At 72.7% G+C, this 57,671-nt stretch carries 37 protein-coding genes (1 of these 37 only partly in view); 9 read left to right on the forward strand and 28 right to left on the reverse strand.

The window, feature by feature from the left end:
* On the reverse strand, positions 1-806 hold the 5' portion of the coding sequence (locus tag POF43_RS11110) for an ATP-grasp domain-containing protein (protein ID WP_271324075.1). It extends 103 nt beyond the left edge of the window; 806 of the gene's 909 nt are visible here — the first part of the coding sequence; its start codon is at positions 804-806; its stop codon lies beyond the left edge, outside the window.
* 31 nt (positions 807-837) lie between these two features.
* Positions 838-1,296, reverse strand: coding sequence for a hypothetical protein (locus tag POF43_RS11115; RefSeq protein ID WP_271324074.1), 459 nt, complete (start codon positions 1,294-1,296; stop codon positions 838-840).
* 199 nt (positions 1,297-1,495) lie between these two features.
* On the opposite strand from POF43_RS11115, the gene POF43_RS11120 reads away from it, so the two are divergent.
* Positions 1,496-2,608, forward strand: coding sequence for a Rossmann-fold NAD(P)-binding domain-containing protein (locus POF43_RS11120; RefSeq protein WP_271324073.1), 1,113 nt, complete (start codon positions 1,496-1,498; stop codon positions 2,606-2,608).
* A gap of 45 nt (positions 2,609-2,653) precedes the next feature.
* On the opposite strand, the gene POF43_RS11125 is transcribed toward POF43_RS11120, so the two are convergent.
* The gene (locus POF43_RS11125; protein ID WP_271324072.1) at positions 2,654-4,168 is read right to left on the reverse strand and encodes a glutamine synthetase family protein; all 1,515 of its coding nucleotides are present in this window, start codon (positions 4,166-4,168) and stop codon (positions 2,654-2,656) included.
* Positions 4,169-4,907: 739 nt separating this feature from the next.
* On the opposite strand from POF43_RS11125, the gene POF43_RS11130 reads away from it, so the two are divergent.
* Positions 4,908-5,375 (forward strand): DUF6907 domain-containing protein, encoded by a 468-nt coding sequence (locus POF43_RS11130; RefSeq protein WP_271325235.1) that lies wholly within the window; start codon positions 4,908-4,910, stop codon positions 5,373-5,375.
* 687 nt (positions 5,376-6,062) lie between these two features.
* Here the strand turns inward: POF43_RS11130 and POF43_RS11135 are convergent.
* The 6 genes from POF43_RS11135 to hemC form a co-directional block, all read right to left on the reverse strand.
* Positions 6,063-6,542: a hypothetical protein gene (locus tag POF43_RS11135; protein WP_271325234.1), complete on the reverse strand. Its 480-nt coding sequence runs from the start codon at positions 6,540-6,542 to the stop codon at positions 6,063-6,065.
* A gap of 268 nt (positions 6,543-6,810) precedes the next feature.
* The gene (locus tag POF43_RS11140; protein WP_271325233.1) at positions 6,811-7,980 is read right to left on the reverse strand and encodes a permease; all 1,170 of its coding nucleotides are present in this window, start codon (positions 7,978-7,980) and stop codon (positions 6,811-6,813) included.
* Positions 7,981-8,416: 436 nt separating this feature from the next.
* Complete coding sequence (locus tag POF43_RS11145) at positions 8,417-10,435, reverse strand: serine/threonine-protein kinase (protein ID WP_282704531.1); 2,019 nt, start codon at positions 10,433-10,435, stop codon at positions 8,417-8,419.
* Between the two features lie 169 nt (positions 10,436-10,604).
* Positions 10,605-14,840, reverse strand: a complete 4,236-nt coding sequence (locus POF43_RS11150) for a WD40 repeat domain-containing protein (RefSeq protein WP_271322539.1) — start codon at positions 14,838-14,840, stop codon at positions 10,605-10,607.
* Positions 14,827-15,666, reverse strand: coding sequence for a lipase family protein (locus POF43_RS11155; RefSeq protein ID WP_308217733.1), 840 nt, complete (start codon positions 15,664-15,666; stop codon positions 14,827-14,829). Before POF43_RS11155 ends, POF43_RS11150 begins: the two co-directional genes overlap by 14 nt.
* 994 nt (positions 15,667-16,660) lie before the next feature.
* On the reverse strand, positions 16,661-17,629 hold the full coding sequence (gene hemC / locus POF43_RS11160; RefSeq protein ID WP_271312344.1) for a hydroxymethylbilane synthase: 969 nt from the start codon (positions 17,627-17,629) through the stop codon (positions 16,661-16,663).
* A 264-nt stretch (positions 17,630-17,893) separates the two neighbouring features.
* Between hemC and POF43_RS34855 the strand changes: the two genes are divergently transcribed.
* The 3 genes from POF43_RS34855 to POF43_RS11175 all read left to right on the forward strand — a co-directional run bounded on the left by POF43_RS34855 (position 17,894) and on the right by POF43_RS11175 (position 23,091).
* Positions 17,894-21,571 (forward strand): CHAT domain-containing protein, encoded by a 3,678-nt coding sequence (locus POF43_RS34855; RefSeq protein WP_271322537.1) that lies wholly within the window; start codon positions 17,894-17,896, stop codon positions 21,569-21,571.
* Between the two features lie 91 nt (positions 21,572-21,662).
* Entirely contained in the window at positions 21,663-22,094 is a 432-nt protein-coding gene (locus POF43_RS11170; protein WP_271322536.1) for a hypothetical protein, read from the forward strand.
* Positions 22,095-22,155: 61 nt separating this feature from the next.
* Positions 22,156-23,091, forward strand: a complete 936-nt coding sequence (locus POF43_RS11175; RefSeq protein ID WP_271322535.1) for a hypothetical protein — start codon at positions 22,156-22,158, stop codon at positions 23,089-23,091.
* Positions 23,092-23,221: 130 nt separating this feature from the next.
* Here the strand turns inward: POF43_RS11175 and POF43_RS11180 are convergent, their stop codons facing one another.
* The 3 genes from POF43_RS11180 to POF43_RS11190 form a co-directional block, all read right to left on the reverse strand.
* Entirely contained in the window at positions 23,222-24,337 is a 1,116-nt protein-coding gene (locus POF43_RS11180) for an epoxide hydrolase family protein (protein ID WP_271322534.1), read from the reverse strand.
* Between the two features lie 139 nt (positions 24,338-24,476).
* Entirely contained in the window at positions 24,477-25,694 is a 1,218-nt protein-coding gene (locus POF43_RS11185) for a cytochrome P450 (protein WP_271312339.1), read from the reverse strand.
* A gap of 347 nt (positions 25,695-26,041) precedes the next feature.
* The gene (locus POF43_RS11190; RefSeq protein WP_271322533.1) at positions 26,042-26,668 is read right to left on the reverse strand and encodes a TetR/AcrR family transcriptional regulator; all 627 of its coding nucleotides are present in this window, start codon (positions 26,666-26,668) and stop codon (positions 26,042-26,044) included.
* A 446-nt stretch (positions 26,669-27,114) separates the two neighbouring features.
* On the opposite strand from POF43_RS11190, the gene POF43_RS11195 reads away from it, so the two are divergent.
* Positions 27,115-28,680: a hypothetical protein gene (locus POF43_RS11195; RefSeq protein WP_271322532.1), complete on the forward strand. Its 1,566-nt coding sequence runs from the start codon at positions 27,115-27,117 to the stop codon at positions 28,678-28,680.
* Positions 28,681-28,744: 64 nt separating this feature from the next.
* Here the strand turns inward: POF43_RS11195 and POF43_RS11200 are convergent, their stop codons facing one another.
* Positions 28,745-28,912, reverse strand: coding sequence for a hypothetical protein (locus POF43_RS11200; RefSeq protein ID WP_271322531.1), 168 nt, complete (start codon positions 28,910-28,912; stop codon positions 28,745-28,747).
* Between the two features lie 389 nt (positions 28,913-29,301).
* On the opposite strand from POF43_RS11200, the gene POF43_RS11205 reads away from it, so the two are divergent.
* Positions 29,302-32,682, forward strand: coding sequence for an alpha/beta hydrolase (locus tag POF43_RS11205; protein ID WP_282704532.1), 3,381 nt, complete (start codon positions 29,302-29,304; stop codon positions 32,680-32,682).
* Positions 32,666-32,917: a hypothetical protein gene (locus POF43_RS11210; protein WP_282704533.1), complete on the forward strand. Its 252-nt coding sequence runs from the start codon at positions 32,666-32,668 to the stop codon at positions 32,915-32,917. The genes POF43_RS11205 and POF43_RS11210 overlap by 17 nt, the downstream gene beginning before the upstream one ends.
* A 330-nt stretch (positions 32,918-33,247) precedes the next feature.
* Here POF43_RS11210 and POF43_RS11215 read toward each other — a convergent pair whose 3' ends face one another.
* The 13 genes from POF43_RS11215 to POF43_RS11275 form a co-directional block, all read right to left on the reverse strand.
* Positions 33,248-34,081, reverse strand: coding sequence for an energy-coupling factor ABC transporter ATP-binding protein (locus tag POF43_RS11215; protein WP_271322951.1), 834 nt, complete (start codon positions 34,079-34,081; stop codon positions 33,248-33,250).
* Positions 34,078-34,947 (reverse strand): energy-coupling factor ABC transporter ATP-binding protein, encoded by an 870-nt coding sequence (locus tag POF43_RS11220; protein ID WP_271322950.1) that lies wholly within the window; start codon positions 34,945-34,947, stop codon positions 34,078-34,080. The genes POF43_RS11215 and POF43_RS11220 overlap by 4 nt, the downstream gene beginning before the upstream one ends.
* Positions 34,944-35,720 (reverse strand): energy-coupling factor transporter transmembrane component T family protein, encoded by a 777-nt coding sequence (locus tag POF43_RS11225; RefSeq protein WP_271317115.1) that lies wholly within the window; start codon positions 35,718-35,720, stop codon positions 34,944-34,946. The genes POF43_RS11220 and POF43_RS11225 overlap by 4 nt, the downstream gene beginning before the upstream one ends.
* Positions 35,721-35,725: 5 nt before the next feature.
* Entirely contained in the window at positions 35,726-36,532 is an 807-nt protein-coding gene (locus tag POF43_RS11230; protein ID WP_271317114.1) for a hypothetical protein, read from the reverse strand.
* Between the two features lie 495 nt (positions 36,533-37,027).
* On the reverse strand, positions 37,028-38,257 hold the full coding sequence (locus tag POF43_RS11235; RefSeq protein ID WP_271322949.1) for an ATP-grasp domain-containing protein: 1,230 nt from the start codon (positions 38,255-38,257) through the stop codon (positions 37,028-37,030).
* Between the two features lie 92 nt (positions 38,258-38,349).
* Positions 38,350-39,663 carry an MFS transporter gene (locus POF43_RS11240; RefSeq protein ID WP_271322947.1) on the reverse strand — a complete coding sequence of 438 codons (1,314 nt, stop codon included), beginning with the start codon at positions 39,661-39,663 and terminating at the stop codon, positions 38,350-38,352.
* A 523-nt stretch (positions 39,664-40,186) separates the two neighbouring features.
* Complete coding sequence (locus POF43_RS11245) at positions 40,187-41,347, reverse strand: GNAT family N-acetyltransferase (protein WP_271322946.1); 1,161 nt, start codon at positions 41,345-41,347, stop codon at positions 40,187-40,189.
* 766 nt (positions 41,348-42,113) lie between these two features.
* Positions 42,114-43,139: a serine hydrolase domain-containing protein gene (locus POF43_RS11250; RefSeq protein ID WP_271322945.1), complete on the reverse strand. Its 1,026-nt coding sequence runs from the start codon at positions 43,137-43,139 to the stop codon at positions 42,114-42,116.
* A complete protein-coding gene (locus tag POF43_RS11255; protein WP_271322944.1) occupies positions 43,136-44,071 on the reverse strand; it encodes a DUF6895 family protein in 936 nt (311 codons plus the stop codon). Before POF43_RS11255 ends, POF43_RS11250 begins: the two co-directional genes overlap by 4 nt.
* Positions 44,068-45,048: a DUF6895 family protein gene (locus POF43_RS11260; RefSeq protein WP_271322943.1), complete on the reverse strand. Its 981-nt coding sequence runs from the start codon at positions 45,046-45,048 to the stop codon at positions 44,068-44,070. The genes POF43_RS11255 and POF43_RS11260 overlap by 4 nt, the downstream gene beginning before the upstream one ends.
* The gene (locus POF43_RS11265; RefSeq protein WP_271322942.1) at positions 45,045-45,740 is read right to left on the reverse strand and encodes a hypothetical protein; all 696 of its coding nucleotides are present in this window, start codon (positions 45,738-45,740) and stop codon (positions 45,045-45,047) included. The genes POF43_RS11260 and POF43_RS11265 overlap by 4 nt, the downstream gene beginning before the upstream one ends.
* An 11-nt stretch (positions 45,741-45,751) precedes the next feature.
* Positions 45,752-45,937, reverse strand: coding sequence for a hypothetical protein (locus tag POF43_RS11270; protein ID WP_271315697.1), 186 nt, complete (start codon positions 45,935-45,937; stop codon positions 45,752-45,754).
* Between the two features lie 1,897 nt (positions 45,938-47,834).
* Positions 47,835-48,452 (reverse strand): hypothetical protein, encoded by a 618-nt coding sequence (locus POF43_RS11275; protein ID WP_271322941.1) that lies wholly within the window; start codon positions 48,450-48,452, stop codon positions 47,835-47,837.
* A gap of 373 nt (positions 48,453-48,825) precedes the next feature.
* On the opposite strand from POF43_RS11275, the gene POF43_RS11280 reads away from it, so the two are divergent.
* The gene (locus tag POF43_RS11280) at positions 48,826-49,155 is read left to right on the forward strand and encodes an antibiotic biosynthesis monooxygenase family protein (RefSeq protein WP_271318086.1); all 330 of its coding nucleotides are present in this window, start codon (positions 48,826-48,828) and stop codon (positions 49,153-49,155) included.
* A gap of 345 nt (positions 49,156-49,500) precedes the next feature.
* On the opposite strand, the gene POF43_RS11285 is transcribed toward POF43_RS11280, so the two are convergent.
* Entirely contained in the window at positions 49,501-56,205 is a 6,705-nt protein-coding gene (locus POF43_RS11285; protein ID WP_282704534.1) for a type I polyketide synthase, read from the reverse strand.
* A gap of 249 nt (positions 56,206-56,454) precedes the next feature.
* Complete coding sequence (locus POF43_RS11290) at positions 56,455-57,498, reverse strand: ketoacyl-ACP synthase III family protein (RefSeq protein WP_271312355.1); 1,044 nt, start codon at positions 57,496-57,498, stop codon at positions 56,455-56,457.
* Between the last annotated feature and the right edge of the window lie 173 nt (positions 57,499-57,671).

The following is a 57,671-nucleotide window of genomic DNA, read 5'->3' on the forward strand; positions in this document are numbered from 1 at the left end:
GCCAGCAGCGGTCTTCCAGCGGCGTCGGGTATCAGGTCGATCCGTGCATAGGTGAGGTCGGCGGCACCCCGGATCGCGGCCAGTGCGGCTTCGGCCACTTCGCGCTGGCCCTCCGACGGTTCGTGGGTGTCGACCCGCCCGGCCTCAGCCTCACCGGGGACGAGCAGGCCAGGCACCGGGACACCGGGAGCGAGGTAGGAATGGCTGCGCCGCACGGCATGGCTGTAGGCACCGCCGATGTAGACGAGGGAGGTCTCCCCCTCGCCGTCCACGGCCGCCAGGTACGGCTGGATGAGGACGTGAGCCCCCCGGCGTGCCAGCTGGGCCGCGTACGTCCAGGCGCGCTCGCGGTCGCCGGTGAGCAGACAGTGCCTGCCGCCCGCGCCGACCGACGGCTTCACCACGAGGTCCTGCCAGCCGTGCGGGACGGCGGCGGCGGCATCGGCGGCGGTCACGTCCGGACCGGCGGCCAGCCATCCGGTCGGCACCACGGGCACCCCCCGGCTCCCGAGGACGCGCAGATAACGTTTGTCGGTATTCCATTCCAGAACGGAAAGCGGATTAAGAAGGAGTGACTGCTGGTCGGCCTTGCGCATACGCTCCAGGAAATCCTCCCGGAAAGCCGGATAGTCCCACGCGCTGCGCACGAGTACGACGCGGAAACCCGCCCAGTCCGTTCCGTCGTCCGACCAGCGAACAGTACTCGCCGTCAGACCCTGACGGCCGAGGGCCGCCATGACGGCCGGCCGGTCGCCGTCCTTCCCCTCGTAGGTCACGTACGCGACGTCGTAGGTACGGGTATCCATGCGCTTCCCTGCCTTCCGCGACGGCTGGGCGCTAGACGAAGTCCACCGGAATCGATTCGAGTCCGGGAATAGGGACGTAGCAGTATCGCGCATCCTCGACGGAGACGAGAGGAAGGTTCTCACGTTTGGCCAGCAGCGCAGCGTGACAGGAACTCAGCACCTCGGAACCCACGACATGCTGCTCCGCGCACCGTCCGTACAGCGTGCCCGCCTGGAGCGCGAACCCGATCGACGGCTGCACTATCTCGAACCCGTGGCGGTCGTGGAAGGCGTGCAGGCCCAGTTGCGGGTCCGCGACGTGCTCCCTCGAGCAATCGGCTTCCCAGCACATCCGCATGCCGCAGCAGTTCGAGAACGCCACCATGGGCGTGATGAGCCGGAGTGCTCCGGAAAGCGACGTGTCATTCAGTCGCGCACCCTCAGGCGTATGGGAATTGGCGACACTGTAAAGGGCGCCGGAGTCCAGTACTGCCGCGCCCTCGAAGCACATGGCTCTATTCATCATCCTTCTGCTCCAGTCGGCGTGGGGCATAGACCGCATCACGCCTTCCCCGCAAGCATCACCCTGTTCGGCCTCTCCGGCAACTCGTACGGCCTGGATCGTAGAATTGGATGTTTGCGCATTCCTGGCGGTCGTGTTCCACTCGAAGCCGCAGGTTGATAAGGCAAATCCAATCTGGAGTCCTGGCATGCCTGTGCCGATACCTCCACACACCCCTCTCCCCACCACCGACGTCGGCGACGTACGTGTGCAGACCTACGAGACCACGGGCGGGGCCTTCGTCCTGGCGGTCGACAATTCCCACGGTTGGGCCGGCCCCGCCCACGGCGGGGTACGGGTGGAGCCGGCGCTCGACGTCGTCAGGGCGCGGGAAACCTCCCTGCGGCTGGCCATGCAGGCTGCCGCCAAACACGCAGTCCACCGCACCGGCTTCCGGGGAGCAGCACTCGTCGTGCTCGGCGACCCGCCCCGCGAGCCTCTGTGGACAGCGGTGGCCGCCGAACTCAACCGGCAGACCGGTGATCTTCTCGTCGCGGCGGACCTGCGCGTCGGTGAGCGCGACATGCAGTACCTGCACGGGCTCACTCCGTACCTGCTCAGCGCCCTGTCCCACTCGGGCGTCAACGCGTCGGCTGCGACTGCGGCGGGCGTGCTGGGCGCGGTGGACAGCGTCGCACGGCGGCTCGGCAGGACCACGAGCAGTCTGAGGGTCCTGGTGCACGGGGTCGGCAAGGTGGGCCGGCCGGTCGCGCGGGCCCTGTCCGCGGCCGGCGCGACGGTGTTCACGCATGATCTGCGCCCGCACGCCGCCGAACTGCCAGGATGTGTCGCGGTCACCATGTGGATGCGTGAGGAGGTGGATGTCCTCATCCCCTGCTCCGTCGGCGACGTCATCGAACTGGGGGACGTGAGTCAGCTGCGCTGCCGTGCCATCGTGGGCTCCGCGGCCAGCCTGTTCGCCGAGGACCAGCGGGGCACCCTCGCCGCACTGCACGACCACGGCATCGTGTACGTCCCCGCCGCGGTCAGTGCCGGCGGGGCGGTGATCTGCAGCTCCGTCGAGCACTACGCTCCGAAGGTCTTCGACGCAGCCGCGCCCGACCAGCTGTACACCTTCGTCGGGGGCGAGATCCGCGATCACACCGACTCCTTGCTGGACGACGCCGTCTCACACGGGCTCACACCCGGCGGGATGGTCGCAGCCACGCGCCCCGGCGCAGTCGGGGCCGAAGGAGGGGACTGCGGTCGTCGTTTCCGCACGTTCCTCGACCGCGGGCAGACAGGGACCTCCAGAAGGTAGGCCGGGGCATCCGGGCGCAGGAGCGCAGGACAGCGGCTCGCGTCCTCAGAAGAACTCGAAGTACTCGCGCATCTCCCAGTCCGCCGTCGCCTTCTCCACGTCTCCCGGGGACTCCTGCACGGCTTCCGCCCGGCGGGTGATCTCCGCGCGCTTCAACTTGACGAAGTAGTCGGTGAAGACGTCCCCGAACTCGGCCCTGTACAGGGCGGACCGCTCCAACCGCGCCACGGCCTCGGACAGATCGGCAGGCAGCGGGAGTCCGTCGGCCCCGTACGGGTCCGTGACCGCCGGCGGTGGCGGCCGCAGCTGCCTGGTCATGCCGTCCCGGCCCGCCGCGATGTCGGCCGCCATGTAGAGGTAGGGGTTCGCGCAGGGCTCGCCCAGACGGTTCTCCAGGTGGGATCCCGGATCACCGGCCCCGCCCACCACCCGGATCAGGGCCCCGCGGTTGTCCACGGACCAGCCGGTTCGCGCCGGCGCGAACGAGTAGGGGCGGTAGCGGCGGTAACCGTTCAGTGTCGGCGTGGCGAAGGCCGCCATGGCCCCGGCGTGTTCCAGTTGCCCGGCCAGGTAGTGCAGCGCGGTCCCGGACGGAATGCGGGTCTCGTCCGCGAACAGGTTGCGTCCTCGGCCGTCGACGAGTGAGGAGTGCAGGTGCCAGCCGGAGGGGAAAGCGTGCGGCAGGGTCGGCACACTCATGAACGAGGCGATCATTCCCCTGCGCGCACACACCTGCTTGACGGTCGAACGGAACAGGATCATGGCGTCGGCCGCGTCGAGACCTTCCATGGGGGCGAAGGTGAACTCGAACTGGCCAGGTCCCCACTCGTTCTCCATCGTGCGGGGACGGAGCCCCACCTCCCACAGCGCGTCCCGCAACGGCTCCACCACCTCATGAGCGCCGTCGAGACGGTTCTCGGAGAGGAACTGGTAACCGCACTCCACCGCCGACGCCCCGGGCACGGGGGGCGGATGCCCGAGCTCTGCGAAGGCGAGCTGCGAAGAGGCACGGCGGACGACCAGGAACTCCACCTCCAGCCCGGCGACATAGCGCATGCCGTCCTGGGCGAGCTGCGCCAACTGCTGGCGGAGCAGACCGCGCCCGCACAGGGGGTTCCGCCGGCCGGACCCGAGATAGGTGTCGCACAGCATCCACCCGGATCGATCCGTCCAGGGGAGGACCCGGAACGTCTCCGGATCGGGGACAGCCATCACGTCGGGGAACCCGGTCAGTTCCGGCAGATCGATCCCGCTGTCCTCCTCGAAACCGGCGGTGAACACGTTGTTCCCGGTATCCATCTGGTATATGGCGCTGGAGAAGTTCACGCCGTGGGAGAACGCGCTGATCGCTGCTTCGGCGGACAGGAACTTGGTGCGGGAGACCCCGTGCTGGTCGACCACGACGGCGCGGACAGTGCGCAGCCCGAGCTCTGTGATCTGCGCCGACACCTGCTGGACAGCCTCCTGGCGTTCCGCGCTGTCGAGGTCATGCCGACACACGAAGCCGCGCCGCCCCACCGCGGGCTCGCCGGGTTTCGATCCGGGAAGGCCGATCTCCATGCGGGCTCCTGACGTGGGGCGTCTTCACCGAAAGTCTCTCCCGGAAAGGCCCGGCCCGCACGCGCGCATCCTGCGAGAAGTGCGCACCGACCCCATTGAGACCGTGGCCGTTGCCACTCGCTCACGGGCAGGTGATAGGGGGCCTTCGACGTAGGCGGTCCCAGCGGCGCCCAGCAAAACCGCACCGACCGGAATGCCAGCCCCGATCGGTACAGCAGCCCGCCGCGCCGGCGCAGTATCCGTTTCAGGTCGGCCGTTCGAGTGGCTCGTCGGACAGGGTGTGAATGGCGCAAGGCAGGGATGGTCCGGGCGTTTGTATGGCATGAGCATACGGCCGGTGGGGGCCACCCCTGCGGGTGCGGGGACCACCAACCGGGGCGGGGGCCTGCCGGGTGGGCATGGGGCTACCCCCGCGCGCGCAGGGGCCACGTGAGGACAGCGCGGTCCCCGTCCAGTTGCACGCTCTGCTCATGGTGCTGACATCGCCGCTCAGGGGCGTTGTCCGTCGTGCCCGGGTCTGCGAAGTCCGCGTGCAGTTGGTTCTGCTCGGCAGCCTTGCTTGAACCGGCGCCACCCCTTCCTGGCTCGTGCGTGCGCTGGCGAGGCGTGCCGCGTCGCCGCCGACCCCCCTTCGGTCGCTCAAGTTGGTTTCCGAAGCGGCAGAGAGAGCCGAGGCGTGACCTTCACTCCGTCTGCCGAGTTGATTCAGAAGTCCACGTAGCAGCAGATCGGAGCGCTCATGACCATCAGCCCACTACTGGTGCCCCCGGCGAACCCGTCGCCCGAAGTCTCCCGTACCTGGGTGCGGCGCATTCTCAAGGGTGGCCAGATCACGGAGACCTGCCCCGACTGGTGCACTGCAAAGCACTTGAACGACGACAACAGTGTCGGGCTCGACGATTTGAGTCACTGCGCAGATGGGCCCCGCATTGAGCTGCCGTGCTTCGACCGCTACGAAGACGGCCGGCCGGTCCACGTCTCGACCTACGTGCTCAGGGCCGACATCTTCGTCAGCCCGTATAGCGAGGACTCGGCCCAGCGGGTGCCGCACATCCAGTTCGAGCCGTTCCAGGACGAGTTTCTGCCACCGCTCAACCCCAACGAGTTCGAGGACGTCATCCGGCAGATCGAGGCCCACACCATCCGTCTGCGCGAAGTACATCAACAGCTTGTCTCTCTCCGCACCGAGGGGCAGGAGGGAGGCTAAGTGACCGATGCTACGAAAGCCCTGTCGTAACGCCTTCCCTTTCGGGTAGCCGTACGTCGCCTGTCACGCCAGCGGCTATCAGGCACCAGGTGGTGTGCTGTTCCTCGCCGACGGGTCGCCCATCAAATGGCGAGCTTGCCCGATCGACCTGGTTGCCCAGCTCGTCTATCTATTCAGGCCCCGTTTCCATGGTGTCAGCGGCCACGGCCAACGCACTCACTACCTGTGTCGCCGCCTCGCACACGCCTCTCACGGACTACGAGTCGCAAGACCACATGCGGCAGCACAACGCTCGGATGAACCAGGCCCTGACCTGGTAACTCTGGACCGAACAGCGCCGCCAGTAACCTCTCCCCGAACGCTGGGGGTTAAGGGGTCGCAGGTTCAAATCCTGTCGTCCCGACGGTGTTTTCGCGGGTCAGGCCCGTCTCCATCTCGTGGGGGCGGGCTTTCGGCATGCGTATTGTCCGTTTCCAACGTGAGAGCCTGTGAGAGGCATCCGCAGGCGTCGGTATTTCCGCAGGTCAGCGGATTGGATCGGCGTGAATCGTGTGAACACGCGTCATTGAGCGATGACCGTTCTCGACCTACGGTCGGCGTCTGCTCACTGCTGGCCGGTGCCGAGCTCGTGGACGGAATCGCCTTCAAGCTGATCCCGCATCACACGATCGGCTTTGAAGAGGATCTCTAGGACTGTCGTCCGTTTCCCGTGGTGGTGGAGACGAGTTGTCCTGTCGCGGTCAGGGCGAGGCGCGAGAAGAGCGTGCCGGAGAATCCGAAGAGCAGGGCGATGGCGAGAGCGATGGGCTGGGCGGGGGCGTTCCAGGAGTTGTCGAGGAAGACGTGCCCGAGGAGGTTGAGCTCGGGGTCGGCGAGCATGCGGACCAGGAGCAGGCCGCCGACGGCGGCGAGTGCTCCGCCGACCGGGGCGAGGACCAGAACGCCCCAGGAGGTGGGGCGCTGGGAGCGCAGCACTCCGATCACCGGTGACAGGAATCCCCCCAGAGCGCCGAGCATCATCGTCAGCCGGTGGTCGAGCACGATGCCGGTCAGCAGGATGGCGCCGAGGCCGGTCGTCGCCAGCCACAGAGCTGTGCGCTGCTGCTCGTATTCACGTTCGGCCTCGGTGTCCTCCCGGTCGTGCAGGTACTCGGTGGCGGCCGCCACGAGCGTGGCTGTCTCGGGCCCGGTGCCGGGATGTGCGGCCAGTTCGGCGGCGAGTTCCGCGTCGCCGGGCAGCCCGGAGGTGGTGAGCCGTATCCGCAGCGACCGCAGTTGTGCGGCGTTCTCGGCAGGTGGCTGGAGATGAATGAGTTGTCGCTCGGCGGTGTGCAGGATGCGCCAGGCGGCGGCCAGTTTGGACAGCGGGATGGCTATGACCCATAAGGACGCTGTCCGGTGTTCGTCACGTTGACCGGACGCCGTCGCGGGATGCTCAGCTGTGGTGCTGTCGGGGGTGGTCTTCGCTGTTCGGGGGCGGGCCGCCCATCATGCGGAGCATGGCGGCTCCGCCGGTGCGCCGGAAGCGGGCGGTGAGGGCGACGGCCAGCAGGAGGAAGGCGATGTTGAGCCAGGTGGTGTAGTTCCAGGTCACGCCTTCTTGCGGCAGGCGGGCGGTGGCCTTGTCGGGGACGAGTCCGGCCGCGCCGAAGGAGAACTCCACCGCGTACCCGGCGGCGACCGCGGCCAGGTAGAACGTGCCCAGCAGGAAGAAGGCCATCCTGGCGCCGTAGTACTTCCGGTAGATGTTCAGGATGGGCAGGATCAGCAGGTCGGCGAAGATGAAGGCCACTACTCCGCCGAAACTGATGCCGCCCTTCCACAGCACCACGGCGAGCGGGACGTTGCCGATGGAACAGACGAACGAGACGATCGCCACGAAGGGGCCGATGACGGGGCCCCACAGTTCGGCCGCCAGCGGGTGGCCGGTGAAGAAGAAGGCCTGCCAGAAGGAATCCGGCACCCAGGCCGCGACCGCACCCGCGATCAGCAGGCCGATCACCAGATCGCGCAGGATCGCGGCCCATTCCATGACGAACACGTGCGCGGTGGAGGTGTAGCCCTCCGGCGACAGCAGTCTGCGGGCGAAGGTGCCCGCACGCCGGACGGACATGTCCATCGCGGCGTGGCCCTCCATCGCCCCGGCCAGTCCCCGTTCGGCCTGGGCGTGCGCCCGACGCCGTAGCGGTTCGCGGAGCAGAAGCCGGAAGAGGAACGCCAGGACCAGGATCATCAGCGGTCCGCCGACGAACTCCGCTGCGGTGAACTGCCAGCCCATCAGCAACGCCATGATGACGCCGAGTTCGACCACCAGGTTGGTCGAGGCGATCTCGAAGGCCATCGCGGCGGTGAAGTCCGCGCCCTTGACGAACAGGGAGCGCGCCAGGGCCACCGCGGCGTAGGAGCACGACGACGAGGCCGCACCGAGGCCGGCGGCCAGAGCGAGGGTGCGGGGACGGTCGTCCCCGAGCAGTGAAACCACCGTGGACCTGCGCACCACGGCTTGGATCACGGCGGACAGGGCGAAGCCGAGGATCAGGGCCCAGGTGATCTCCCAGGCCATGGAACCGGCGATGGTCAGTGCGTGTACGACGGCGTGGAGCATTCCGGAAGCCTTCCCCCGCGGCGGGGTGACGCACCGAGTTCACCCGGGCCGCAGACCGCACTGCCCTCCTGGGCGCCCCGCGGCGCAGGATCAGGAAACGTGCGGGGTCACCGCGGCGGTGTACGGTTTCCGGCGGTCCGGAAACGGGAGGAACGGCCGTCGGCCGTGGGCAGGCCCGCGCTGAAGGACGGCGTCGGCCCTCGGTACCCACGACATCGCCCCGATCGTGAGCCGCTCCACGCCTGGGTTCAGACAAGGGAAAAAAAGTGGGCGCCGCACGGGGAGGTCCGCAGCCCGCCACACCTGGGCGGAAGCGGTGCGCATGCGACGGGAGACGCCGCGCGGTGCGATCGCGCAAGCAGTAATCCTGCCGCCCCACTGCCCGGGACCACGTGGCTCGGGCGGCCCCGCGGTGGCCTGCTGCGGCTGGAGGTGGTCACTGGCTCGACGGGTTCCACGAGCTGCACTTGTGTTGCGTCGTGGAGCACATGAACGAATGCCCGGTCCCGTGCACGGTGGGCGAGTTGTCGATGGGTGTGCCCCACGTGTCGACATTTCCGCCACAGCCGACGTGCACGGTGTAGTTCTCGTCCGAGGGGAGAGTGTAGGAGTAGGACGAGGATCCGGCGGCGTCGCCGGTCGGGCGGATGTAGGCGAAGTCGCTGTCCGGACTGCTGCCGTCCCCGACGAACACGTACACACCCGTCACCGGCTCCTTCGGTCGACAGGCGACCTCGCCGGCGATGTCCACGGCGCCGGTGGGCCGGGTGGGCGCGGGCGTGGCGCCCACCCACGGTGTGCAGGAGCCGTACCCCGGCGTGTCCGGCACGTCGTCGCACCGGAGGGAGTTGTCGGTGCCGGACATCAAGCGGGTATCGGCGATGCTGGCCCCCCATCCCCATCCCCCGCCCGCGCTGATGCCGCAGCCGACCTTGACCCGGTACTTGTCCGCCGTCGGCAGGACGAGGCGGTAGGACGACGAACCCGACCCGCGCTGCTTGTCCAGGCGGACGGAGGCGAAGGAGGTCCACTTGGACTCGGTGGCCACCCACGCGCCCGACACCCCCTGCCCCGACTGGCAGACCAGGTGGCCCGTGACCGTCACCGGGCCGCTCGCCCGCACGGGCGGCGCGCCGCCACCGGGCCGGGTGAACGCGTACACCAGCCCGCCCGCCACCAGGAGCAGCGCCGTCGCGGCGGAGAGCAGCACCGGCCGCCGGCCGGGCCGCCGCCGTGGTGCCCGGGCTCCGAAGCTCCCGCCGCCGGAGGAGCCGTAGCCGCCGGACGGCGGGGGCGTGGCGTACCCGCCGTGCGGGAACGGCGAGTACCCGCCCTGCGGTGAGGGGGCCGGGTTCCCGCCCTGCGGCGACGCCGCCGCGTACCCGCCCGATGGGGGCGGGGTCGCGTAGCCGCCGGCCGGGGCCGGGACCGCGTAGCCGCCGGGTGGGGACGGGGCCGCGTAGCCGCCGGGTGGGGACGGGGCCGCGTACCCGTCCGACGGGACGCGGGGTGCGGCCGGCCAGGACGGGTGCTGCTGGAGGCCGGGGACACTGTGGCCGCTCCAGGGGGCGGGCGGGTCGGACCGCTGCGGCGGGGGCTGGAGCCGTTCGCCGATCATGTCGGCGATGTTGGGTGGCAGCCACCCGTCGTGCCCGCCGGTGGCGGGGACGGCGAGTTGGTGCAGCACCGAATTCAGGCTGGGCCGGTAGGACGGGTCCTTGGTCAGGCAGGCCGCGACCAGCGGGACGAGTGCCGGCGGCAGATGGCCGAGGTCGGGTTCCCGGGACATGATCCGGTAGGTGATGCCCTGGTGCGGTCCGGAGCCGAACGGTCCGGTGCCCGTGGCGGCGTAGGCCAGCACCGTGCCCAGGGAGAAGATGTCGCTGGCGGGGCTGATCGTGCGGCCCTCGATCTGCTCCGGCGACATGAAGGCGGGGGTGCCGATTCCCCGGGTGACCGGCGTGCTGGTCTCCAGCGCGTAGGCGATGCCGAAGTCGATGACGCGGGGACCGTCGGTGGCGAGCAGCACGTTGCTCGGCTTGAGGTCGCGGTGGACGATGCCGCACCGGTGGATCGCGGCGAGTCCCTCCGCGAGGCCGGCGCCCAGCACTCTGACGGTCTGCTCGGGGAGGTACCCGCACCGCTGGACCGCCTGTTCGAGCGAGGGCCCCGGGACGTAGGCGGTGACCAGCCACGGCTGGGCCGCGTCCGGGTCGGCGTCGACGACCTGCGCGGTGTAGAAGCCGCCGACCTTGCGCGCGGTGACCACCTCGCGGGCGAAGCGGCGGCGGAAGTCGGCGTCGTCGGCCAGCTCCGGGCGCACCAGTTTCACCGCGACGGGTCGGCCGCCCGGGGAGTGGCCCAGGAACACCTGGCCCATCCCTCCGCTGCCGAGCCGGCTGTGCAGGCGGTAGGGACCCACCTGCCGGGGATCGCCCTCAACGAGCGGCAGCATCAGGGCCTCGCTTCCCTCCACGGAGATTCGTCCGCACCCGAAATCCCATCGTGTCAGATATCTGAGGCGTCATCAGATATTTTCGGACAGTCGTCCACGCCCGTTCCCGGCTCGTACTGTCCCGCTCGCCGGGCTCTCCGGTGAGCGCGGGGGGCGCGGTCGGGCCGTCTCAAGATCCGGTTCGCTGGCCAAAAAGGGCGATATCGTCGCTGAATGAACAGATGATCCGATCGGGTCCGGGAACCGCCACCGCTCCGCACGGTGCGGGCAGTCGCACCACGGCCGCGTCTGCCGGCGCCGCGGGGTCCCACACGCGCACGGTGTGGTCGGCGGACCCGGTGACGACGAGGGGCCGGGTGCCCGCGGTCGCGCAGGCCACCGCGGACACGGTGTCGGTGTGGCCGGTCAGCGGCCGACCGTGCGGCTGGCCGGTGGTGAGGTCCCACAGCCGGACGGTGCGGTCGGCGGAGCCGGTGACGGCGACGGGGCGTCCGTTCAGCACGGTGCAGGCGACGGCGTCTACGGCGCGGGTGTGGCCGGTCAGCGGCTGACCGTGCGGCTGGCCGGTGGTGAGGTCCCACAGCCGGACGGTGCGGTCGGCGGAGCCGGTGACGGCGACGGGGCGTCCGTCGAGCGTGGTGCAGGCCACGGCCCGGACCCACTGGGTATGGCCGGTCAGCGGCCGGCCGTGCGGCTGCCCGGTGGCCAAGTCCCACATACGGACGGTGTGGTCCGCCGAACCCGTGACCGCCACGGGGCGCCCGTACAGCACGGTGCACGCCACCGCCCACACCGGACCGCGGTGGCCGGTCATGGGCCGGCCCAGGGCCAGTCCACCGGCCAGGTCCCACAGGCGCACGGTGTGGTCGGCGGAACCGGTGACGGCCACCGGGCGCCCGTCCAGCAGCCCGCAGGCCACCGCGTGCACCGGCTCCTCGTGTCCGGTCAGCGGGCGGTCGTGGGGCCGCCCCCTGTCCAGGTCCCACACCCGGACGCTGCGGTCGGCGGACGCGGTGACGGCGACCGGCCGCCCGTGCACGGTGGTGCAGGCCACCGCGCACACGGTGTCCGTGTGGCCGGTCAGGGGGTGGCCCGGCGGCTGGGCGGCCGCGAGGTCCCAGGTCCGGAGGGTGCGGTCCGCGGAGCCGGTGACGGCGACCGGCCGGCCGCGCACCGTGGTGCAGGCCACCGCCCGAACCGTGGCGGTATGACCGGCCAGCGGGCGGCCGTGCGGTCGGCCGGTCGCCAGGTCCCACACCCGCGCGGTCCCGTCCTCCGGGCCGGTGACGGCCACGGGGCGCCCCTCCAGCACCGTGCAGGCGACGGCGTGGACCGCGTGGGTGTGGCCGGTGAGGGGCTGCCCGTACGGCTGGCCGGTGGTGAGGTCCCACAGCCGGACGGTGTGGTCGGCGGAGCCGGAGACCGCCACGGGGCGTCCGTTCAGCACGGTGCAGGCGACGGCGTAGACGGCGCGGGTGTGGCCGGTGAGGGGCCGTCCGCAGAGTTGACCGGTGGTGAGGTCCCACAGCCTGACGGTGCCGTCGGCGGAGCCGGTGACGGCCATCTGCCGTCCGTCCAGCTCGGTGCACGCCACCGCCCACACCGGGCCGTCGTGACCGGTGAACGGCTGCCCGTGGGGCCGCCCGCCGGTCAGGTCCCACATCCGCACGGTGTGATCGGCGGAGCCGGTGACGGCGACCGGCCGGTCGCGCACGGTGGTGCAGGCTGCCGCGCACACGGTGTCGGTGTGGCCGGTGAGGGGCTGCCCGTACGGCTGGCCGGTGGTGAGGTCCCACAGCCGGACGGTGCCGTCGGCGGAGCCGGTGACGGCCACCGGGCGCCCGTCCAGCTCGGTGCACGCCACCGCCCGCACCGCGCCGTCGTGACCGGCGAGCGGCCGGCCGCGGGGCCGCCCGCTCCTGAGGTCCCACACCCGTGCCGTGCGGTCGGGGGAGGCCGTGACCGCCACCGTGCATCCCTCGACGGTGGAACAGGCCACCGCCGTGATCGCGTCGGCGTGCCCTGCGAGGGTGTCGAGTGCGGCGGGGGAGACGGTCGAACCCGTGGCGCGCAGCGGGATCCAACACCCCGCGGGGGAACGGCCGGTGAGCGCGTCCCGCAGGGCATCGCCGTTGTAACGGGCCGCGTCCAGGGCGAGGATGCCCCGCCGGTCCGCCGCGGTCGCCGTGCGGTGCGTGCCGATGGAGCAGCGGTAGACCGCGGTGCACAGCCGCGAGGTCTGCACGCGTGCGGTGTGCAGGTGCGGTGTGAGGCTGTCGGGGTCGGCGTGCACCAGGTACTCGGGGTCGGCCAGGACGTCGTCGAGGACCCCGCCCGCGGCGGCGTGCGCCGCCAGATGGCGCAGCGTGTAGGGGTGGGCACGCAGCCAGTCCCGCCCACCGCCGGCCGCGGCCGGCACCCGGCCGGCCAGGGCCCGCGCGAACGCGGCGTGCGCGGCGGTGTCGTCGCAGTCCCGGGTCAGGAGTTCGGCCAGCGCCCGGTGGAAGAGGCGGTACGTCGAGCGGTCGTCCTCGACCGACTCCACGACGTACGAACCGGCCCGCTCCCGCAGCCGGGCGATGTCGGCGTCCGTGTACTGCTGGCCGCTGATCCCGCTCGCCACCGCCGTCCACAGGTCCTCCCAGGGCAGGCCCTGTCCCTGCGCGTAGGCCAGCGGGCGCAGCAGGTCCGTCGCACGACCGACCTCGGCGCCCAGCCGCAGCGCCAGGTCGTCGGCCATGGCGTGCTCGGCGTGCCGGGGCAAGCCCGCGCGCCAGGCGGGGTCCGCCGGGTCCGGGACGCTGGGACGGGCGGCGAGGGTGCCGGCCACGAGGCGGGCGATCAGGAAGGACCGCCCGGCCGCGTCGGCGACCGCCCCGGCCACCGCCTGCACGACGTGCTCGGGGCAGGAGCGGTAGGGCGAACCGGGGTGGGCGGACAGTAGGTTGTGCAGGGTGTAGGCCAGGACCGCCGCGGGGTCCGTGTAGCGGTCGGCGTCGAGGTCCACCTGTCGCTCGCGTGCGAGGCCGAGGCGCCGTAGGAGGTGCGGGCGGGTGCCCAGCAGCAGCCTGATGCGCCCCTCGCCGTGCTCGGCGACCGGTCGCAGGACGTCGTCGCACAGGGTCTCGGGGGTGGCGGCCTCGTCGACGCCGTCGACCAGGACCGTGACCGGATGAGGGCGGGACCGGACCGCCGCCAGCAGGTCGGCGGTGGTGGCGGCCTCCACCCGGGCGGCGGCCGCCAGCGCCTCCAACACCTGGTGGTCGGTCAGGTTCTGTGCGTGGACTGCGACGTCCACCCGCCGCGCCGCCTCGCGCAGCCCGTCCGGCAGATGGAGAGAGGGCCCGGGCACGGAGCTGCCGAGCTGTGGGTGGGCGAGGGCGGCGACGATGCCCAGGACCGCGGTCTTGCCCGAGCCGGGACCGGCGGTGACTGCCAGCACGGGTATCGACGGCGGGCCACCGTCCTCCGCGAGCCAGCGGGTGACGTCGGTCAGCGCGGTGCGGCGGCCCGCGAACCACCAGCCCGACTCCTCGGCTGTACCGTGCGAGCCCTGCGCGCCGACCAGCAGACGGGTGCCGAACTCGACGGCGCGCCGGTCGGCCTGAGCCTGCCGGGCCCGGTCCTGCGGCAGGCCCAGGCGGACGCCGGTCGCCCGCGGGTCGTGGCGCGGATTGGGCAGGAAGGCCGGCACCTCACCGGTGAGCCCTGCCTGGGTCAGGCCGACGCGCTGCGGTCCGGCGGTCTCGTTCATCCGCCGGACCACGGAGTCGAGGGCGAGGGCGACCGGGTGCCGGCCGGCGAGCGCCTCGTCGTCGACCGCGCGGCGCAACAGCGCGGGGAAGGCGCCGGTCACGGCCTGTTCGAGGGCCTGGGCGGAGGACAGGACGACCAGCCCGGCACCGGGGGCCGCCCCCCAGCGGCGGCTCATGCGCTCCAACGCGGCCGCGGTCAGCTCGTTGCCGCCCTGGCCCGAGTAGCAGGTGTCGAGCATCAGCAGCAGGCGGCGCACCCGCGTGCCCGAGAGGATCTTGCGGGCCAGCGTCTCGGTGGGCAGGGCGTCGGCGAGGTCCCCGGGGTCGGTGTCGTGCGTCAGCAGCACGTGGCCGCCCCCCTGGTCCTCGTCCAGGACCTCGCCGTGCCCGGCGACGTACACGGCGACCAGGTCGTCGTCCCGGCGTTCCGGAGAGGTGCAGAACGCTCGCAACCGCCCGGTGAGATGGTGCTGCGTCGGGTCCAGCCCGGGGTCGTCGACGTGCCGGTAGCCGAAGACCCCGGTGAACAGATCGATGATCTCCCGGCGAGCCTCGATCAGGCCGGGGCGGTCCCAGGCCGGTGCGCTGCGGTAGTGGGCGACGGCGGTGGCGATGAGGAACCGCCGCGGCGCCCGCTCAACCCCCGGCATCCAGACCTTCCGCGACAGCCGCCCCGGTCGGCTCGGCGGTCAGGTACGGGCAGGCGTCGTGCGCGTGGGAGCCGTTGGCCACCACCACGGGGCGCACCCGCGGCCCGTACCGGGGGCGCAGGTCCTTCTCCAGCGCCACCACGTCCCCGTGGTCCACCACGTTCGTCCACACCAGCGCCCCGCCCCCGGGCCAGTCGCCGGGCTCGGGGCGCATGCGCCGGCAGACCATCGACACGCCCAGCGGCGACCCGAGGGTCACCAGGGCGCGCACCCGGTGGCCCGGCAGCGCGCACAGGGCCTGGTAGGCGACGACGGAACCCAGCGAATGACCGACCACGACCCGGGTGTCCGGTCCGATCCGTGCCGTGACCCGGTCGATCGCCGCCTGCCGCAGCGCGTCGTCCGTCAGGTAACGGCTGACCTGCTTGAGGTCGAACACCAGCGCGCGCAGGGCGAGGTCGGCGAAGAAGCCGCAGTTCCCCAGGGCGCGCAGCGCGGCCTGCACGGACCGGGGCGTTCGCGCGAGGGTGTCCGCCCCGGGCGCCACAACGCGCTCGTCCACCGCGGCGGCCGCCCGCCACCACGCCAGCAGGAGGTCTTTCTCGAAGCCCTCCTCCACGTCCTCGGCCGTGTACCGCGGATCGCCGACGGCGAGCGTGCTCCCCGGGGGCCGGAACAGGTCCCCGTAGAAGCCCATCGCCACGGCTTGCCGGGCCGGCGGCGCTCCACCCGCGCGGCGTATCCCGTCACACAGTGCCGGGTACCAGTCCTTCAGCAGGCTGTCCTCGCCCAGGGTCTGCTTGCCGACGCCGTGAACCGCCACCACTGCCGCCACAGTCGACCACCCCCTGCCGCGAGTGTACGGCGGGCACCACCCGATCCCGGCTGATTCCGGACATCTCGGGGATGAGCCGGATGACCCCGGTCCGGCGTCGAGGCGGTCGCGGACGAGGCCGGCGCAGTCAGCTGTGTGCTTCCCTCCGCGATCCGAACACGGCGGCCACGCCCGTTCGGCGTGGTCCGGCCCGTACCGCGGTGGTGTGCGGCCCGTCTCAGCCCTCGTGCGGCGTCTTCCTGAGCGCGGCGACGGCGTACGTCGACCTCGGCGACATGGACCGCGAGCGGTGTCCGACGCGCGCCGTCGGCCGCAGCCCGGAGGAGAACGCTCGCCGACTCCTGAAGATGCCCAACGACGCGGTGGAGATCCCCCGGGCCGGCCTGACGCCGGAGGGGACGAGGGAGGCTCGAAGGGGAGTAAGCGCCGTGCCCCCACGAGGTGAACCCCCGCCCCGAACGCCCGCGGCCCGGCGTCCGGGGCCGCTTCGCCGCTCGAACCCGCCGACATCCCGGCCGCCCTGGAGCTGCTCCGCCTCCCCGCCGTCCGCCTCGTCCGGGCCGCGCTGCCGCGCCTTCGTGCCAGCTCGGCGGGACGGATACCGGCGGTCACCGCGAGCGGGGTGAAGGAGCCGGTACCGGGGATCGCGGCACCCAACGCGATCCGGCCGGCATCACCATCACGGTGAACTGCATCGCTCCCGGCCGCATACCGACCGACCGGACGCGCCAGATGTACCCCGAGGGACCGCCGCCCGGCCGACTCGACGAGATCCCGCCGCACCGCTACCGGGAGCCCCGACGACGTCGGCGCGACGGCGGCGTTCCGCGCTTCCGAACGCGCCGCCCACCTCACCGGGGTGACGGTCGACGTCGACGGCGGCCTGGCCGGAACGTTCTTCTGACCCCGATACCGACCTGACCACCCGCCACCGCGTCCGGCCCGGCAGCAGCCCCGCTCCCGCCCCGGACGCCTTACCGTCCGATCAGTGCGGGATGCCCTCGATGATGTCGCGGGCTCCCTGGCGCAGCAGGTCGGCCGCGGCGCGGGCGCCCATGGCCGCCGGGTCGTTGTCGCGCCCGCCGCGGACGTGGGCGTGCACGAGCCGGGAGCCGTCGGGTGAGAAGACCATCCCCCGCAGGCTGAGCTGCCCGTCAGGGTCGGTGACGCAGTGGCCCGCGATCGGGCTGTTGCAGTGTCCCCGCAGGTCGTGGAGCATGACCCGCTCGGCGGTGGCCTCGGTCATGGTCCTGTCGTGGTTGAGCCGACCCACCAGGCGGGCGACCGGTTCGTCGTCCTGCCGGCACTCCAGCCCGAGGACGCCGGCCCCGACGGCGGGCAGCATGGCGTCCGCCTCGAAGACCTGGCGACCCCGGTGGCTCAGGCCGATGCGCCGCAGGCCGGCCACGGCGACGACCATCGCGTCGAGCGGGGTGTCGGTCTTCCGCCTGCCGTCCAGCTTCTCCAGCCGGGTACCGACCGTGCCCCGCAGGTGTACGACGTTCAGGTCCGGCCGGACCCGGTTGATCTGCGCCTTCCGGCGGACCGCCGAGCTGCCCACCTGGGCGCCGGGCGGGAGGTCGTCGAGCGTCCGGTGGTCGCTGCCCTCGGGGAACACCAGTACGTCGCGTGCGTCGTCGCGCTCCAGGTGGGCCGCGAAGACCAGGCCCTGCGGCATCGGCACGTCGCCCGGCACGTCCTTGAGGCAGTGGACGGCCATGTCCACTTCGCCGTGCCGCACCATCTGGTCGATCTGCTTGACGAACGAGCCCTTGCCGCCCAACTCGGCGAGACTTCCGTGCCACTTGTCGGCCTCGGTGGTGACCGGCACCACCTCGATGCCGAGTTCGGGTTCGTGCTTGCGCAGCAGGGCCGAAACCTGGTCCACCTGGGCGAGCGCCATGGGTGAGGAACGGGTGCCGATGCGCAACGTCCGGACCGGGAAGTCGTTCATGTTGTCCTCTCCGCGTTACGGGTCACAAGATACCGGGCGGCGTTGGTGAGCTGGAACGGAATCGCGATGCGCCGGCTGACCGCGCGGTGAGGCATCCACCCGCACGTTGCTACGGGCTCGCCCACGTGTGGGTCGGCTGCGGGGAGAAGGCAGCCGCCCCGGGCCAACCGCCTCCGCCAAGACAGGAGACCCGCACCCCACCTGCGGCAACCCGATGCCCACGATCGCACCGCTCCGGTGACGCGGATGTCGCATGATGGATTCGTGACGAGACCCTTCTTACCGCAGGGCCGGCCCGATCCGTCGCACGGCGGGCCTGTCTGGCCCCAACTCCCGCCGCCCGAGCGGGATCTGCTCGACCGGCTGCTGCTGTTCGCCGGGCCGACGGGCGCGGCGCCGCGTGCGGAGGTGCTCCGGGAGACCCGCACCGCGGCCGCGCGGACGGCGTTGGCCGCGGAGTGCGGCAACGGGCGCTGGAGCGACATCGTCAGCGTGCATCTGCTCGGCCTGCTCGCCTGGACGCTCTGGCTGGTCACCGGCGACGAACGGGAACTCGCGGTCGCGGCGGACTGGTTGGTCATCGTCCGCCGGGCCGACCCGGTCCTGCTGCCGGAGCCGCTGCGCTCCGCCGGCCGGGAGCGGTTCACCGCGGCCGGACTGTCCGGCCTGGTCGACGCCGCCGGCGGCAGGGAGTACGCGCTGACCCTCGCGGCGCGGTTCATCGGCAGCGGGTTGGGCTGGGCGGCGACCCCCGGGGAGACCGAGGCCGTCGCGACCTACGTTCGCGCCCGCAACCTCCTGCGCGACGACGCTCCGGCGGCGGACGAGGAGGTGCGGCAGGCGCTGTCGCTGCTCCCGGCCGGGCGGCACTGGCTCACGCCGTTCGCCCTCGACCTGGCGGCCTGCGCCTGCGGCCTGCGCACCATGGCGGAGGGGGGACTGGCCTCCGAGGACGCGGTACGCCTCGCGCAGCGGGCGGTCGACATCGTCCCCGCCGACCATCCCCTGCTGCCAAAAACCCTCACCTATCTCCATACCCTTCGCGTGGGTCTCCTCGCGCGTCAACTGCGGCCCACCACGCCGGCCCTCGAACCGTCGGCGGCCGCCCGCTGCCGGGAAGTGGTGGAACTGGGCCGCCGGGCGCTGGCGGTGAGGGAGGAGGACGACGAGAAGATCGCTGTCACCCTCAGGACGCAGACCGCTGCACTCTTCCTGCTGCTCAGCTGTGATCCCCGCGATCCGGTGCTGCGGGCGGAGATGACGCGGCACGGCCGGCTCGCCGCCGGGCGGTTGAGCGGCTCGCCGGCCGACGAGGCGGCCGTGTGGCTGGACATGGGCGACCGCCTCAAGCTGCTCTTCCTCTGGACGACCGAACCGGAGCGGCTGGCGGAGATGACCGAAGTGCTCGAAACCGCCTGCCGGGTCGCGCCGGCCGGGTCGGTCCTCGAAGCGAGGGCCGTCTGCGCACTCGGCTGGGCCGAGTTCATCCGGGCGGGGGCGCGCGGCGACCTGACCGGCCTGAACGCGGCGGCGGAGCACCACCTCCGCGTCATCGACCTGCTCGGCCTGCCGGTGCCCGAGGACTCCCCGGACGAGGCGGCGCAACGCGCCCTGGAGCGTACTCGCGCGCTCGCCCAGTTCCAGCAGCTGCTGACGACGCGCGCCGAGCTCATCGGCGACCGCGACTCCCGGATGGAGGTGTTGGCGCCGCAGACCGGTCCGCTGCCCGAGGTGGTCACCGGCACCGGAGACTTCTTCGACCTGCAGATCAGGCGGCAGTTGGCGCAGCAGCGCTTCGCCCAGGCCCAGCAGCTGTTCGTCGCGACCTGTGCCCAGGCCTTCGAGGACCTCAGACCACAGGCCCTCCGCAGGGCGTGCGAGACGCTGCGCGGGGCGGCGGACGAGTACGCCGCAGCCGTACCGGACCAGCGCCACCTGGCCGACGGCGCCCACACGTGGACCGGACACGTCGCCCGTCAGGCGGATGCCATGGAGGCCGAGGCGATCGAGCCGCCCGAGGCGATCGACGAACTGGTGGCCACGTTGGTGGGGGAGGGCGCCCCGGAACTGCTGTTGGACGACGCCCTGTTCGGCCGGGTGAGCGGCGGGCAGCCGGGAAGGGGCGCGCCGGCGGAGGCGGCGGCGGGGCCGGCTGCGGGCGGGACTGCGGACGCCACCCGAGCGCTGCCGTTCCTCAAGGGGCACGAGGTCGCCCGCCTCCGCCTGTCGGTGGCCCTGGGGCAGGCCCGGCAGGCGCTCGGCGCGCGCCGGCGGGGGGAGCCGCACACCGCGGCGTGGTCCCGGGCTCTGGTGTTCAGCGAGCGGGGCTACGCCGATCCGGCCGTTTCACCCCTCAACCTCGTACCGCACGCATGGTTCATGGCCAGGATCGCCGCCCGGCTGGACGACCTGCCGGCGGTGGCGCCGCTGCTGGCCACCGCCGTCCGCGCGACCGCGTCGCTGGCCTCGCCCCGGTTCCGCCGCGCCGACCAGGAGGCGATGCTCACGCTGTACGCCAACGGACTCGGTGACCAGGCGTGCGCCGCCGCGCTCCTGGCCGGCGAACCCGCCGAACGGGCGCTGGCCGTCCTGGAGACGGCCCGCGGCCTGCTGGCCGCCGCCCGGCTGAACTCCATGTCCGACCTCGGCACCCTGCGCCGCGCCTGCCCGGAGGCCGCGTCCCGCTTCGAGGCGGCCACGGCCGAACTCACGGCGGCCCAGGAGGAGACCCCCGCGCCGCGTCTGGCGGCGATGACCCGCCGGCACCGGGCGGCGGACCGGTGGGAGGGCGAACTCGACCGGATCAGGGGTCTGCCCGGCTTCGGGGACTTCCTCCGGCCGCTCGACGCGGCGACGGTACGTTCCCTCGCCGACCACGGACCCGTGGTCCACCTGACGCTGCATTCCGTCCGCTCCCACGCCCTTTTGCTCACCGCCGACGGGGTGGAGGCACTGCCGCTGCCCGGTGCCTCCCCGAGCCGGGCGCAGGAGTGGACGGGCCGCTTGGAGCAGGCGCGAGGGGAGCCGGGCACGACCGGCGCGCAGCAGGTCCGGGCCGTTCTGGGCGAACTGTGGGACGCGGTGGCGAAGCCGGTGCTCGACGCGCTCGGTCTGCGTACCCCGCCCGGAGGACCGGCGGATCGGCCGCGCCTGTGGTGGATACCGTCCGGACAGGCGGTCCTCCTGCCCCTGCACGCGGCGGGCCGCTTCATCCCGCAAGCGGCCTCCCCGGGAACCGTGCCGTGCCAAGCCCCCGGCGACAACGTGCTCGACCGGGTGATCTCCTCGTACGCGCCGACGCTGCGCGCATTGCGCCACGCCCGGCTGCGGGTCGCCCCCGCCGGCCGGCCGGGAGTGCTGGCGATCGCCGTCCCGGGCGGCACTCACGAGCCCGGTTCGCTGCGCTGGGCCGGCCTCGAAGCCCAGGACGTGCTGGCCGAGGTCGGCGCCGGCCGGTACCTGGAACAGGGGGAGGCGACCCTGGCGGCCGTCGGGCGAGCCCTGCGTGAACACCCCTGGCTGCACTTCGCCGGTCACGCCGCGAGCCCGCAGGACGGTCCCCGCGCCGGAACGTCCGGCGGCCTGCTGCTCGGCGACACACTGCTGACGCCGCAGATCGTCGACCGCCTGGCGCTGCCCTCGGCGGAACTGGCCTTCCTGTCCGGCTGCGGCACCGCCAGGGGCACCTCGGCCCTGGCCGACGAATCCCTCCACGTCGCGTCCGCGCTGCACCTGGCGGGCTACCGCGACGTGGTCGGCACGCTGTGGCCGGTCCGGGACCGGGCGGCGGCACTGATCGCCGAGCGGTTCTACGGCGGACTGCGCGCGGGAGCGGTCCGCGGCGGCGCGGCCCCGGCACTCGACGCCGCGGTCCGCGCGACCCGGCAGGAGCAGCCCGCACGGCCCGACCTGTGGGCCGCTCACCTGCACATCGGCCCTTGACCGCCCATGGCCGAACCCCGGCCCCGGACCCCGGTTCCCGGACCAGCGCGCGCCGCGCGGACACGTGCCCCGACGAGACGAGCCCACCGAGATGACCACGCACACGGACGAGTTGCGCCGGCGCTACCGCGCCTTCTTGGCCCCTCAGGACGAACCCGACCAGGTGCCGGCGGGCGCGGAGGCCGCCACGCTCGCCGTTCCCGCGGAGTCCCCGCCCTCGCGCACGGGCCTGCTGGCCGAACTCATCGACCTCTTCAGGCAACGACCCGGCCTCCGCTCCGTCGTCCTGACGGTGGGTGGCGACACGATCGGCGTCGCCCACCGGAGCACGCTGGAACTGTTCGACCCGGACGCGCTCCGCGGGGACTGCCTGTCCGGCCCGATGCCGGGCCCGCCCGTGCGATTCACCGCGCTGTACTTCCGCTGCCCGCACCCGCCGTGCCCGAACCAGAAGATCCTGCTGTTCGTCGACGGAGCGCCGCCGGAATGCGACCGGCACGGCCCGATGATCCAGGAGGCGTGATGGGACCGCGCACCGGCCGGTCTCCGGCTCGCGACCGGACAACGGGGAAGGCGGTTTCGCGGTGAACCTGTCGGCCCTCGCCCAACCCGCCGGATCGGCCGTCTCCGGCAGGTTCTTCCTGGTCTCGACCCTGCCCACCACCCTCGCGGTGACGTACCTGCTCGTCCTGGTGTGGGCGGGCGCGCCCGGCCCGGTGCGGTTCGCGCACGCCTGGCGGACCGCCGCCGGCCTGGGCACCGGGCAGATCCTGCTGCTGCTCCTGGTGATCACCTCGGTCGGCGTGGTCACCATGCCCCTGCAACTGCCGCTGGTCCGCTGGCTCGAAGGCTACTGGCCGGACCGCCTGGAGCCGCTCGCCGGCTTCTGCCGAACACGCCAGGGGAAGCGGCGCGACACCTTGGTCACGGAACTGGTGCCCGGAGCGGACCTCCAGCGTGCGGGCGAAACGGGCCACCGGCAGCGGACCCGCTACCCGGTCGAGCCGCACCGCCTCCGCCCCACCGCCCTCGGCAACGCGCTCACCGCCGCGGAGACACGGGCGGGGCGGGCGTACGGCCTCGACGCCCCGGTCGTCTGGCTCCGCCTGGAGCCGCTGCTGGGCGACCGCATCCGCACCGCGGTGGCCGACCGGCGCGACGCGATGGACGCCGCGACCCGGATGAGCGTCACCGTCGGGCTCTGCGTCCCGCCGACCGTCTGGCTGTTGTGGCGATCGGGCTGGTGGCTGGCGCTGGCCGCGCTGCTCGCCGCGGTCTCCCGACTCGGCTACGTCGCCGCCGTGCACGCCGCCGTCGCCTACGGGCAGTACGTCGAAGCAGCCTTCGACCTGCACCGCTTCGACCTCCTCACCGCCCTCCACCTGCCCCTTCCCGAGGACCGGACGCAGGAACTGGCGACCGGCGCGGCACTCAGCACCCTGTGGCGGCAGGGACACGCCGGACCCCCGCTGTTCCGCTACGACCACGGACCCGGCGACCGGCCGCCCCCGCAGGCATGACCGAAGCGCCGGGACCACGTCGCCGCGTGGATCCACCGCCGGTGCGCGCCGAGGACCCGGCGCCGCGTACCGCGAAAAGGTACGCGGCGTCGGCGCCGGCTCCGTCGGCGACTGGTGCGTGGGCAGGCCGTCAGCGCACGAGTCGGAAGAAGCCGCGGATCTGCTCGACCAGCGAATCCGGCTGTTCCAGTGCGGCGAAGTGGCCCCCGTGCGGCAGTTCCTCGAACCAGCGCAGGTCGGTGAAGCGCAGTTCGGCCTCGCGCCGGGACGGGCGGGTGATCTCGCGCGGGTACACCGAGATTCCCGACGGCGCGGTGACCTTCTCGCCGAAGCGGCCCTCCCAGTACAGCCGTGCCGACGACGTGGCCGACGCGGTGAACCAGTAGACCGAGACGGCGTCGAGGATCTGCTGCCGTGACAGCGCGTCCTCGGGGTGGCCGTCGTTGTCGGTCCAGGCCCAGAACTTCTCGGCGATCCACGCGGCCTGGCCGGCCGGTGAGTCGGTGAGGCCGTAGCCCAGCGTCTGCGGCCGGGTGGACTGCTGGCCGGAGTAGCCGCGGCCGGTGCGCCGGAACTCCTCGGTGGCCTCGCGCGCGGCCCGTTCCTGCGGCGTCGGGTCGTCGAAGGCGCCCAGCGGCGCACTCGCCAGGTTCACGTGCAGACCGGCGACCCGTTCCGGGGCCACCTCACCGAGCGCGCCGGACACCGCCGAACCCCAGTCGCCGCCCTGCGCGCCGTAGCGCCCGTAGCCCAACGAGACCATGAGCCGGTCCCACGCCCGCGCCGTGCGCTCGATGCCCCAGCCGGTGGCCGACGGCTTGTCGCTCCACCCGTACCCCGGCAGCGACGGGGCCACGACGTGGAACGCGTCGGCCGGGTCACCGCCGTGGGCGCGCGGGTCGGTCAACGGCCCCAGGACGTCCAGGAATTCGAGCACCGACCCCGGCCACCCGTGCGTGACCACCAGCGGAAACGCGTCGGGCTCCGGTGAACGGACGTGCAGGAAGTGGATCCCCAGCCCGTCAACGGTGTCGCGGTACTGCGGGAACGCGTTGAGCCGGTCCGCGAACCCGAAGTCGTACTCCTCGGCCCAACTGCGGCACAGCTCCCGCGCGTAGGCCAGCGGCACCCCCTGCGACCAGTCCGCCACCGTCTCCGCCTCCGGCCACCGGGTGCGGCGCAGGCGTTCCCGCAGGTCCGCGATGTCGGCTTCGGTGACGCTGACTTCGAACGGCTCGGCTGTCATGCCGGCTCCTTTCGTCGGTGTGGACGACGTCCCGGTGCGGACGACACCGCGGTACGGACGACGTCCCGGTGCGGACGGCATCCCGGTACGGACGCATCCGCGACGCCTGCCCGGGCGATCCCGTACCCGCGCCCCGCGCTCACCAGGTGACGGGGAGTTCGTGCACCCCGTACACGAGCATGTCGTGCTTGAACCTGACGTCGGACAGCGGTTCCGCCAGCGCGAGCGTGGGGATGCGGCGGTACAAGGTGCTGTAGACCACCTGGAGTTCGACCCGGGCGAGCGGCTGGCCGAGGCACTGGTGGATGCCGAAGCCGAAGGCGACGTGGTGGCGTGCCTTGCGGCGGACGTCGAGGTCGTCGGCGTCGGGGAAGTGGGCCTCGTCGCGGTTGGCGACGGACAGGGCGGCGACGATGCCCTCGCCCTCGCGTATCGTCCGCCCGCCGATCTCGATGTCCGCCAGCGCGACCCGGCGCAGACCGGCATGCACGATGTTGAGGTAACGCAGCAGTTCCTCGACGGCGTTGGCGACCAGGGCGGGGTCGTCGCCGTCGCGGATCTGCGCCAGCTGGTCCGGGCGCTCCAGCAGCGCGACCGTGCCCAGGGCGATCATGTTGGCGGTCGTCTCGTGGCCGGCGATGAGCAGCAACTGCCCCATGCCGGCGATCTGCCGGGCGGTCATCGCACCGGTACGCATCTGCTCGACGACGAGTTGGCTGAGCAGGTCGTCGCCGGGGTCGCTGTTCTTCTGCTCGGCGAGGTCGCCCAGGTAGCCGAGCATCTCCTCGGTGGCCGACACCGCTTCGGCCGGAGTGGAGTCGCGCGCGATGATCGTCCTGCTGATGCGGTGGAAGAGGTCACGGTCGGCGTAGGGCACGCCCAGCAGTTCGCAGATGACCAGCGACGGCACCGGCAGCGCGAACGCCGCGACGAGGTCCGCGGGCTTCGGCCCGGCGAGCAGGTCGTCGATCAGCTCGTCCACGATCCGCTGGACGCGCGGCCGCAGTGCCTCCATCTTCTTGATCATGAAGTTCGAGGTCAGCAGGCGGCGCTGGGCGGAGTGCTCCGGGTCGTCCATGTTGATGAACGCTCTGGAGACCTTGCTCCGGGCGGCCGTCGCCGCCGTGGCGTGCGGGTACCCCGGCAGGCTGTTGTCGACGCTCACCCGCGGGTCGCCGAGTGCGGCCCGGATGTCCTCGTAGCGGGTGAGCAGCCACGGGGTGCTGCCGTCCCACAGCTCCACGCGCGAGATCGGCTCGTTCTGCTGGAGGCCGCCCAGCGCGGGCGGCGGGTCGAACGGGCAGCGGTCGGCACGGGGCATGGGGAAGGCGGGTGCACCGGACAGGGTCTCCGTCATGACATCTCCAAACGTCACTGTCAGCTACCAAACGATTGTTCACACACTTGGCGAACAAATGTTAGGTCGTTCGATGACCAGGTGTCAGGAGGGCGTGGCCGGATCGAGCCACGACAGGTCCTGAGAACGGCGGCCGCAACGTGCCCTCGCCACACGGGAGTTCACCGGAGCGACGGTGCGGGCCCGCCGGCTGCTCCAGGCCCCGGGGGCCAGCGTCCCGGGCCCGCGAGTCCCCGCCGCGTGCCGATCCGGCGGGCCGGTGCGTTGCGGGCCGCGTCGCGGGCGTGGTTGGGGGCGGCCCGGGCTTTCGCCGCCGGGCCGGGAGGACATCACTCAGGTGGTGGGGCTCAGACGAAGACCAGTGCGATGAGGTCGTCGACGAACGCCTTGATGTTCTGGGCGCCGGTCCTGCTCGGCAGGCTGTGCACCAGCGCGACGTGCCCGTGCGCGCCGACGAAGACGATCTCCGCGGCCCGCCGGCCGGGCACGCGCAGCTCGTGGCCGGCTTCGGCGCAGCGCGTGAAGGCGGCGACGAGGGTCTCGACCACCTCCATCAGCGGACCCTCGGGGCGCTCCTCGGGCCCGGGGCGGCTGGCGCCGTTGCTGAGCATCAGCCGGTAGTGGCCGGGGTGGGCGACGGCGAACGCGCAGTAGGCGTGCATCTGCGCGCGCACCCGCCCGACGACGTCCTCGGGGTCGCAGTGCTCGTCGGCGGTCAGCATCAGCGACCGCAGGCGGGCGAACTCGTGCTCCAGGAGCCCGCGCACCAGCGCGGCGCGGTCGGTGAAGTGCCGGTAGATGCTGGCCGGTGCGATGCCCACGCCCCGGGCGACCCCGCGGATGGTCAGCCCGTCCGCGGCGCCGAGCTCGGACAGCAACTGGCTCGCCGCGTCGAGGATCTCGACCCGCAGCCGCTCACCCTCGCCCCAGCGGTTGCGGGTGCGCTGGGGAGCGATGTCTACCTCGTCTGGCACGGGTCCATTCTTACCGGCCCGCGGCCTCCTGCCCAGGAGATGCGCCGGGTGGGTCCCGGCATCGGCATCGGCCCCGGCACCGCGGAGGGTGACGCGGCTCCGGGGATGACGCACCGCGGGGGGTGACGCACCGCGGGGGGACGATGCACCGCAGGGGGTGACGCACCGCGGGGGACGACGCACCGTGAGGTGACGCTCCGTCGGCCACCGGGCGACCCCGCCACCGGCCGCGCCGTTCACGGGCGCCTACGCGTCATCCGCGTCACGTTCGCCGGCACGGCATCCGCGTCACTCGCCGGGCCGCCGCCGGCGCGGAGCTCTTCGCCGGTGCCGGACCGAGCCGGTGCCGGACCAACACCCCGCGTTCACAGGCTGCATGGCCGGGATTACGATTTCTCCACACCTATCGTATTCCCGGGGGGGAACTCATGCGGCGAAGACCGCTCATGCTCGCTGTCGCCACACTCGCGCTCGGGCCCGCGCTGGCCACGTTGCCGGCCGCGCAGGCCCAGGCGGCCACCGGGTCGCTGACGGTGACGACGATCGGGCGGAACGGCGCGAAGGTCAAGGCCGACGTGCAGTTGTACAACACGCGCAGCCAGGCCGTGAAGACGGTCAAGAGCGGCGTGAAGACGTCGCTGCCGACCGGGACGTACATCGTGACGGCGGACATCGAGACGCCGGACAGCGCGCCGGGTGTCATGGGGATGACGGACACGCTGGCGGGGCGGCAGATCACCGTGGCGTCGGGGACGACGCTGACGTTCGACGCGCGCCAGGGCAAGCAGGTCAAGGCGTCGCTGAGCGGCGAGGCGGGGAGCGCCTCGGACTACCAGGGGCAGATCCTGGCCGGGGTGTGCGCCAAGGACGACACCTTGGAGGAGGCGCTCGCCATCAACACGCCGCAGGGGATGTACGAGATCCCCAACTCCTCCAACGCGCTCCAGTTCGCCTGGATGGCGACCTACCTGGACCAGCCGGCGGCCGGCACGGGCGCGGAGTACTACCTGAGCGGGCAGACGACCGGAATGCCGGCCAGTGTGTCGTACGCCTACAGCAGGGCGAAACTCGCGCACGTCAGCGTGATGGTCCGCAGCGGTGAGTCGGTCGGCGGGCAGACGTCGTTCGAGTTCCAGCCGACGCCGCCCGGCAACCTCAGCTGCGAGACCGACATGTGGGGTCCGGCCTACGAGGAGGACGCGCCGGGCTACGCCGTGGACGCCTACGTCTCGCCCGGTACGTGGGAGGCGCGCACCGACGAGTTCAGCGGCAGCGACGACGTGGGAGGCGCGTTCACCGGCGACCACGTGTACGCGGGCGGCAGGACGTACGACGAGACGTTCCAGCGCGCGGTGTTCGGCCCGACCGAGGGTCTGCCGTACGTCGAGGGCCGAGCGGTCACCTACACGCCGTACAACACGATCGCGGACGCGGTCGGCGGCACCGGCGAGTCCCCGTCGACGTACGACACGGTGACGCTGAGCCGCGACGGCAGGACACTCAAGACGCAGAAGCTCACCACGGGGAGCGAGGCGTACCCGACCTTCTCCGAGCACATCACGGCGACGGGCTGGTACGTGCTGAAGGTGGTGGCCACCCGGGTCCGCGCCGCCAACCTGTCCAGCACGGTCTCGCTCGACTGGCACTTCTACGCCAACCCCGCCCACCACCAGGTGGAGCAGGGGTACATCACCCGGCTCTACCCGACCGGGCTGGACCGCCACAACGCCGCGTCGCCCGGCACCACCACACCGGTCACGGTCTACCTGACCCGCAAGGACGGCTACGGCGAGAAGTACGCCGCCGAGACGGCCAAGTCCGTCGCGGTGTACGCCTCGTTCGACAGCGGCAAAACGTGGCACGCCGTGTCGGCGCGCAGGAGCGGCGCCCACTGGCTGGCCGACGTGAAGGAGCCGTCCGCCGCCGGGGCGGTCGCGCTGCGCACGGTGGTCACGGACACCAAGGGCGTGGCCTCCACACAGACGATCTACCGCGCGTACACCGTGAGTTGACCACCCCCATGCAGAACGGCTCCGGCCCGCGCGGACACTCCGCGCGGGCCGGAGCCGGTGGCGTTCATGGGCCGGATGCGGCCGCTCGTACGCGGGGGAAGGTGGTCGAGATCTTCGCCGGGCAGAGCAGCAGGATCGTCAGGGAGTCGAGCGGCGTCCGCCGGACCTCGGGGAACTGTCCGACCGCCATGGTCTCCGCGATCGGGGTGCGTTGCGTTTTCGATCCGGGCATCACCCGCCCGTGTGCCTTCCTTGCCTTCAACAGGCCATGAAACGCTGCTACTTGGCAGGGTCGTTCCGGCGGCGTCCCAGCATTGGATCGACGCGGCCGACGTCATGGGCGGCACGGCAACCCCGGAAACGGCGACGTCGATGTCGGGGGCAACGGGGCCCCCGTAGTGGCGTACAACCGGCGCCCGTCATTCTCCTGGCAAGGAGACGATTCATGCTCCTGCCGCTTGCCGCACCGGTTCATTCTGGGGGAGTCGGATGGGGTGCTGTGCTGGGGTACACCTGCGTACTGGCCTACACGGTTCTGATGTTCGAGCGGGCCAGGGGCTCGGCCGGCTGGGGAACTACGCTGTGAAGTTCGGGTAGTTGTGCGGCGGGAGGGTCTTGCGGATGGCCGTCGACGGGCTGGGTGTGGTGCTGGTCCACGGGTTCAGATCCGGGCCGGAGACGTGGCAGCACGTGCGGGACCGGATCGGCGAGGACGATGAGCTGAAGTTCGTCACGACGCTGCCGTTCTCGTATGCGACCGGTCTTACGCGGTACCACCCGCTGAGGACGTGGACGAGCATCAGTGCCGCGGCGGACAGCCTGCGGGAGTTCCTGCGGACCGAGGCCGGCGGCTTCCCCCGGGTGGTGCTGGTCTCGCACAGCATGGGCGGGCTGATCGTGCAGCGCCACTTGGCGCGGATGCTCTCCGACGGCAACGGGCGGGAGCTGGCCCGGATCGGCCGGGTGGTGATGCTGGCCTGCCCCAACGACGGCTCGCAGCTGTTCCTGTCGCTGCGCCAGGGCATATTCGGGCGGCGGCATCCGCAGGAGAGCGAGCTGCGGCCACTGAACGAGCAGGTCACCGAGACCCGGCGCAGGGTGCTGCACGATGTCGTCCACGCCGCCCGGGTCACCGACCGCACGTGTCCGATCCCGTTCTCCGTCTATGCCGGTGACAGCGACGGTGTGGTCCCGATGGCCTCCGCCCAGTCGGTGTTCCGCGACACCGCGGCACTGCCCGGCGACCACTTCGGCATCCTTCGGGCGGTCGGCGCGGAGCACCGCACCTTCACCACGCTGCGCCGCCTGCTGCGCGAGACCGCCGCGGCACCGGACCCGCCCGGCACCGCAGAGACCTCGGAGGTCTGCGGTGGCTTACCGGCCGGCGCTGTCGGGTCCCGGCCCGCGCCCGGGGCGCCGCAGCCGCCGGTGACGGTGGGCAACGCGATCAGCGGCGGCCGGCAGCACGCCCCCGTCATCCAGGGCCACACGGTGAACGTCACGTTCCGCTCCGAACCGTCGACCGGAACCTCCGGGGCCGACGGCCGCGATGCCGGGCACCGACCGCCGGCCGGACCGGCCGCGTCCTCGCCCGTGCAGGGTGCGGCGGGGCTGCCGGTGCGTTCGGCGACGTTCACCGGCCGCGAGGACGACGTCCGCGCCCTCCTGGACGACCTGGCCCCCCGCACCCGCACCGACGCCGGCGCGACCGGTACTCCGCGGGTCCCCGTGCTGGTGCAGGCGGTGGCCGGGATGGGCGGGGTCGGCAAGACCGAGCTGGCCCTGCAAACCGCGGAGCGCGCCCTGGCCCGGCCCGGCTGGTTTCCCGGCGGGGTCCTGTTCGCCGACCTCAACGGCTACGACCCCACCCCCGAGCGCCGCACCAGCGCCGAAGCCGTCCTGGACACCTTCCTGCGCGCCCTGGGCACACCGCCCGAGGAGATACCGGCCGACGCCCCCGCCCGCTCGGCTCTGTTGCGCACGGTCCTGGCCGACCGCGCCGCACACGGCCGACGCACCCTGCTGGTGATCGACAATGCCGGCAGCGAAGAGCAGGTCCGCCCCCTGCTGCCCGGCGACGACGCCACCGCGGTTCTGGTCACCTCCCGGCACTCCCTCGACATCGGCGCCCGCCTGCACACCCTCGACACCCTCGACGCGCACGCCTCGGTCGACCTCATCCGCCAGGAACTCCACCGGGCCCGCACCGGCGACACCCGCGTCGACGACGACCCCGACGCCGCCGCCCGCATCGCCGACCTGTGCGGCCACCTCCCCCTCGCCCTCCACGTCATCGCCGCCCTCCTCGCCGACACCCCGCAACGCCCCCTGGCCTCCATGGCGGACGCCCTGGCCGACGGACACACCCGCCTGCAACTCCTGACCCGCGCCGACCGCGCCGTACAGGCCGCATTCGACCTGTCCTACGCCAACCTCACCCCCGACCAGGCCAGACTCTTCCGCCTCCTCCCGCTCAACCCCGGCCCGGACCTGTCCACCGAGACCGCCGCCCACCTCCTGGACGCCGACCAGGCCACGGTCGAGGTACTGCTGACCGATCTGGCCCGCGCCCACCTGGTCGAGCCCGGGGTATGGCCACGGTGGCGCATGCACGACCTGCTGCGCCTCCACGCGGACCACCACGGCCGCACCCAAGCCGACGAAGACCACCGCGACACCGCACACACCCGCCTGCTGGACCACTACCTGGCCACCGCCGAAGCGGCCGACACCCACCTGTCCCGCCTGCCGCAGACACCGCGCTCACCGGCATTCACCGACCGCCGGCGGGCACTGGAGTGGCTGGACGCCGAACACGCCAACCTCACCGCAGCCGCCACCACCGCCCCCCACAACCACCCCGCCCACACCGACATGACCTTCGCCCTGTACCAGTACTTCGACCTCCGACGCCGCTTCGACGACATCATCACCCTCGCCAACCAAACCCGCACCGCCCACCGCGAGACCGGCGACCGGCACCGCGAAGGCATGGCGTGGGGCAACCTTGGCCTCGCCCTGCGGGAGGTGCGCCGGTTCGACGAGGCCATCGACGCCCACCAACAGGACCTGGACATCTGCCGCGAGACCGGCGACCGACACGGCGAAGGCAGGGCGTGGAACAACCTCGGCCTCGCCCTGCGGAAGGTGGGCCGGTTCGACGAGGCCATCACCGCCCACCAACAGGACCTGGACATCTGCCGCGAGACCGGCGACCGACACGGCGAAGGCACGGCGTGGAACAACCTCGGCCTCGCCCTGCGGGAGGTGGGCCGGTTTGACGATGCCATCACCGCCTGCACCCACGCCCGCGACATCTTCCGCGAGACCGGCGACCGGCACGGCGAGGGCAGTGCGTGGAACAACCTCGGCCTCGCCCTGCGGAAGGTGGGCCGGTTCGACGATGCCATCACCGCCCACACCCACGCCCGTGACATGCACCGCGAGACCGGCGACCGGCACGGCGAGGGCAGTGCGTGGAACAACCTCGGCAACGCCCTGCAGGAGGTGGGCCGGTTTGACGACGCCATCACCGCCCACACCCACGCCCGTGACATGCACCGCGAGACCGGCGACCGGCACGGCGAGGGCAGGGCGTGGAACAACCTCGGCAACGCCCTGCAGGAGGTGCGCCGGTTCGACGACGCCATCACTGCCCACCAACAGGACCTGGACATCTGCCGCGAGACCGGCGACCGACACGGCGAAGGCAGGGCGTGGAACAACCTCGGCCTCGCCCTGCGGAAGGTGGGCCGGTTCGACGAGGCCATCACCGCCCACCAACAGGACCTGGACATCTGCCGCGAGACCGGCGACCGGCACGGCGAGGGCAGTGCGTGGGGCAACCTCGGCCTCGCCTTGCAGGAGGTGGGCCGGTTTGACGACGCCATCACCGCCCACACCCGCGCCCGCGACATCTGCCGCGAGACCGGCGACCAGCACAGTGAGGGCATCGCCAGGGCGAATCTGGAGGAGGTGCGGGGCCGTGCCACCGGCGGGTGAGTGCAGCATGCGGTTGCCGGCGGCGGGCCGTGCCGAAGCCGCGGTGGCCGAGCCCGACGAGCCCGTCGACGTATGGCCCGGCCCAGCCGCCTTCCAGCGCGGCCCCTTGCCCGACGACGCCGACGGGGCCACACTCACGGCCGGCGTCTCCCGGACGTCACCCACCTGGTGGTGGCGCAGCACCGGGCGGGCCATCCAGCGCCAGAGCAACCTCCCGCCGGACGCCGGGGTGTGAACCTCCGGATCACGTGCCCGGCCGCTTGCACAGGCGGGGGTCGGTGCGGCGGCGAGCTGGTCAAGCCGCACACCGACCTGCCGGGGCCAACGCCAGCGCCCGGCGTCGGCATCACCCTCGACTTCGCATCGCCGATGAACCCGCCGCCCACGGTGCCGAAGCACCCACGACGCGGAAGCTCCCTCGGCGTCGTGCTACTCCTCCGCGCGCTCGCCCCGACCGCCTCCCGGACTTCGCAGACGCGGCGACGGTTCCGCTCGGCGGCCGGCTCCGTTCCCGACGGCTGCCGCGCCGTCCTGGAGCGGACGCCCCCGCCGCGCCCTCACACCCTCACGGCCCCGCCGGCGCCTCCGCCGTGTCGTGGGCGTCGGAGGTCAGGCGGTCCAGGAACCCCTCCACGGTCGCCACCGGGGTCTGCCAGCCCAGGCGGCGGCCCAGCCGGGTCAGCTGGGGGAGTTCGAACGCGTGGCCGGTGGGCCGGGACGCCCGGGCCAGCCAGTGCTCGACGGGGCCGTCCGCGACGATGCGGCCGTCCTCCAGGGCGATCACCCGGTCGAAGTGCTCCGCGCAGAAGTCCATGTCGTGGGTGACGGCGAGCACGGTCCGGCCCTCGGCGGCCAGTTCGTCGACCAGGTTCCCCAGCAGCGCGACCGACCGGTGGTCCTGGCCGGTGGTCGGCTCGTCGAGCACCACGACCGGCGTGTCCATGGCCAGTACGGATGCCAGCGCGACGCGTTTGCGTTCGCCGAGCGACAGGTGGTGCGGGTGGGCGTCGACGAGGTCCGTCAGCCCGGTCCTGCGCAGCGCGGACTCCACCAGCTCCTTGCGGCGGTCGGGCGCGAAGCGCAGGTTGCGCGGCCCGAACCCCACCTCCTTGGCGACGCTGGACGCGTGCAGCTGGTCGTCCGGGTTCTGGAAGACGAAGCCCACCGTGCGGGCGAGTTCGGCGATGGCGAGCCCGTCGGTCCGCCGGCCGTCGATCTCGATGGTGCCGGACGCCGGGCGCTCGATGCCGATGAGATGACGCGCCAGCGTGCTCTTGCCCGCGCCGTTGGGGCCGACGAGCGCCACCCGTTCGCCCGCCTCGACGCCGAAGGACACGCCGTCCAGGGCCGTGGTGCCGTTGGGGTAGCGGAATGTCAGGGAGTCGATGCGCAGGATCATCGCGGGCCTCCGCCGTCGAAGGATTCCACCGTTCCGCCGAACCCTTCGACGGCGGCGTCGAGCGTGACCGGCAGCGGCTTTCCGGCCGGCCAGAGCTGTCGTGCCGCGGCCCGGCGTGCGGCCACGGTGTAACGCAGGGGCGCGACACCCCACTTCTCCAGCCGCTCGTCGGCCAGCACCTCGCCGGGCGTGCCGTCCGCCACGATCGTCCCGTGTTCGAGTACGAGGACGCGGTCGGCCTCGCGCGCCAGGCGCTCCATGCGGTGTTCGATCAACAAGGTGGTGATCCCCTGCTCCTTGAGGGTGTCCAGCGCCGCGAAGACCAGGTCGCAGCCGGCCGAGTCCAGCTGCGAGGTGGGTTCGTCCAGCACCATGACGCCGGGGCGCATGACCAGCACGGATCCGATGGCCAGCAACTGCTGCTGGCCGCCCGACAGTTCGTACGGCGACCGGTCGCGCACCTTGGCGAGTCCGAGCTCCCGCATGACGGTGTCGACCCGTTCGGCCATCTCGTCGCGGGGAACGCCTAGGTTCTCCAGGCCGAAGGCCAGTTCCTCGCGCACGGAGAAGCGGGCGCCGGAGATCTGGTTGAACGGGTTCTGCATGACCAGGCCGACCTCGCCCACCAGGCCCGACAGCGGGGCGTCGGCGAGGGTCCTGCCGTTGACCCGGACCGAGCCCTCGACGTCACCACCGGTGAGATGGGGAACGGTGCCGCTCACCACGCCCGCCAGCGTGCTCTTGCCCGCTCCGTCGCCGCCCACCACCGCGCACAGTTCGGCGGGCCGGACGGCGAAGCTGACGTCGACGAGCGCCGGCCGGGAACCGGTGGGGTAGCTGAAGGAAAGCTTCTCGACCTCGATCACCGCACGACCCCCCAGACGTTGACGACGATCGAGACGAGCGCGCAGAGCAACATGGCCGCGCGCAGGCCCCGTTGGGCCCCGCTATCGGCGACCACGGTGAGATTCGTGGGCCGCCGGGTGGCGCCGAAGCCGCGGGTCTCCATGGCGGCGGCGCGTTCCCCCACGTCGATGAAGGCGCTCAGCACCAGCGGGCCCATCAGCGGCGCCAGGGCCCGCATCCGCCCCCGCAGGCCGTGGATCGTCTGGCCGCGTGCCTGCTGCGCGTGCAGGATGCTGGTGGCCCGGCGGTTGAACGTCGGCACGATCTGCACGGCGGCCGAGACGATGTAGATGACGTTCGGCGACACCTTGCGCTCGCTCAGCGCACTCATCAGGGCGCTGGCGTGCGTGGTGAGCAGAAGGAGGAAGAAGCCGCCCATCAGGACCAGGATGTGCAGGGCCGTCTGGACGGCGAAGGAGACGCCTTCCGACGACAGTTTCAGCGGGCCGAGCCGGGCGATCACGTCGTGGGCCCCGGGGAAGAAGAATCCCTGGACGAGCAGGACGGCCACGGCCACCGGGGCCCACAGCGCCGCGAGCATGAGCAGGAAACGCCGCACCACCCCGGCGGCGATCGCGGCGGGGAGGACGACCACACAGAAGAGCAGCAGGGGCCAGCGGTAATCCACCATGGCGAAAGCGCAGACGGTCACGGCGACCGCGAACGTGAGCTTGGTGACCGGGTTGAGCCGGTGAATGCGCGACGTGCCGGACGCATGAACTGTTTCTCGCATCGAGTTCACCCCGCCTTCACGACCGTGGACGCCTTCGCGGTCCTGACGGTATTGGCCCGCGGTGACAGGACGCGGTGGTCCCGGACGAAGGGGAAGCGGTGGGTGAAGCCCGGTGGCAGGCCCTTCAGGATGGCCATCGCGAGGATCACCGTCAAAACCTTGTCCAGCGGGTCCGCCACCAGCCCTTGCAGGGTGGCCGCCTTGAGCATCCCGTTCCCGAACGCCTGGAACGTGGCGAGCACGGCGGACTCGCCGACCGATCCGCTGGCGTTCCCGAAGACGAACGCGGTGATGGGGGCGGAGACGACGCCGGCCACCACACCGATCACGAGGCCGGCGAGCACCGCCGTGGGCAGCCGCCGGAACAGCCCCAGGCGCGCCAGCATGCCCGCCGTGAAGCCGATCACGGCCGCCGTCACCGCGTAGGGCAGCGCCCCGGGCGTGATCGTCATGCCCACGATGACGTTGGCGAGGGCCCCGGTCGCGGCTCCGGCGGCCGGTCCCGCGACCACTCCCACCAGCACGGTGCCGATCGAGTCGAGCTGAAGCGGAAGTCCGCTGAAGTAGACGATCTTGCCCATCACGATGTCCACCGTGATGGCCACCGGCAGGAGGGCCACGGTCGTGGGAGGCAGGCGGTCGACGGCGCCGGAGACGATGAGCATGGCGCCCACCGTGTAGCCCAGCAGGGCCAGCAACGCCACCGGTCCTCCCACGCCGCCGTGCGCCGACGTGGGCCGGGCGGCGATGAGTCCCGCATAGGTCACGAACACCAGGCCGGTGCCCCATCCGATGCGCCATCGCTCATTCATCCACGGAGGAGTGGAGCGCCTGGAATAAGCCATCTTTAGTCTCATTCTCCTGGCGGTGAGGTGGTATATGGAAAATTCCTGGGCACAGTAGCAGGGCGGATCCGGCGCATGTCAACAGTATTGATTAATTCCCTGTTCCCGTGGGGACGTGGACCGGAAAGCGGGCGTCCGTCAAATAGCTCGTGTTATGAGCCTGTTGGCGGCGGTTCGTATCGCGCGAGAAACCGGCCGATGGGGATGGGATGCTTGTCCGAATTGACGCGCGGGAAACTTTCGCCACTCGGCGGGCAATCGTCGGAATCGAGATGCGGTGCGGTCGCTTTCCGCTGTTTCGCCAATTGCGACGCGGCGGGGGCTTTCTGGGTGAGGGCGGCCATTTCGGGGTGGGCGGTGCAGGGGCTTGTTCTTTCGGTGCGGGCGGTGCAGGCGGTGCGGGGGCGGCTTGTCCTCCCTGAGCCGTCCCCGGGCCCCGCCTTACCCGCGAGACCCGCGAGGTCACTCGAAGGTGAAGGTGAACGCGGCTTCGACCCGGCGTGCCACCTCGCTGAGCCCTTCGACGCTGTCGGCGGTGATGAGCGTCTCGGTGAAGAAGTTCTCCTGGTCCATCGAGGTCACCCGGAAGTTCTCGAACTGGTAGCCGTCCACCACCCCGGGAATGCGCTTGAGTTCGTCCAGGGGCGTGGCGCTGACCAGGACCCCCGTCCGGTCCGCCTCGAAGGGCAGGAGTGCGAGCAACTCGTCACTCCGGGTGCGGTCCGCGAGACCGGCCGCGCCGTCCATGGGCTCGTCCACTCCGAGGGCCATCAGCACCGAGGCGTGGATGGGATCGACTCCGCAGGTGCGGATGGTCGCGGCGCGGTGGAGCCCGCCGCCCGGCCGCGGGTTGATCTCGATGAGTTCGACGGACCCGTCACGGGCCGCTCGCCCCTCGACGTGGAGCCACCCGCTGGTGATCTCCGACCCGCCGCACAGCGCGGTGATCCTGCCCGCCAGCTCCTGGGCACCGCGGCGGACGTGCTCCGACGGCGGCGGCGTGATCCGCAGGCCGGCATCGTGGTGGCGGCGTTCGTCGTGCTCCGTCTTCTCCACGACGAGCAGGGCGTGGAACCGGCCGGCCGTCACCGGACCGTCCATGGAGAACTCCGTTCCCTCCACGTACTGCTCCACGATGACGTGGAGCCCGGCGCCGGCGGACTCGCCGATCTCCCGCAGGTGCGCGTCGAGTTGCGCGGCGTCGTCGGCCCGACGTACCAGCCGGGACGATCCGGAGTCCTGGGCCGGCTTGACGATGACGGGGTAGCCGGTGACGCACCGCGCGTCCAGGGACCCCACCGGCCCGGCGGCGAACCGTACGCCGGAAAGGCCGAGGCGGCGCATCTCCTCGCGCACCTTCGCCTTGCTCAACAGGATTTCCCTGCCCGCTTCCCCGCCGGGCAGCCCGTAGTGCCGCGTCACCCGGATCTGCCAACCGATCAGCGGCTCGACGAAGTTGACGACCGCGCTCGGGACCACCCCCGCCGCGTCCACCGCCTTCACGAGCTGTTCGAGGTCGTCGGCGTCCCAGTCCACCACGATGTGGGCGGCACACGCGTCCCGATTGACGTCCGCCGGCTCGTCCGACACCAGGACGGGACGCCTGCCGGACTCCGTGAGGATCTGCGCCACGGTACGGACTCCTCCGATGAACCGCTTGGAGAAGATCAGCACATCCGTTGACGGGGTCATCGATCGTTCCTTTGTTCAGCCTTCGGGGCCCAGCTGGCCCGGGGACGGAACCATGCCATGCGCGCGGGAGGCACGGCGACCAGAAGCCGCGATCAGGACGCTGAGGTCCGGCTCGGCTCGGGCGCCGGCTCACGGGGGCCGGCCGGACGGCCGAGCTCCTGGGCCTCCTCCAGCGTGCGTGCCGTCCGGAGCGGGGAGAACATCAGCCAGAAGGAGACGACGAGGTAGGACAGGCCGACCGCCCAGATCGCCCCGCGGGGCGAGATGAGGTCGCACAGTACGCCGCCGAGCAGGGCGCCGAGCGGCAGCGTCCCGAGCGCGATCAGCCGGTAGCTCGCGGTCACCGCTCCCAGTTGGCTCTCCTGGGGGATGGCCTGGCGCAGGCTCACCGCGAACACGTTGAACAGGGCCACCCCGAAGCCGTTCACCACGGTGGCGACGGAGGCGAGTACGACGACGTAGATCCCGATCTGCGCGACGACCGGGACGAGGAGCAGGCCGGCGGCGGCGAGGACGACCCCCAGGGTCAGCATGAAGCCCACGGTCGAACGGGCGGCCAGCCGCGATGCGAGGAGGGAGCCGGCCAGGGCACCCGCGCTTCCGATGCCGACGATCACACCCACGGTGGCGCCGCTCATGTGCAGGTCGCGGACCGCGAACACCAGGAAGACGGTGAGGAACGCCTGCTCGTGCAGGTTCGACAGGCCGGCCTGGACGCACAGGTCCCGGATCGGGCGCAGCGACCAGGTGTAGCGCAGACCGGAACGGATGGTCCGCAGCGCCGACTCGCGCGGCTGCGGGGGTGCCTCGACGCCGCGCAGGAACGCTCCGCTGATCGCGGCGCCCACGAAGAGGGCGGCGGTCACCGCGAGGGCGGACGACAGCCCCAGCCTGCCGATGAGGAAGCCGGCCGCCGAGGGCCCGGCCAGGGTGCTGATCGAATACGTGGCCTGGTGGAGGCCGTTGGCCGTGGTGATGGAGCCGACCGGCACGATCTTGGGGAGGGTCGACTGGTAGGCCACCTCGTAGAAGACGGTGGCGGTTCCGATGACGGCCGCGGCGATCACCAGTTGTGTGAAGGTCAGGCCGCCGGCGGCCTGGAAGACGCCGAGCAGGGCGAGCGCTCCGCCCCGGGCGAGGCAGCTGATGACCAGGGTGCGGCGCGGCGGGTGGCGGTCGACCATCACCCCGGCGAGCAGCGACAGGACGACGATGGGCACGAACTGGACCGCGGACAGCAGTCCGACGCCCGTTCCGTCCACCGCGAGATGGGTGACCGCGATCAGCGGCAGCAGGAAGTTCGTCAGCTGGGCGCCGAAGTGCGCCGCCGTCTCCCCGATCCAGACGTTGCGAAAGTTCGCATTGCCCTTCAGCAGATCACGGACTTCTCCGTCGAATGCTTCCACTGCCGCCCCCCGGCCGGTATCTCGTGAATAGAATGCGTAGGACCCTAGCACGTCATGACATACGCCGCCAACGCGTTTCCGTGACCGCTCGGCGGCCTTTACGGAACGGTCAGCGGTGGCAGAGCGATAACGGCTCCGGAACGATGGACGTTTTCAAAGCGATAAACGATGGACGTCTTCGATGCGATAGAGGCGGCGGGCGATCCGTCCTGCGGAACCCATCGCCGGGGAGGTCGGTATTTTTCCCCAGTGGGCCGGTGAACTGCGGGAACGGCCCGCGCGTCCCGGCCGGCCGGACCCGGGCCCGCGATGTCTCCGGCGCACCGGCGATGGCCTTCGCCGGATATTCACCCCGCGGCATGTCGATACGCTGTTCCGGCCGACCGGATTGTCGGACGGCAAGCTGACGGCGTTCATTCCCTCCCGCGCCGCACCGGTGTTTCGGGCACCCATGGGGCGGTGAACGGAAATCCGCTGCCGGACCGCTGCGCACCGGAAGTCCGCCCGGTGCTGTACGCGCCCCCTACAGTGGTCCGATCGACGCCAGATCCCACTCCTCGGGGTCCGTGCCGCCGCCGGCCTCGGTCATCAGCGCGTCGGCCAGCTTCCGGTCCGCCGCCACGTCGCGCCGCAGCCCGGCGTTCGCGGTGAGCGGGAGCGGTACGACGGCGGCCCAGAGCGGGCACACCGACGCCCCGCGGCGCACCTTCGCCTCCAGGGCGGAGAGCCCCAGGTGCAAGGAGGTCATCCCCGCGCCCTCCATGTGCCGCAACGGGGCGTAGTACACGGCGTTGAAGTACTCGAAGGCGTTACGGGTCCGCGTGTAGTCGAAGCCGGCCACCCGCGCGTAGAACGTGTCGCGCCAGGCGAAGCAGAGGTTGCCGCCGACCAGCCGCCCCTCTTCGTCGACGCAGCGGAACACCGTGCTCAGGCCGTCCAGGCAACGCGCCTGCACGCTGAGGAAGGCGTGGATCTCCGCGGGGTCGAGGGAGGCGCTGTAGCGGTCCATGGTCTGACCCACCAGCGGCGCGAACTCGTCGACGCACTCGGAGAGCGGCGCCGTCTCCATCCGCAGCCCGGAGTTCTCGAACCGGCGTATCTCGTAGTCGCGCTTGACGGCGTTGCGGCCGAGCATCCCCCGGTACGACGCGAAGGTGCCGCCGTCGTTGCGCAACACGGCCTCGGCGGCGCGCAGTTGGGCCTGCACCGGATACAGCCCCGCCAGCCGGCGGAGGCTGTCGGTGGTGAGGCAGTCGAAGAGCAGCGCGTCGCACCCCAGGTCCGCGGCCTTCTCCGCGACCCCGGCGACCAGGTCGCCGAGCAACTCCCGGGCCTTCTCCGGGTCTTCCGACACGCGTCCGGGGTTTTCCGACTCGCGTCCGGGGTTTTCCGACACGAGGAACTCGTTGTGGTTTCCGGTGCGGGTGCCCACTCTGAGCACCCGGTACCCCTGGGCGACGTCGGGCAGCGGCGGGGCGGTCCGCGCCGGGAAGTCGTAGTAGGGGGTCGCGGCGGCGAGAGCGCCGTCGTTCATGACCGTGACGTAGCCGGCGGTGGCGAAGTCGGGCCGTTCCTGTCCCCGCAGCCAGGCGTGGCTCTGGTAGAAGCGGCTGCCCGGCACCAGTCCGTCCCAGGCGTTCTGGCCGATGTCGTCGATCGACTCCAGGTGTTTCACATCTGACATGGTCCGTTCCGTTCCTCGCTCGTTCCACTCCTGCAACGGTGCGCCGTCCCCGACGACGAACGCCGGTGGCGCCGGGCCGCGTTGTGATCCCGTGGGAAGTCCGGCACCGCACGCCGGGGGCGACAGCCACGCGCAACGGGTCATCGCGAGCCGCACACAGTAGCCGTTCCGGGCAGGCCGTCGAGCCTGCTGCGCGTCAACGGCACGTCACGCGCGGATTCCGGTGCACGCGCGGGCACTTGTGCGACGTGTTCGCCCCGGTAGCCGTGCGCACGAGTGCCCCGGCGGTCGTGCGCACGAGGATGCGGCCCCCACGCATCCAGCGGATCGTTCCACCCTAGCGGCGTCCGACACGGTACCCCGCGGCGTCGCCGGTCCGCCTCCGGGAATCCGGCGGCCGGGACGCGGTGGCGGGGCGTCGCGGGACACGGGACGCGTCGGCGGGGCGTTGTGCGCCGCGCAGGTGAGGGGGCGCGGCCGGGCAGCGGAAGCGCCGCTGGGTGCCGGGGCGGCGGACCCGGTCGATGCTGTTCGGGGTAGACGTGGGTGAGGGCTTTGGCGTAGGTGTTATCGACTCAGAACGGTTGCTTCTGGACGCCGTTGGACGGAGGGACGTCCTCCGGGGGAGGGGGCGGACGGGGTGACGTTCTGTTGGCGTCGCTCCGGCTGGGGGCGCTGTTGTTGCCGGTGATCGGGGTCGGGCCCATGCGGACCCGTCGTCCGCGGCGGTCCCGCCGCAGCCGTGCGACGGACCCGCGCCAGCGATTCAGCGGTACCGGCCGCCGTCCGGCTCGTCGTCGGTCAGCAGGGCGTAGGCGGCGGCCACGAAGCCGTCGCCGCGCCGGAAGCGCCGGGTGGCGACGGCGACGACCGCGGTGCCGGTGCCCGGCCGGAAGCCCAGGAACGCCTGCTGGCCACTGGTCGCTCCGGCGTGGAAGTAGGCCGGACCGCTCCCGGTGGGATGGACGAACCAGCCCAGGCTGTGGGTGTGCCGGTGCCCGTGCCCGCGGCGCAGCACCGGACGGCGCATCAGGGTCAGCGCCTGCCGCGTCAGGGCGTCCGGCACCCGTTCCGGTTCCAGGTGGGCCTCCAGGAACGTCAGCAGGTCGTGCGGCGTGGCGCGGATCGCGCCGGCCGCCAGGAAGCCCCCGACGTCCAGTGGGGGAGTCGGGGTGACCCCGTCCTTGCGGTGGCCGGCCGCGTCGGCACCGGGCGTCGCCAGCGTCGAGGTGTGCGCCAGCCCCAGCGGTCCCAGCAGCCGGCGCGTCATCAGCTCCTGCCAGGGCGCCCCGGCCGCCGCTGACAGCGCGTGGCCGAGCACCGAGACCCCGAAGTTGGAGTACCGCCAGTGACCGCCCGGCCGGTGCCGGGGCCGGGCCCGCAGGAAGGCGGCCACCACGCGGTCCGGGCCGTAGCGCTGGAAGGGGTTGCTGGACCACCGCGGCACCGCCCGCGGGTAGAGGTCGGCGGGCAGCGCGGGCAGGCCGGAGGTGTGCGTCATCAGATGGACCAGCCGCACCGGGCCGCCGCCGGCCGGCCGGCCCGGCGCCAGGTGGGCCAGTGCCGGATCGCGCCCGTGGACCACCCCGGCCGCCGACAGCGAGGTCAGCAGCAAGGCGGTGAAGGACTTCGAGGCCGACCCCGCCTCGTACCGCAGTTCGTCGCGCGGCACGCACGGCGCCGGACCCGACCCGCCGCAGCGCACCGAGCGCCGGCCGTCGCGGGACAGCGCGAAGACCACGTCCGGCGCGTCGACCGCGGCGACCGCCTCAGCCAGCCGGTCGCCGGTCACGCGCGTTCCGGGGCCAGACCGGACATCGCCCGCGAAGTGGCCAGCGCCGAGGCGAACGCGGCGACCAGCGTCGGATGGTAGAGCAGGTCGAACGCCTCGTTGCCTCCGTCGCTCCCGCCGGCCGCTTCGCCGTCGGCGCCGGAGACCGGCATGGAGCCGTCCGGCGACTGGGCACCGGCGAGCGCGGTCCAGGCCGCCTCGTCCAGTGACGGGTACGGCAGGCAGGCGTCGACCACGAGCAGTTCGCCCAGCAGGTCCCAGCGGCGCAGGTCGGTCCAGTCGTCCAGCCACACCGGCAGCCACAGCGCCAGGTAGTCCGCGACCTCGTCCGGTAGCCCCCGCGGGCTTTCGCCCCAGTCGGTGAGGTGGAAGACGGTGTGCGTGATGTCGTAGCCGATGTGGCCCTCGACGGTCCACGGTTCGGGGGTACGGGCCAGCCAGGTGCGGGCTGCGGCCTCCGGCAGCGGGGTGGACGGCGTCATGCCGTAGCGGCGCTCGAAGGTGCACACGCCCAGCCGGCGCACCGGCGACACCTCCAGCGCCGCCCAGCTGCCCAGACGGTGGTTGATCCGAATGGCCCGCTCCAACTCCGGTTCGCCGTAGCCCAGTTCCCGGAACGGCACGTACGTCTCGAACGGCACCGGCGACAGCGGTTCGCGGCGCTGGCCGACCACCAGGGCCCGCCCGCCGTCCAGCACCTCGCGCCAGGCGTGGTCCAGCAACTGCCGGGCCAGCTCGGCCTGCCGGGAGCCGGCCACCCCCTCGCGGAACAACACCTTGCAGATCAGGGCGAGTTCACCGACCGGCTTGAAGCGTTCCAGGAACGAGCCGCCCGCCTCGGCCGCCGGCTCCAGCCGGAAGCCGTCGCGGTGCGCGTGCAGCCAGGTCAGCGCCTTCAGCCCCACGTCGTGGGTGAGTCGAACGTCCCTCATACCGGTTCTCCGATCGTGTCGCCGCCCGCCGGCACCGGCCGCGAGCCGCCGCCGGCCGCAGGCGGTGCGCACTCCGCGAGCCGGAAGGTGGCCAGGGTGGCGGCGAACGCGGCGACCAGGGTGGAGTGGTAGCAGTTCCAGAACGTGCGGCCGTCCGCCATGGCCGGGGCGGTCGCACCGGCCTCCGGCACGGCGCCGTCCGGGCGCTGCACCGCCGCGATCCGCTCCCACGCCGCCCGCGAGGCGTCCCGCGGCCCCGGACCGGGCACGCTGGCGGCCACCGCCAGCAGTTCGCAGGCCAGATCCCACTGCTCCTGCTCCAGACAGCCGTCCAGCCAGGCGGGCAGCCACACCGTCAGGTACCGCGCCAGGTCCGGCGGCACCCGCTGCGGCGCCCGGCCCCAGTCGGTCAGGTGGAAGACGGTGTGGGTCAGCGCGTAACCCGAGGCGTGTTCGAACGTCCACGGCTCCGGCAGTCCGCCGAGCCAGGTGCGGCGCAGCACGACCGGTGCGGCGTCGTGCGGCACGAACCCGGTGCGCGCCTCGCAGTTGAGCACCCCCAGCCGCCGGTTGGGGGGCTGTTCCAGCAGCCGCCAGCCGCGGGTGCGGGTCATCGTCGCGCAGAAGTCCTGTACCCGCGGATGGCACAGGCCGACCGCGGCGAACGCGGCGTAGATCTCCAGCGGGTAGGTGGCGAACGGCTCGCAGCGCAGCAGGTCGGCGAAGAGCGCGCCGCGCGCGGTCTGCTCCCATGCCCAGTCCACCGACTCCCGGGCCAGCCGGTGCCGTTCGTCGTCCGGCGCGGTGTGCCGCAGGATCGAACCGCTCAACTGGGCCAGCTCGCCGAGGGGTTTGAGCGTGCGGTTGACGTCGGTGTCCGGCGCGAGGATGTCGGGCGGCAACGCGAAGTCGTCCCGTCTGGCCGCCGTCCAGCGCAGTGCCGCCGTGGCCACTTCCCGCTCCGGGCCGCCCGTCATCGCGGGTCTCCGGCCCGCAGCAGCTGCGCGGCCGACACGTGCAGCGCGACCCGCGGGTCGGCGCCGTCCATGTGCTGGATGAACTCCAGACCGGTGTCGAGTCCCAGGGACGGCGGCACGTCGTCGAGGACCGCGAGCCAGCGGCCCGCGCCGGCCGCCTGGAGCCAGTCGCGCCGGCGAACGGCCCGCACGAAGCCGCGCGCCACATCGTGCGGACGGCGGGTCAGCGCCCGCAGCACCCCGCAGTCGCCCCCCGGTACGGCCAGCGCCGCGAGCAGCGAGACCTGGTGGGTCAGCGCCTGCCAGGGCGCGGTGTCCAGCCACGAGGCGTCCGGCTCGTCGTCGGCGGGGTGCGGCACCGGTGGGTCCAGGGCGCGCAGGCTGCGGGCCATCGCCCAGTGGCTCCACGCGGTGGCCCGCGAGGCGTCCGCGCCCGGCGGGAAGGCGGTCAGCGCCTGGCGGAGGATCCGCACGTCCAGTCCCTCCGGCCGGCGCCGGCTCATGATGCTCGGCAGCAGCACGTCGGCGCCCAGTACGCGCACCGCCGCGATGCCCAGCTTGTCGTCCTCCACGATGCCCGCGGGCGCGCAGACCACGCCGGGGTGGTCCCCGCCCCGCAGGGCGGAGACCACCTCCGATGCCAGGTCGCGCACCGCGCCCGCGAGGCGGGTGGATGCGGATGGCTGCTCCATGCAGTCCGACCTCAGCTCTTCTTCGGGCGCGGGGTGGGGGGCGAGAGCAGGAGGGTGGCGGTTCCGCTCAGCAGGGCGAGTGCGGCGCACTCACGCGTGTCGTGGAACGTTCCCTCCATCTCGGCCGGATTCAGCGCGTTCTCGACATCGATGTCGAGAACCATCGTCGGGTTCATGGTCGTGTGCTCAGTAGTCATGTGATCGTTCCCTAGGAATGAGGGGATTCACTTGCTCCTCCAGTGGAACTCGCCCGGCCGGGGCCCGCAAACGCATGGCCCGTTCGCAGGGAAAAATCGCTCCGACTTGCGGAAATCGCCATCGGGGTATCGGAATCCCGGCCGCCGCCCGTCGCACCGGAAAATCCGGCCCCGCACCGGAAGAGTCGCCCCCGCACCGGAAAATCCGGCCCCGCACCGGAAAATCCGGCCCCGCACCGGAAGAGTCGCCCCCGCACCGGAGAATCCGCCTCCGCTCCCGAAAGCCGCCGCTGCTCCCGGAAAGCCGTCGCCGGACAGGTCGGATGCCGTCAGGGCACGGGCGAACCCGGTGAGCACGTCGGTCCCCAGCGCCGCCGAATCTTTTCCGGTCCGGCCGCGGGACACACGTCACGCGGTTCCCGTACCGGCTGGCAGGCTCAACCCCGGCCCGATTTCCTCGCCTTCACCGGTCCGGCTGGATCAGCGGCAACGACGACGGACTTCAGAAATCCTGATACGCGATCAACCGGCATATCCACCAGGGTTCCACGGGGGGCGCGGATTCCGCGGCCGCGTAACCAGGAGATGCCTCGGGAACTTCTGTGACATCAATGAGGTGAGGTGAGGTGCGGTGCGGGTGGGTGATGAGGCGGTCGGCGGATTCGGGGGAAGGCCTCAAGAGCGCCCGCTGGTCGGATGAGGCTTCGTCGGCGTCGGGATCCCGGTTCGCGGGACCGGTCCCCGTCGCCGGCCGCCACGGCCGGCGGTGGCCAGGGTGCCCCGGAGCATCGCCGCGCGCCCTGAGGTGGGGCCGCCGTCGGGGGAGGGGAACGCGGCGCGTGCGGCAGGGCGACCCTCCGCCCGACGAGCACCCCCGCCGCGCCGGGGCGTGCGGTGCCGGTGCCCGCCGTGCGCGTCACTCCGCGCGCCCTGTCGTCGGCCTGCCCGCGCCCCCTCGTCGTACGGGACGCTCGGGGCGACGGGGTAGCCGACACCCGGCCGGATGCCCCGCACCCATCAGGAACAGGTCCCAGGCCGTTCCGAGAAGGACGTCATGAGTCACCACGTCCCCCGTCGGCGGGAACATCCCCGACAACTGCGCCGGCAGCTCCCCGTCCGTGCCCGGATGTGTCGGCTGACGGTCCGTGCCCCCGGGGCCGTGACCCGGGTGACCCCGACGGAGACGCACGTCGCAGGCAAAACGGCGGCTCCGCGGACACCCGGCCCCCGGAGCCGACCCGGCGTCAGCCGGCCGTCGGCGCCCCAGGAAGCGCGTGGTCCGCGGCTACCGGGCTCCGGCATCGCGACGGCGCTGACCGACAGCGGGACGGCATACGGACGGAGCGGCTCAGGGGCCCCGCCACCACGGCGCAACCCGTCAGGCGGGGCCACCGGGTGAACGGAGCGCTCCTGCCGGCCCGGTGAGCGCGGCGGCCTCGGCCCGGAAAAGGAGGGTGCGCGGCGACACCGGACACACCATCAGGCTGAATCACGGGGCACAGCCGTCGGCGCAGGGCAAAACGGCGCCGCGGTGGATAGCCTCCCCTTCGAGGTCATTTCCGGCATATCACAAGGAGTGGGTCATGGGTCTCCCCGTCGTCGGCGGTTTGATCGACAGCGTTATCGGCATTGTCCTGGGCGCGGCGTACGGCATCGTGCCTCAGCTCGGCGCCCTCTTGAGCGGCCTGGGTCTGCCGGTGTGAGTGCTCCGGCACTGAGGCGGCCTCCTGGCCCCGGCGTCGCCGGAGCCGGGAGGCCGGCCGCTCCCCGTCGCTCACCACCCGTCAGGGGCCGGTGGCCGCACGGGGCGCCGCCCGGGGAACGCGCTCGTCACCTCCGGGTCCCTCCCGGGCCGAGGGATCGGGAAGCGGTCCGGGCTCCCCGCCCGGTGCGCCGCTCAGCAGGGGAGAGTGGTGCGGCCGGCCGCACCCGTGGCGCCGGTGACGCCGTCCGCGGTGGACGTGGCGTCGGTACCGTCGCCGCCGGGCTTGCCGGGGCACAACGGACTGGCGGCGCCGCCGGCCCCGCCGGTGCCGCCCTTGTGGCCGCCGCCGGCCGTGGAGGCGCCGCCGTTGCCGCCGTTTCCGCCGGGAACCCCGACGCCGGCGTTGCCGACACCGCCCACGCCGCCTTTGCCGCCGGTGCCGCCGAGCGCCGCGGCGCCCCCGTGGCCGCCGGTGCCGCCGTTGCCGTTGGCGCCGCCCGCACCCCCGGCGCCACCCGCGCCGCCGGTGCTCCCGCTGTCGGTGGCGTCCCCGCCGTCACCGCCGTTGCCGCCGATGCCGTTGGCACCGGAAGCGCCGCCGGTGCCGCCGAGGCCACCGAGACCGCCGCTGGTCCCCACACCGTTGAGGCCGTTGACGCCGCGGAGGCCCATGTTGACGTAGGGCGTGGCGCCGGTCGGGTCGGCCGGGGACGCCGCGAGGGCGAGGGTGGGGGTGAGGGCGAAGGCGGCTGCGGCGGTAGCGGCGATCAGAAGGGGCCGGCGGCTGGCGATGGTGCGCGACAAGCGCATGGGTGAGCCTTTCGGTCGTGCGGCCGGAGACAATCCCCGGCCGGTAAATGACCAAGTTATGCGCAAAGAGGACGTTTTGTGCTGCGCGGATCGCGGTGGTCGCGGGCGGGCGCGGTTGTTCGACGAGTTGGCCGTTCGCGGATCGGGCTCTGAGGGTGCCGGAAGCTCATCCCCGCAGGCCGGATGGCTTGCGAGCTTCCCGTGGGGAGTCGGCCGCTGGTTCCTGATCGACGCGCGGACGAGCGGGCCGGGGCCCGGGGTTGTGCGCTCCGCGCCGAGGGCGTGTGCTGTCCGGTCCCGCGCCGGCTCGGCTGCACCGTCGTCCGGGGCCGCCGCTCACCCCGTGCCGTCAGCCGTACGGCAGGATGGGGGCATGAGCGTAGTCAAGATCAACGTACTGAACGTCCCCGCCGAGCAGCGGGAGGTGCTGGAGAAGCGGTTCGCCTCCCGTGCGCACGCCGTTGAGGGTTCCGACGGGTTCGAGTGGTTCGAGCTGCTCCGGCCGGTCGAGGGCACCGATGATTACCTCGTCTACACCCGGTGGCGTGACGAGGAGTCCTTCCAGGCCTGGATGGAGGGCCCCATGAAGGCGGCCCACCAGGGCGGTGGCGCCGAGGGCGCGGAGCGTCCCAAGCCGGCGGCGAGCGGGTCCACGCTGTGGTCCTTCGAGGTCGTGCAGCAAGCGGCGCCGAAGAGCGCGTAAGCAGGTCGTCGTCAACGATTGACCTCTGCCGACGCCCCGGCGGACGCGAGGCTCCCGGCTCGTTACGGACCCGGCTCCCGGCTCGTTACGGGCCCCGGGCCGGGCGCCGCCCGACCGGGCGCGCGGACCGGGCCGGCGCCCGCGTCGGGGCCGGGGCCGCCGCCCGGGGGTGCTGTTCGGGGTGGACGGGGGACCGGGGGGCCGCCCCTGCACGCGGCCGGCCCCCGGTTCATCGGTCAACGGGGCATCCCGCCCGGCGGACCGCCTCCCGCACCGCCCGGCAGCTCGACGGGTTCGGGCGCGGGCGCGGCCGGCACGCCCGCCGCCGCGCCCGAGGAGAAGACGTCACCCCGTCCCCTCCTCACCCCCCAGTTGGGCCGAAAGCTCACTCAGCGTCGTCCGGCTCAGGATCTTGCCGATCGGGAGCAGGACGCCGTGCGAGCGTTGCACCTCCTGCCGGAGTTGGGCCGCCATCAGGGAGTCGAGTCCCTGGCTGGTGAGGTCCCGGTCCGGGTCGAGGTGGTCGGAGCCGACCCGCAGGATGGCTGCGACCTTGGCCAGGAACAGCTCCTCCGGATCGGCGACCGGCTCCGCCGGCCTCGTCTCCGGCTTCGTCTCCGGCCTCGTCCCCGTCGGCGCCTCCGGTGCCGCCGAAACGGCCGGCGACACCTGCGGCCCCGGCACCCGCGCCCCCCGCGAGGCCCCCGTCACCCCGGCCGCCCCCGACGCTGAAGGCTCCGGCCGCCGAACGGCCCCCGAAGGCTCCCACCGTGACGTGAGGTCCAACCGATCCGGTGCGGTCCTCGACACGGCCGCCGCGGTCCTCACCGGAGCCGCCGCCGACCTCACCGGAGCCGACCTCACCGGAGCCGCCGAACCCCCCACCGGAGCCGACCTCACCGGAGCCGCCGAACCCGCCGGAGCCGCCGAACCCCCCACCGGTGCCGTCCTCGACGGAGCAACCAGACCCGCCGGAGCCGCCGAACCCCCCACCGGAGCCGCCGCATCGCGTCCCACCGGCGTGCCGTCGACGACTTCCCGCAGCAACGGGGAAGCGGCCGCGACCGGGTAGGCGGCCCGCCACTGCTCCCAGTCCACCGGCATGACCACCGTGTCGCCGGCGTCCGTGGCCAGCAGGTGGTCCAGCACGGCGAGTCCCGCCGTGGGGGTGAAACCGGTCATCCCCCGCGGGATCAGGCTGCGTCCGAGTTCGGCGCCGGCCTTGGCCGCCATGCCCTTGCCGGTCCAGAAGCCCCAGTTCACCGAGAGCGCCGCGCGGCCCCGGCGGCGACGGCCCCGGGCGATCGCGTCGAGGCCCGCGTTGGCGGCGGCGGCCGCCGCGACCTGGGGCGAGGCCAGTAGGGCGTTACCCGAGGAGAACAGCACGAAGTGGTCGAGGTCGTCGTCGAAGAGGCGGTCGAGAACGCGGCCGCCCTCCAGCTTCGGCCGCAGTACGGTGTCGAGGTCCCGCAGGGTGGTCTCGCCGATCGCCCTGTACCAGAAGACGCCGGCGGTGTGGAAGACACCGCGCACCGGCGGACGTCCCGCGGTGCGGCGGTACTCGATCAACCGGCGCATCGACTGCTCGTCCGACGCGTCCACCGGGGCGTACTGCACCTCGACGCCCCGGCCGCGCAGCTCGTCCATCAGGGCCGCGGCGTCCTGCCAGGACGGCGCGTCCGGGTCGGGTACGGAACGGCCGGTGAGCAGCAGGTGCCGGGCGCCGCGGGCGACGAGCCAGCGGGCGAGTTCGGAGCCGAGGCCGCCGGCGCCGCCGGTCACCAGGTAGGTGGCGTCCGGCCGCATCCGGGTCGGCTCGGCCGGCGGCGCGCTCGCCCGGGTGGTGCGCAGGTCGATCAGCACCTTGCCGATGTGCCGGGCGGCGATCATGTCGCCGAACGCCGAGCCGGCGTCCTGGATCGGGTAGACCTCGGCCGGCAGGGGCGCCAGTTCGCCGGCCGCGATCAGCCGCAGGACGCGGCCGAGCAGCGCGCCGGCCCGTTCCTGGTGGTCGCGGCACAGGGCGGCGACGTCCAGGAGCTGGAAGGAGCCGTTGCGCGGCAGGCCGGCCGGTCCGGTCGGGTGCCCGTCCGCCGGGTCCTGCCCGGCCAGTTCGACGTAGCGGCCGTAGGGGGCCAGCATGCTCAGGTTCTGGTCGACGGCCGTGCCGGTCAGCGAGTTGAGGATGACGTCCATCCCCGCGCCCCGGGTCGCGTCCAGCAGCGGGCCGGCGAAGTCGCCCCGGGAGTCGGCGACATGGGTGACGCCCATCGTCCGCAGGATCGCCCGCCGTTTCTCGCTGCCGGCGGTGGCGTAGATCTCGGCCCCCTGCCGGCGGGCCACCTGGATCGCGGCGAGTCCCACCCCGCCGGTGGCCGAGTGGATGAGTACCTTCTCACCCTCCCGCAGCGCGGCCAGCTCCATGAGGCCGTACCAGGCGGTCAGGTACGCGACCGGCACGGTGGCGGCGTCGGCGAGGCCGAGCCCGTCGGGGAGGCGGTGGGTCAGGTGGCGGTTCGCCAGGACCTCGGTGGCCAGTCCCGGACGGGCCAGGGCGACCACGCGGTCACCCACCTGAAGCCCCCGCACGCCGGCGCCGGTGGCCGTCACCACGCCGGCGGTCTCCCGGCCCAGCAGTCCGTCGTCGTCCGGGTCCGGGTCCGCGCCGGCGGCCTGGAGCACGTCGCGGAAGGTGACCCCGCCGTAGGCCGCGGCGATCCGTACCTCGTCGTCGGCCAACGGACGTGCCGGCACCACCTGGTGCGCCGGGGCGGTGGCGCGGTCGCCGGCCGGGACGATCTCGATGACGTCGTCGGCCCGGGGCGCCGCCCCCGGACGCCGCAACCGCAGGACGTAACGGTCGCCGGCCCGCAACGCGATCTGGTCCTCCGCCGGATCGGCGACGGCGATCTCGTGCGCCAGCGCCCGCACCTGCGCGGTGTCGTGGCCCGCGTCCAGGTCGACGAGGGTGTGCCGGAAGGCGGACAGCTCGCTGGCGGCCGTGCGTCCGAAGCCCCACACGGCGTACTGGTCGGGGTCCGGCGCCGGGTCCGCGGCCGTGACCGTCTCGGCCCCGCGGGTGACCAGCACGAGCCGCGGGTTGGGACGGTCCGACCGCATGGCGGACAGTGCCTGGCACAGCAGCAGCGCGCTGCCGAGCCCCAGCGGTACCCGCGCCGCCGGCCGGGGCGCCCGCATGCCCCACAGGTGGACCACGGCGCCGATGCCGTCGGGGTGGTCGCGGCCGGCCTCGTGCAGCAGCCGGGCGTAGTCGTCGAGGCGGGACGGATCGATGCGGTAGCCGCCGTCGCCGGTGCGCTCGTACCGGTCGCCGGGCCGCACCGCGATCCGTGCGCCGTGCGCCGGTGCCAGGCGCGGGCCGAACTCCTCGTCCTCGAACACCAGCCAGGCCCCGGCGGCGGGTCGCGGCGGCGCCGCGGGTGCGGCGGCCGGCGTCCAGTGCGTCCGGTACAGCCAGTCGGTCAGCCGGCCGGGCTGTTCCTGGCGCAGCAGCCAGCGGATCCGCAGGCCGCGGAACTCGGCCAGCAGCACGCCCCGGTCGTCGCGGACGGTGATGTCGCCGCTGAACGACTCGGCCGTCAGGTCGCGTTGCACCACGTGGTTGTGCAGGGTCCCGGTCAGCGGCGCGTGCAGGCGGAAGGCGTCGATGGAGCCCAGGATGAAGGCGTGCTGCTCGCCGGGGACGGCCGAGTCGGGGAGCGTGGCGGCGAGCACCTGGCCGCAGGCGTCGAGCACCGCCGGGTGGACGTGGTACTGCTCGTGGCCGTCGAGGCCGGCCGGGACCACGACCTCGGACAGCGCCTCGTCGTCACCGCGCCACACCTGCCGGATGCCCTGGAAGACGCCGTACCAGTCGTTGCCGCGGGCGGCGAACCGGCGGTAGAACTCGGCGCCGGTGAGGTGTTCGGAGACGCGGTCGGTGATCTGCCGGGCGCTCTCCTCGGGGCCGTCGAGGATGCGTACGCCGGCGGGCGCCTCCTCGACCACGCCGTGGGCGTGCCCGGTCCAGTCCGTGCCGTCGGCGGTGGCGACCTCGAAGGTCCAGCGCCGCCCGGCCGGCCGCAGCGTCACCCGCAGCAGAGGCGGGGCGTCGGCGGTGAAGAACAGCGCCTTGTCGTAGCGGATGTCGCCGACGCTGACGTCGGTGCCGATCGTCTCGGCGGCGGCGGCCACCGCCAGTTCCACGTAGGCGGTGCCGGGCAGGATGACCTGGCCCTGCACCTGGTGGTCCAGCAGGTAGGCGTTGCGCTCCAGGTCGACGGGGCCCTCCCACCGGTGGGCGCCGTCGTCCAGCGCGACGTGCGCGCCGAGCAGCGGGTGCCCGCCGCGGCCGGCCCCCGCGGTCGCCGGGCCGCTCGCCGCGGTGGCCGTCGCGGTGGCCGGCTCGGGCCAGAAGTCGGTGCGCTGCCAGGGATAGGCGGGCAGCCGTACGTAGGCGGCCGGTTCGTCGAACAGGGCGGCCGGCCGGATCGGGTACCCGGCCTGGTGCAGTTGCCCGACGGAGGTCAGCATGACGGTCAGGTCGTCGGTGTCGCGCAGCAGCGACGGGACCACCTGGTCGCCGGTGCGCCGGTCGGGGAAGCACTCCTTCACCGCCGCGCCGAGGATGGGGTGCGGGCTGATCTCGACGAAGGCCGCCGCCGCGCTGCCGGCGATCTCGGCGTCGACGGCGGCGTGGAAGAGCACCTCGTCGCGCAGGTTGCGCACCCAGTAGCCGGCGTCCAGCTCCTCGCCGGTCAGCAGCTCCCCGGTCACCGTCGAACGCAGCGGCACCTGGCCCTTGCGGGGCCGGACCGACGCCAGTTCGGTGCGCAACGCCGCCAGCAGGGAGTCGACCTGGCTGCTGTGCGAGGCGACGTCCACCTTGACGGTCTTGGCGAAGACCTCACGTTCGGCCAGGCCGGCGAGTACCTTCTCCACCGCCTGCGTGCGGCCGGAGATGATGGTGCGCCGCGGGCCGTTGCTCACCGCGACGTCGACGTCCGGTACGTCGGCCAGTTCCCGCCGCAGGTCGTCGGCGGGCAGGTCGACCGCGGCCATGGACCCGGTGCCGGCGATGCCCCGCAGCAGGGCGCTGCGGCGGCAGATCACCGCCGCGCCGTCGGCCAGCGTGAGGGCGCCCGCGGTGCAGGCGGCCGCCACCTCGCCCATGCTGTGGCCGATCACCACCTCGGGGGTGACGCCCCACGACTGCCACAGCGCGGCCAGCCCGACCTCGACCGCCCACAGCAGCGGCTGCACGACGTCGATCGGCCGGACCGCCACGTCGTCGCTGTTGAGCTCGTCGATCACCGACCAGCCCCGCTCGGCGCGGACGTGCCGGTCGCACTCCTCGATCGTCTCGCGGAAGACCGTGGAGGTGCGCAGCAGTTGCCGCCCCATGCCGGCCCACTGCGAGCCCTGGCCGGGGAAGACGAAGACGGTCTTCCACCCGGTCCCGGGCCTGGCGGCGACGATCGGCCGCCCCTTGCGCAACTGCTGGGCGGCCTGGTCGTGTTCCAGGGCGAGTACGGTCATGCGGTGCCGGTGATGGGTGCTGCGGGTCAGCGTGCTGAAGCTGATGTCGCGCAGTTCGTCCCGGTGCCCCTGCCCGTCGGGCCCGAGGTGGTCCGCGTACGCCTCGGCGAGCTCCCGCAGCGCCGCGGGGGTCTGCGCCGACAGGGTGAGCAGGTACGGCCGCGGCTCGGCCGGGGGCGGCGGCACGGGGGCCGGGCGGTGCTCGCCGAGGACGACGTGGGCGTTGGTGCCGGAGATGCCGAACGAACTGATGGCGGCGTACCGGGGTTTGCCGTCCCGGCCCCACTCGCGGGCGGTCTGCGGGATCTCCAGCGCCGTACGGTCCCAGGCCACCGCGTCGGTCAGCCGGCCGCTGTGCAGGCTGGGCGGGACGACGCCGTGCGCGACGCACAGCGCCGTTTTGATGACCGCCGCGATACCGGCCGCCGCCTCGGTGTGCCCGATGTTCGTCTTCACCGAGCCGACCAGCAGCGGCTCCGCCACGGGCCGGCCCGCGCCGGTGCCGTAGACCGCGTCCAGGCTGCGCAGTTCGATCGGGTCGCCGGTGGAGGTACCGGTGCCGTGCGCCTCCACGAAGCCGACGTCGCGGGGGTCGACGCCGGCCCGCAGGCAGGCGTGCCGCATGGTGTCGATCTGGCCGGTCTCCGAAGGGGTCATCAGGTAACCGCTGCTGCGGCCCTCGTTCTCCACCGCCGAGCCGTGGATGACCGCGTAGATGTGGTCGCCGTCCGCCTCGGCCTGCGCCAGCGGCTTGAGGACGACGGCGCCGACCCCGTCGCTGCGCACGAAGCCGTCGGCGTTGTGGGCGCCGAACTTGCAGCGGCCGTCGGCGGAGAGCATGTCCGCCTGGGAGAACGTGATGCTCTCCTCCGGCGTCAGCACCAGGTTGACGCCGGCGGCCAGCGCCAGGGTGGCCTCCCCGCTGCGCAGCGCGCCGCAGGCCTGGTGCACGGCCACCAGCGACGACGAGCACGCGGTGTCGACGGACGTGCTCGGACCCCGCAGGTCGAAGAAGTACGACAGACGGCCGGACAGCACGCTGCGCGCGGTTCCGGTGTTGGCGTAGATGTCGAGCGCTCCGGCGGCGCGCAGCACGTCCCAGTAGTCGACGGTCCGCTGCCCGACGATGACGGCGGACGGGCTGCCGGCGAGTTGCCGCGGGGTCAGGCCGGCGTCCTGCACGGCGGTGGCGGCGGTTTGCAGGAGCAGACGCTGCTGCGGGTCCATGTGGCTGGCCTCGCGGCCGGATATGCCGAAGTAGTGGGCGTCGAAACCCCGGATGTCCGGCAGGAAGCCGCCGCGGCGGCTGACGATCCGCCCGGGGGTGCGCGGGCGCGGGTCGTAGTACTCGTCGACGGAGAACCGGTCGCCCGGCAGGTCCCCGGTGGCGTCGACCCCGTCGAGTTGCAGCTTCCAGAACGCCGAAACGCTGTCCGCGCCCGGGAAGACGCACGCCATACCCACGATGGCGATCGGTTGGCCGGGAACCATGTTCTGCTCCTGCGTCGTCAACGCGGGCTCCTCATGTCGGATTCGTCGATTGACCTGGGCCTGTCCGGCGGGTCAGGGCGGGACGGGAAGCGGCGCCCGCTGCCGCGCGAAGCGGTGCCCGCCGGCCGCGGGGCGGGGGAACCGGGCGCCGGAGCGGCCCGGCAGCCGGTGGCGTCGGGGCGTTCCGGCAGCGCCGTCCCGCGCCCCCGGCCGCCGGCCGCGGGCGCCCGCGGGCCGGGCGTCGCGGGGCCGCCGTCCGCCGGACACGCCTCAGGCCCAGGCCGGCAGTTCGGTGATGGTGAGGACCACGGCCACGGCCGACCAGCCCGGAGCCCCGCCGAAGAGCAGGACGTGGTCGCCCGCCGCGAGTTGGCCGGTGCGCAGCAGGTGGTCGAGCGCGATGAACTGGTCGCTGGCCGAGGCGTGCCCGATCCCGCAGCCGAACTCCCACTGCGACCGGGAGACGTCCAGGCCCAGCGGCTCCATGACGCAGTTGCGGGTGGTCGCCTCGTCGCCGTTGGGCACCAGGACCCAGCGCAGGTCGGACACCTCGATCCCGGCCTCGCCCACGGCGGCGCGCGCCGTCTCGGTGCAGGCGATCGCGATGCCGTCGCCGACGCTCACCCCGTCGATCTCCTTGACCCGCTCGTTGAACTGCTGGGCGCGGCCCACGACGTCGATCCGCCGGCCGGAGGACCCGGTGGGCGGGAACAGCGGCTCGTCGCCGCGCGCCATCGCCTCGAACTCCGGGTAGACCCTGGAGACGACCGCGTCGACGCGGGCGAACCCGCCGGTCGCGCTGAGCACCACGGAGCTGGCCGCGTCGGCGGCGATCACGCCCATCGGCCCGCTGTCCCACCGGTTGATCAACGGCGAGTTGAAGTTGTCGGCGGTGGTCAGCAGGATGTCCGGCCGGTCGTCCGACTGGTGCGACAGCAGGCCGGCCCCCAGCTCGACGGCGGTGAGCATGCCGTTGCACCCGTTGCGTATCTCGGTGCCGCCGGCCCCCCGGATGCCCAGCTCCCGCATGATGTACGCCGACGGCGACCACATCTCGGGGCCCTGGTAGAAGGTCGAGGCGTGCAGCACCGTCCCGATCGAGGCGGCGCCGCCGGGGGACCGGTCGAGCGCCACCCGGGCGGCCTCGACGGCCATGTCGGGCGCCGGTTCCGTGCCGGCGACCAGGACACCGCGCAGCGCGCTCTCGGCGAAGACCGCGGGGTCGTACAGGCCCGCGGCGACGGCCTCGGACGCGGCGAAGGCGGACGGCAGCCGGCAACCCAGACCGGCGAGGAACACGTTCGCCGGCTTCATGCTCGCGCCCGGACGGGACTCATGATTGTCATGCCTTGTTCGACGCATGACGGCCGGTGTCTGTTCACGCCGGCCCGCGACTTTCTCCGGACCCCGCGGGAAGGCCACGGCCGGCGAACGGGTCCGAATCGGCTCCGCGGGAACCGGCTGACGACGGCACGCCGGTGCGGCCG

The organism is Streptantibioticus silvisoli, assembly GCF_027947535.2.
In the GTDB taxonomy this organism is placed as follows: Bacteria; Actinomycetota; Actinomycetes; order Streptomycetales; family Streptomycetaceae; genus Streptantibioticus_C; species Streptantibioticus_C silvisoli.

Coding starts and splice junctions, on each gene's coding strand:
- POF43_RS11170 (WP_271322536.1), top strand. CDS start 21,663: ATGACCACGCACACGGACGAGTTGCGCCGGCGCTACCGCGCCTTCTTG.
- POF43_RS11280 (WP_271318086.1), top strand. CDS start 48,826: ATGAGCGTAGTCAAGATCAACGTACTGAACGTCCCCGCCGAGCAGCGG.
- POF43_RS11290 (WP_271312355.1), bottom strand. CDS start 57,498: ATGAAGCCGGCGAACGTGTTCCTCGCCGGTCTGGGTTGCCGGCTGCCG.
- POF43_RS11130 (WP_271325235.1), top strand. CDS start 4,908: ATGACCATCAGCCCACTACTGGTGCCCCCGGCGAACCCGTCGCCCGAA.
- POF43_RS11120 (WP_271324073.1), top strand. CDS start 1,496: ATGCCTGTGCCGATACCTCCACACACCCCTCTCCCCACCACCGACGTC.
- POF43_RS11215 (WP_271322951.1), bottom strand. CDS start 34,081: ATGATCCTGCGCATCGACTCCCTGACATTCCGCTACCCCAACGGCACC.
- POF43_RS11270 (WP_271315697.1), bottom strand. CDS start 45,937: ATGACTACTGAGCACACGACCATGAACCCGACGATGGTTCTCGACATC.
- POF43_RS11125 (WP_271324072.1), bottom strand. CDS start 4,168: ATGGAGATCGGCCTTCCCGGATCGAAACCCGGCGAGCCCGCGGTGGGG.
- POF43_RS11255 (WP_271322944.1), bottom strand. CDS start 44,071: ATGAGGGACGTTCGACTCACCCACGACGTGGGGCTGAAGGCGCTGACC.
- POF43_RS11205 (WP_282704532.1), top strand. CDS start 29,302: ATGGCCGTCGACGGGCTGGGTGTGGTGCTGGTCCACGGGTTCAGATCC.
- POF43_RS11230 (WP_271317114.1), bottom strand. CDS start 36,532: ATGAATGAGCGATGGCGCATCGGATGGGGCACCGGCCTGGTGTTCGTG.
- POF43_RS11180 (WP_271322534.1), bottom strand. CDS start 24,337: ATGACAGCCGAGCCGTTCGAAGTCAGCGTCACCGAAGCCGACATCGCG.
- POF43_RS11225 (WP_271317115.1), bottom strand. CDS start 35,720: ATGCGAGAAACAGTTCATGCGTCCGGCACGTCGCGCATTCACCGGCTC.
- POF43_RS11185 (WP_271312339.1), bottom strand. CDS start 25,694: ATGACGGAGACCCTGTCCGGTGCACCCGCCTTCCCCATGCCCCGTGCC.
- POF43_RS11140 (WP_271325233.1), bottom strand. CDS start 7,980: ATGCTCCACGCCGTCGTACACGCACTGACCATCGCCGGTTCCATGGCC.
- POF43_RS11200 (WP_271322531.1), bottom strand. CDS start 28,912: ATGCCCGGATCGAAAACGCAACGCACCCCGATCGCGGAGACCATGGCG.
- POF43_RS11245 (WP_271322946.1), bottom strand. CDS start 41,347: ATGTCAGATGTGAAACACCTGGAGTCGATCGACGACATCGGCCAGAAC.
- POF43_RS11195 (WP_271322532.1), top strand. CDS start 27,115: ATGCTCGCTGTCGCCACACTCGCGCTCGGGCCCGCGCTGGCCACGTTG.
- hemC (WP_271312344.1), bottom strand. CDS start 17,629: ATGAACGACTTCCCGGTCCGGACGTTGCGCATCGGCACCCGTTCCTCA.
- POF43_RS11275 (WP_271322941.1), bottom strand. CDS start 48,452: ATGCGCTTGTCGCGCACCATCGCCAGCCGCCGGCCCCTTCTGATCGCC.
- POF43_RS11260 (WP_271322943.1), bottom strand. CDS start 45,048: ATGACGGGCGGCCCGGAGCGGGAAGTGGCCACGGCGGCACTGCGCTGG.
- POF43_RS11265 (WP_271322942.1), bottom strand. CDS start 45,740: ATGGAGCAGCCATCCGCATCCACCCGCCTCGCGGGCGCGGTGCGCGAC.
- POF43_RS11150 (WP_271322539.1), bottom strand. CDS start 14,840: ATGCCGGGGGTTGAGCGGGCGCCGCGGCGGTTCCTCATCGCCACCGCC.
- POF43_RS11145 (WP_282704531.1), bottom strand. CDS start 10,435: ATGCTGCCGCTCGTTGAGGGCGATCCCCGGCAGGTGGGTCCCTACCGC.
- POF43_RS11235 (WP_271322949.1), bottom strand. CDS start 38,257: ATGACCCCGTCAACGGATGTGCTGATCTTCTCCAAGCGGTTCATCGGA.
- POF43_RS11115 (WP_271324074.1), bottom strand. CDS start 1,296: ATGTGCTTCGAGGGCGCGGCAGTACTGGACTCCGGCGCCCTTTACAGT.